At 69.6% G+C, this 52,619-nt stretch carries 51 protein-coding genes, 2 tRNA genes and 2 pseudogenes; 42 read left to right on the forward strand and 13 right to left on the reverse strand.

The genetic code is table 11. The features are described from left to right. The first annotated feature begins 56 nt into the window (after positions 1-56). The 6 genes from metG to BN10_RS10405 all read left to right on the forward strand — a co-directional run bounded on the left by metG (position 57) and on the right by BN10_RS10405 (position 7,889). A complete protein-coding gene (gene metG / locus BN10_RS10380; RefSeq protein WP_010851198.1) occupies positions 57-1,874 on the forward strand; it encodes a methionine--tRNA ligase in 1,818 nt (605 codons plus the stop codon). A 20-nt stretch (positions 1,875-1,894) separates the two neighbouring features. After that, on the forward strand, positions 1,895-2,722 hold the full coding sequence (locus BN10_RS10385) for a TatD family hydrolase (protein WP_010851199.1): 828 nt from the start codon (positions 1,895-1,897) through the stop codon (positions 2,720-2,722). Positions 2,723-2,980: 258 nt separating this feature from the next. Further along, positions 2,981-4,114: a resuscitation-promoting factor gene (locus tag BN10_RS10390; RefSeq protein WP_010851200.1), complete on the forward strand. Its 1,134-nt coding sequence runs from the start codon at positions 2,981-2,983 to the stop codon at positions 4,112-4,114. A gap of 80 nt (positions 4,115-4,194) precedes the next feature. Then, positions 4,195-5,052: a 16S rRNA (adenine(1518)-N(6)/adenine(1519)-N(6))-dimethyltransferase RsmA gene (gene rsmA, locus BN10_RS10395; protein ID WP_010851202.1), complete on the forward strand. Its 858-nt coding sequence runs from the start codon at positions 4,195-4,197 to the stop codon at positions 5,050-5,052. A 70-nt stretch (positions 5,053-5,122) separates the two neighbouring features. Continuing rightward, positions 5,123-6,055 (forward strand): 4-(cytidine 5'-diphospho)-2-C-methyl-D-erythritol kinase, encoded by a 933-nt coding sequence (locus tag BN10_RS10400; protein WP_010851203.1) that lies wholly within the window; start codon positions 5,123-5,125, stop codon positions 6,053-6,055. A 16-nt stretch (positions 6,056-6,071) separates the two neighbouring features. Further along, complete coding sequence (locus BN10_RS10405; RefSeq protein WP_010851204.1) at positions 6,072-7,889, forward strand: ABC-F family ATP-binding cassette domain-containing protein; 1,818 nt, start codon at positions 6,072-6,074, stop codon at positions 7,887-7,889. Positions 7,890-7,901: 12 nt separating this feature from the next. On the opposite strand, the gene BN10_RS10410 is transcribed toward BN10_RS10405, so the two are convergent. Beyond that, positions 7,902-8,411 carry a MarR family winged helix-turn-helix transcriptional regulator gene (locus BN10_RS10410; protein ID WP_010851205.1) on the reverse strand — a complete coding sequence of 170 codons (510 nt, stop codon included), beginning with the start codon at positions 8,409-8,411 and terminating at the stop codon, positions 7,902-7,904. 89 nt (positions 8,412-8,500) lie between these two features. On the opposite strand from BN10_RS10410, the gene BN10_RS10415 reads away from it, so the two are divergent. Then, on the forward strand, positions 8,501-9,310 hold the full coding sequence (locus BN10_RS10415) for a methyltransferase domain-containing protein (protein WP_010851206.1): 810 nt from the start codon (positions 8,501-8,503) through the stop codon (positions 9,308-9,310). Here BN10_RS10415 and BN10_RS10420 read toward each other — a convergent pair. After that, positions 9,297-9,893 carry a TetR/AcrR family transcriptional regulator gene (locus tag BN10_RS10420; protein ID WP_040751465.1) on the reverse strand — a complete coding sequence of 199 codons (597 nt, stop codon included), beginning with the start codon at positions 9,891-9,893 and terminating at the stop codon, positions 9,297-9,299. The two genes, BN10_RS10415 and BN10_RS10420, sit on opposite strands and share 14 nt — an antisense overlap. A gap of 156 nt (positions 9,894-10,049) precedes the next feature. Between BN10_RS10420 and BN10_RS10425 the strand changes: the two genes are divergently transcribed. The 3 genes and pseudogenes from BN10_RS10425 to BN10_RS10435 all read left to right on the forward strand — a co-directional run bounded on the left by BN10_RS10425 (position 10,050) and on the right by BN10_RS10435 (position 13,195). Further along, positions 10,050-10,128, forward strand: a tRNA-Gln gene (locus BN10_RS10425). Positions 10,129-10,705: 577 nt separating this feature from the next. Continuing rightward, positions 10,706-12,194, forward strand: a pseudogene (glmU, locus tag BN10_RS10430) (bifunctional UDP-N-acetylglucosamine diphosphorylase/glucosamine-1-phosphate N-acetyltransferase GlmU). Beyond that, on the forward strand, positions 12,191-13,195 hold the full coding sequence (locus tag BN10_RS10435; RefSeq protein WP_010851212.1) for a ribose-phosphate diphosphokinase: 1,005 nt from the start codon (positions 12,191-12,193) through the stop codon (positions 13,193-13,195). The pseudogene glmU and the gene BN10_RS10435 overlap by 4 nt, the downstream one beginning before the upstream one ends. A 68-nt stretch (positions 13,196-13,263) precedes the next feature. On the opposite strand, the gene mmuM is transcribed toward BN10_RS10435, so the two are convergent. After that, complete coding sequence (gene mmuM / locus BN10_RS10440) at positions 13,264-14,160, reverse strand: homocysteine S-methyltransferase (RefSeq protein ID WP_010851213.1); 897 nt, start codon at positions 14,158-14,160, stop codon at positions 13,264-13,266. Continuing rightward, positions 14,157-14,678 carry a CGNR zinc finger domain-containing protein gene (locus BN10_RS10445; protein ID WP_233354304.1) on the reverse strand — a complete coding sequence of 174 codons (522 nt, stop codon included), beginning with the start codon at positions 14,676-14,678 and terminating at the stop codon, positions 14,157-14,159. Before BN10_RS10445 ends, mmuM begins: the two co-directional genes overlap by 4 nt. A 103-nt stretch (positions 14,679-14,781) precedes the next feature. Here BN10_RS10445 and BN10_RS10450 point away from each other — a divergent pair, with 103 nt between their 5' ends. From BN10_RS10450 to BN10_RS10530, 17 genes are all read left to right on the forward strand, one after another. Beyond that, a complete protein-coding gene (locus tag BN10_RS10450) occupies positions 14,782-15,771 on the forward strand; it encodes an EamA family transporter (protein ID WP_051369844.1) in 990 nt (329 codons plus the stop codon). A gap of 394 nt (positions 15,772-16,165) precedes the next feature. Then, on the forward strand, positions 16,166-16,837 hold the full coding sequence (locus tag BN10_RS10455; protein ID WP_010851216.1) for a 50S ribosomal protein L25/general stress protein Ctc: 672 nt from the start codon (positions 16,166-16,168) through the stop codon (positions 16,835-16,837). Positions 16,838-16,882: 45 nt separating this feature from the next. Continuing rightward, positions 16,883-17,539: an aminoacyl-tRNA hydrolase gene (gene pth / locus BN10_RS10460; protein ID WP_010851217.1), complete on the forward strand. Its 657-nt coding sequence runs from the start codon at positions 16,883-16,885 to the stop codon at positions 17,537-17,539. Next, positions 17,536-21,138 carry a transcription-repair coupling factor gene (gene mfd, locus BN10_RS10465; protein ID WP_010851218.1) on the forward strand — a complete coding sequence of 1,201 codons (3,603 nt, stop codon included), beginning with the start codon at positions 17,536-17,538 and terminating at the stop codon, positions 21,136-21,138. Before pth ends, mfd begins: the two co-directional genes overlap by 4 nt. A gap of 14 nt (positions 21,139-21,152) precedes the next feature. Next, positions 21,153-21,647 (forward strand): hypothetical protein, encoded by a 495-nt coding sequence (locus tag BN10_RS10470; protein WP_156917210.1) that lies wholly within the window; start codon positions 21,153-21,155, stop codon positions 21,645-21,647. Positions 21,648-21,650: 3 nt separating this feature from the next. After that, on the forward strand, positions 21,651-22,400 hold the full coding sequence (locus BN10_RS10475) for a MazG nucleotide pyrophosphohydrolase domain-containing protein (protein ID WP_010851220.1): 750 nt from the start codon (positions 21,651-21,653) through the stop codon (positions 22,398-22,400). A 72-nt stretch (positions 22,401-22,472) separates the two neighbouring features. Next, positions 22,473-23,618: a PfkB family carbohydrate kinase gene (locus tag BN10_RS10480; RefSeq protein WP_010851221.1), complete on the forward strand. Its 1,146-nt coding sequence runs from the start codon at positions 22,473-22,475 to the stop codon at positions 23,616-23,618. Beyond that, positions 23,618-24,547, forward strand: coding sequence for a pseudouridine-5'-phosphate glycosidase (locus BN10_RS10485; protein ID WP_010851222.1), 930 nt, complete (start codon positions 23,618-23,620; stop codon positions 24,545-24,547). Before BN10_RS10480 ends, BN10_RS10485 begins: the two co-directional genes overlap by 1 nt. Positions 24,548-24,842: 295 nt before the next feature. Further along, positions 24,843-26,135, forward strand: coding sequence for a phosphopyruvate hydratase (eno, locus tag BN10_RS10490; protein WP_010851223.1), 1,293 nt, complete (start codon positions 24,843-24,845; stop codon positions 26,133-26,135). Positions 26,136-26,319: 184 nt separating this feature from the next. Then, the gene (locus tag BN10_RS10495) at positions 26,320-26,736 is read left to right on the forward strand and encodes an FtsB family cell division protein (RefSeq protein ID WP_198014047.1); all 417 of its coding nucleotides are present in this window, start codon (positions 26,320-26,322) and stop codon (positions 26,734-26,736) included. After that, a complete protein-coding gene (locus BN10_RS10500) occupies positions 26,733-27,254 on the forward strand; it encodes a DUF501 domain-containing protein (RefSeq protein WP_040751471.1) in 522 nt (173 codons plus the stop codon). The genes BN10_RS10495 and BN10_RS10500 overlap by 4 nt, the downstream gene beginning before the upstream one ends. Continuing rightward, positions 27,251-28,195, forward strand: coding sequence for a Ppx/GppA phosphatase family protein (locus BN10_RS10505; RefSeq protein ID WP_010851226.1), 945 nt, complete (start codon positions 27,251-27,253; stop codon positions 28,193-28,195). Before BN10_RS10500 ends, BN10_RS10505 begins: the two co-directional genes overlap by 4 nt. A 212-nt stretch (positions 28,196-28,407) precedes the next feature. Beyond that, positions 28,408-28,740, forward strand: a complete 333-nt coding sequence (locus BN10_RS10510; RefSeq protein ID WP_010851227.1) for a PadR family transcriptional regulator — start codon at positions 28,408-28,410, stop codon at positions 28,738-28,740. Then, on the forward strand, positions 28,737-29,840 hold the full coding sequence (locus tag BN10_RS10515; RefSeq protein ID WP_010851228.1) for an HAAS signaling domain-containing protein: 1,104 nt from the start codon (positions 28,737-28,739) through the stop codon (positions 29,838-29,840). The genes BN10_RS10510 and BN10_RS10515 overlap by 4 nt, the downstream gene beginning before the upstream one ends. A 177-nt stretch (positions 29,841-30,017) precedes the next feature. Continuing rightward, positions 30,018-30,092: transfer RNA gene (locus tag BN10_RS10520), tRNA-Leu, on the forward strand. Between the two features lie 70 nt (positions 30,093-30,162). After that, the gene (locus BN10_RS10525; RefSeq protein WP_010851230.1) at positions 30,163-31,068 is read left to right on the forward strand and encodes a Bax inhibitor-1/YccA family protein; all 906 of its coding nucleotides are present in this window, start codon (positions 30,163-30,165) and stop codon (positions 31,066-31,068) included. An 8-nt stretch (positions 31,069-31,076) separates the two neighbouring features. Then, positions 31,077-31,385 carry a hypothetical protein gene (locus BN10_RS10530; RefSeq protein WP_010851231.1) on the forward strand — a complete coding sequence of 103 codons (309 nt, stop codon included), beginning with the start codon at positions 31,077-31,079 and terminating at the stop codon, positions 31,383-31,385. Between the two features lie 17 nt (positions 31,386-31,402). Here BN10_RS10530 and BN10_RS10535 read toward each other — a convergent pair whose 3' ends face one another. Further along, on the reverse strand, positions 31,403-32,626 hold the full coding sequence (locus tag BN10_RS10535; protein ID WP_010851232.1) for an acetyl-CoA C-acetyltransferase: 1,224 nt from the start codon (positions 32,624-32,626) through the stop codon (positions 31,403-31,405). 18 nt (positions 32,627-32,644) lie between these two features. Here BN10_RS10535 and BN10_RS10540 point away from each other — a divergent pair, with 18 nt between their 5' ends. Both BN10_RS10540 and BN10_RS10545 read left to right on the forward strand, forming a co-directional pair. Next, a complete protein-coding gene (locus tag BN10_RS10540) occupies positions 32,645-33,211 on the forward strand; it encodes a hypothetical protein (RefSeq protein WP_010851233.1) in 567 nt (188 codons plus the stop codon). A gap of 40 nt (positions 33,212-33,251) precedes the next feature. Continuing rightward, positions 33,252-33,641, forward strand: coding sequence for a RidA family protein (locus BN10_RS10545; protein WP_010851234.1), 390 nt, complete (start codon positions 33,252-33,254; stop codon positions 33,639-33,641). 25 nt (positions 33,642-33,666) lie between these two features. Here BN10_RS10545 and BN10_RS10550 read toward each other — a convergent pair whose 3' ends face one another. Further along, positions 33,667-34,743, reverse strand: a complete 1,077-nt coding sequence (locus tag BN10_RS10550) for an SGNH/GDSL hydrolase family protein (RefSeq protein ID WP_010851235.1) — start codon at positions 34,741-34,743, stop codon at positions 33,667-33,669. 87 nt (positions 34,744-34,830) lie between these two features. On the opposite strand from BN10_RS10550, the gene BN10_RS10555 reads away from it, so the two are divergent. From BN10_RS10555 to BN10_RS10565, 3 genes are read left to right on the forward strand one after another with little or no spacing between them, the layout of a single operon-like run. After that, entirely contained in the window at positions 34,831-35,208 is a 378-nt protein-coding gene (locus tag BN10_RS10555) for a thioesterase family protein (RefSeq protein ID WP_010851236.1), read from the forward strand. Between the two features lie 13 nt (positions 35,209-35,221). Further along, positions 35,222-36,610: a cystathionine beta-synthase gene (locus BN10_RS10560; protein ID WP_040751478.1), complete on the forward strand. Its 1,389-nt coding sequence runs from the start codon at positions 35,222-35,224 to the stop codon at positions 36,608-36,610. 26 nt (positions 36,611-36,636) lie between these two features. Next, entirely contained in the window at positions 36,637-37,167 is a 531-nt protein-coding gene (locus BN10_RS10565) for a DnaJ family domain-containing protein (protein WP_010851238.1), read from the forward strand. Here the strand turns inward: BN10_RS10565 and msrA are convergent. Both msrA and thpR read right to left on the reverse strand, forming a co-directional pair. Then, positions 37,103-37,801, reverse strand: a complete 699-nt coding sequence (gene msrA / locus BN10_RS10570; protein WP_010851239.1) for a peptide-methionine (S)-S-oxide reductase MsrA — start codon at positions 37,799-37,801, stop codon at positions 37,103-37,105. The genes BN10_RS10565 and msrA overlap by 65 nt on opposite strands. Further along, positions 37,801-38,379 carry an RNA 2',3'-cyclic phosphodiesterase gene (thpR, locus tag BN10_RS10575; protein WP_010851240.1) on the reverse strand — a complete coding sequence of 193 codons (579 nt, stop codon included), beginning with the start codon at positions 38,377-38,379 and terminating at the stop codon, positions 37,801-37,803. The genes msrA and thpR overlap by 1 nt, the downstream gene beginning before the upstream one ends. Before the next feature lie 26 nt (positions 38,380-38,405). Here thpR and BN10_RS10580 point away from each other — a divergent pair, with 26 nt between their 5' ends. Both BN10_RS10580 and BN10_RS10585 read left to right on the forward strand, forming a co-directional pair. Further along, the gene (locus BN10_RS10580) at positions 38,406-39,401 is read left to right on the forward strand and encodes a GNAT family N-acetyltransferase (protein ID WP_010851241.1); all 996 of its coding nucleotides are present in this window, start codon (positions 38,406-38,408) and stop codon (positions 39,399-39,401) included. 73 nt (positions 39,402-39,474) lie between these two features. After that, positions 39,475-40,656: a cystathionine gamma-synthase gene (locus BN10_RS10585; protein WP_010851242.1), complete on the forward strand. Its 1,182-nt coding sequence runs from the start codon at positions 39,475-39,477 to the stop codon at positions 40,654-40,656. A 95-nt stretch (positions 40,657-40,751) separates the two neighbouring features. Here the strand turns inward: BN10_RS10585 and BN10_RS10590 are convergent, their stop codons facing one another. Continuing rightward, positions 40,752-41,909, reverse strand: coding sequence for an acyl-CoA dehydrogenase family protein (locus BN10_RS10590; protein ID WP_010851243.1), 1,158 nt, complete (start codon positions 41,907-41,909; stop codon positions 40,752-40,754). A 76-nt stretch (positions 41,910-41,985) separates the two neighbouring features. On the opposite strand from BN10_RS10590, the gene BN10_RS10595 reads away from it, so the two are divergent. Further along, the gene (locus BN10_RS10595) at positions 41,986-43,305 is read left to right on the forward strand and encodes a glutamate mutase L (protein ID WP_010851244.1); all 1,320 of its coding nucleotides are present in this window, start codon (positions 41,986-41,988) and stop codon (positions 43,303-43,305) included. A gap of 10 nt (positions 43,306-43,315) precedes the next feature. Beyond that, a complete protein-coding gene (gene ilvA, locus BN10_RS10600; protein WP_010851245.1) occupies positions 43,316-44,557 on the forward strand; it encodes a threonine ammonia-lyase in 1,242 nt (413 codons plus the stop codon). Here ilvA and greA read toward each other — a convergent pair. Both greA and BN10_RS10610 read right to left on the reverse strand, forming a co-directional pair. Then, positions 44,545-45,033 (reverse strand): transcription elongation factor GreA, encoded by a 489-nt coding sequence (gene greA / locus BN10_RS10605; protein ID WP_010851246.1) that lies wholly within the window; start codon positions 45,031-45,033, stop codon positions 44,545-44,547. The genes ilvA and greA overlap by 13 nt on opposite strands. A 100-nt stretch (positions 45,034-45,133) precedes the next feature. Then, complete coding sequence (locus BN10_RS10610; protein ID WP_040753137.1) at positions 45,134-45,496, reverse strand: DUF4307 domain-containing protein; 363 nt, start codon at positions 45,494-45,496, stop codon at positions 45,134-45,136. Between the two features lie 95 nt (positions 45,497-45,591). Here BN10_RS10610 and mca point away from each other — a divergent pair, with 95 nt between their 5' ends. After that, positions 45,592-46,530 (forward strand): mycothiol conjugate amidase Mca, encoded by a 939-nt coding sequence (mca, locus tag BN10_RS10615; RefSeq protein ID WP_010851248.1) that lies wholly within the window; start codon positions 45,592-45,594, stop codon positions 46,528-46,530. After that, a complete protein-coding gene (locus BN10_RS10620) occupies positions 46,527-46,790 on the forward strand; it encodes a hypothetical protein (RefSeq protein ID WP_010851249.1) in 264 nt (87 codons plus the stop codon). Before mca ends, BN10_RS10620 begins: the two co-directional genes overlap by 4 nt. Here BN10_RS10620 and trhA read toward each other — a convergent pair. Next, positions 46,748-47,464, reverse strand: coding sequence for a PAQR family membrane homeostasis protein TrhA (trhA, locus tag BN10_RS10625; RefSeq protein ID WP_010851250.1), 717 nt, complete (start codon positions 47,462-47,464; stop codon positions 46,748-46,750). The genes BN10_RS10620 and trhA overlap by 43 nt on opposite strands. A gap of 149 nt (positions 47,465-47,613) precedes the next feature. On the opposite strand from trhA, the gene BN10_RS10630 reads away from it, so the two are divergent. The 3 genes from BN10_RS10630 (at position 47,614) to BN10_RS10640 (ending at position 51,022) form a co-directional block, all read left to right on the forward strand. Continuing rightward, positions 47,614-48,375 (forward strand): isoprenyl transferase, encoded by a 762-nt coding sequence (locus tag BN10_RS10630; RefSeq protein WP_010851251.1) that lies wholly within the window; start codon positions 47,614-47,616, stop codon positions 48,373-48,375. Positions 48,376-48,756: 381 nt separating this feature from the next. Continuing rightward, entirely contained in the window at positions 48,757-50,067 is a 1,311-nt protein-coding gene (locus tag BN10_RS10635) for a PhoH family protein (RefSeq protein WP_010851252.1), read from the forward strand. Between the two features lie 232 nt (positions 50,068-50,299). Continuing rightward, entirely contained in the window at positions 50,300-51,022 is a 723-nt protein-coding gene (locus tag BN10_RS10640) for an aggregation-promoting factor C-terminal-like domain-containing protein (RefSeq protein WP_010851253.1), read from the forward strand. 75 nt (positions 51,023-51,097) lie between these two features. Here BN10_RS10640 and coaA read toward each other — a convergent pair whose 3' ends face one another. After that, positions 51,098-52,147, reverse strand: coding sequence for a type I pantothenate kinase (gene coaA / locus BN10_RS10645; RefSeq protein ID WP_010851254.1), 1,050 nt, complete (start codon positions 52,145-52,147; stop codon positions 51,098-51,100). Between coaA and BN10_RS10650 the strand changes: the two are divergent. Then, a pseudogene (locus tag BN10_RS10650) lies at positions 52,146-52,619 on the forward strand (glutamine--fructose-6-phosphate transaminase (isomerizing)); the annotation flags it as partial. The gene coaA and the pseudogene BN10_RS10650 overlap by 2 nt on opposite strands.

A 52,619-nucleotide genomic window follows, 5' to 3' on the forward strand; every position in this document is an offset into this window, starting at 1 on the left:
CCCCACCAGTCGACTGTCACCAACGTGATGGCCGGGTACACCTAGGATTCTGGATCATGAGCAAGGTCCTCTCCGCCGTCGCCTGGCCCTATGCCAACGGCCCGCGTCACCTCGGCCACGTCGCCGGGTTCGCGGTGCCCTCGGACGTCTTCTCCAGGTACATGCGGATGGCCGGGCACGACGTGCTCATGGTGAGCGGCTCCGACGAGCACGGGACGCCGATCCTCGTCCTGGCCGACAAGGAGGGCGTGACCCCCCGAGAGCTGGTCGACAAGAACCACGCGATCATCGCCGCCGAGCTCGCCGACCTGGGCTGCTCCTACGACCTCTACACGCGCACGACGACCGACAACCACTATGCCGTCGCCCAGGAGCTCTTCCGGCGCTGCTGGGAGAACGGCTACATGGTCGAGCGCACCCAGCGCGGCGCCATCTCGCCCAGCACCGGCCGCACCCTGCCGGACCGCTACATCGAGGGCACCTGCCCCATCTGTGGTTACGGCGAGGCCCGTGGCGACCAGTGCGACAACTGTGGCAACCAGCTCGAGCCCGAGGAACTGGTCAACCCGCGCTCCAAGGTCAACGGCGAGACGCCGGTCTTCGTCGAGACCCAGCACTTCTTCCTCGACCTCCCGGCGCTCGCGGACTCCCTGCGCACCTGGCTCGAAGGTCGCGAGGCGAGCGGCACCTGGCGCCCCAACGTCATCAAGTTCAGCCTCAACATCCTCGACGACATCAAGCCGCGCGCGATGACCCGTGACATCGACTGGGGTATCCCGGTGCCACTCGACGGCTGGCGCGACCAGCCGACCAAGCGGCTCTATGTCTGGTTCGACGCGGTCGTCGGCTACCTCTCGGCGTCGATCGAGTGGGCCCGACGCCTGCCGGAGGTCGACGGCCAGAGCCAGGCCGACCGCTGGCGCGAGTGGTGGAACGACCCGGAGGCGCTGTCCTACTACTTCATGGGCAAGGACAACATCACCTTCCACTCCCAGATCTGGCCGGCCGAGCTCCTGGCGTATGCCGGTCGCGGCGCTCACGGCGGCAGCCCCGGCGAGTTCGGGGTGCTCAACCTGCCGACCGAGGTCGTCTCGAGCGAGTACCTCACCTTCGGCGACCAGCAGTTCTCCACCAGCCGCGGCCACGTCGTCCTCGTGCGCGACGTCCTCGACCGCTACGGCCCCGACGGCATCCGCTACTTCATCTGTGCGGCCGGTCCGGAGAGCCAGGACAGCGCCTTCACCTGGCGCGACTTCGTCCAGCGCAACAACTCCGAGCTCGTCGCCGGCTGGGGCAACCTGGTCTCACGCTCGGCGGCGATGGTCGCCAAGAACTTCGGCGAGATCCCGCAACCCGGCCCACTGGACGAGGTCGACGAGGCCGTGCTCGCCACGGTCGAGCAGGCCTTCACCACCGTCGGCGACCTGCTGGCCCGTCAGCGCGTCAAGGCGGCGACGGCCGAGGCGATGCGCGCCGTGGGTGAGGTCAACGCCTACGTGTCGCGCACCGAACCCTTCAAGCTCAAGGGCGGCGACCAGCGCGAGCGCCTGGCCACGGTGCTGCACACCCTCATCCAGTGCGTGAGCGATCTCAACACGATTCTCGCGCCGGTCCTGCCGCATGCGGCCAACCGGGTGCATGCCGTGCTCGGTGGCCAAGGTCAGTTCATGCCGATGCCGGTCATCGCGGATGTCAGCGGCCTCGACGGCGATGCCGACCGCACCTATCCGGTCATCACCGGCGAGTACTCCAAGACCCCACGCTGGGGCCGGACGCCGGTCGTCGTCGGCACCCCGATCGCCAAGCCGGCGCCGGTCTTCACCAAACTCGACGACTCGGTCGTCGACGAGGAACTCGCCCGGATGGGCGGCTGAGCCCTAGGGCCGGGCACCGTATGCCGCGCGAGATCGAGTTCCCGGATCCACTCCAGATCCCTGTCTTCGACAACCACACCCATCTCGACATCAGCCGCGAGGGCGAGCCGATCGACGTCGCCGCAGCCCTGCGCGAGGCGGCCCGGGTCGGTGTGACGCGCGTCATGCAGATCGGTTGTGACCTGCCCTCGGCCCGGCTCACCATCGGGCTGGTCGACGAGCACCCGCAGATCCTCGGCGGGGTGGCCCTGCACCCCAACGACGCCCCACGCTTGGCGGCGTCGGGGAGGCTCGCCGCGGCATACGACGAGATCGAGGAGTATGCCGCGCACCCGCGGGTGCGCGTGGTCGGGGAGACCGGGCTCGACTTCTTCCGGACCGGGCCCGAGGGGCGAGGTGTGCAGGAGGAGTCCTTCCGCTGGCACATCGACCTCGCCAAGCGACTCGGGAAGACGCTCCAGATCCATGACCGGGACGCGCATGACGACGTCCTCCGCGTCCTCGACAGCGAACAAGCCCCCGAAAAGGTTGTGCTGCACTGTTTTTCGGGTGACGTCAGGTTTGCGCGCGAGTGCGTCGACCGGGGTTACCACCTCTCCTTCGCCGGACCCATCACTTTCAAGAGCTCCCAGGAACTGCGTGACGCGCTCGCCGTGACACCCCTCGACCGGGTGCTCGTCGAGACCGATGCGCCCTACCTGACGCCTCACCCCTTCCGGGGCGCCACCAACGCGCCGGTCATGCTCCCGCTGACGGTCCGCCGGGCGGCAGCCGTGCTCGGCGTCTCCGTTCCCGAGTTGTGTCACCAGGTCAACCAGACCGGTGAGCGGCTCTACGGCTCTTGGTGACCAACCCCTCCAGTCACACTCGTCACGCACGCCACCCACGCCTGAGACCAGCCTTGGGGGCGGCCGTTATCAAAACTTGACCTTCGTTCGCGCGTTCCGGCATGGTGGATGGGTTGGCCGGGGCTGAACCCGGCGAGCGGAGCGTGTCGGCACCCCTGCCCGACCGCCTCCGGCGGGCCCTCCCCTGATGGCTCGCACCGGCAACCCCTGTCCGGTCCTCGCTGCTCGGTGCCCGGGAAGTTTGATCATCGGAGTGCAGTGAACTTTCGCCCCTTGCCCCTGCTCGCCCAAGGCGCAGCAGCCCTGACCGTCATCGCCGGATCCTTCGGCGTGACCGCTCTCGACAAGTCCGTCACCCTCTCGGTCGACGGCAAGAGCTCGTCCGCGCACAGCTTCGGCTCCACCGTCGCCGACGTCCTGGACGGCCAGGACATCACGGTCGGCGCGCGTGACCAGGTCGTCCCGTCATTGGGCTCGAAGGTCAAGGACGGCGACACCATCACCGTGCGTTACGCACGCAAGCTGGTCGTCACGGTCGACGGTGTGGTCAAGGAGTACTGGACGACCGCGACGACGGTCGACGCCGCGCTCAAGGACCTCGGCCTGCACGCCGACGGGGCGGTCATCTCGGCCTCGCGCTCGCAGACCCTGGGCCGTCAGGGCCTCACCTTCTCGGTGACCACTCCCAAGGACGTCACCCTGACCGTCGGTGGCCAGGCCCAGCCCCTCACCACCACCTCGGCCACGATCGGTGACCTGCTCAAGGACCAGGGCGTCGCGATCGGTGACAAGGACCGGATCAACCCCGGCGCCGACACCGCAGTGGCCAACGGCATGAGCATCGTCGTCAACCGCGTCGAACTGCGCGACACGACCTCCACCGAGGAGATCGCCTTCGGCACGACCGAGACCACCGACGACACGCTCTACACCGACCAGAAGAAGGTCGTCACCAAGGGCGTGGCCGGCGAGCGCACCATCACCGTCCAGCAGGTCGTCGTCGACGGGCAGGTCGAGAGCGAATCGCAGACCGGCTCCACCGTCACCCGTGAGCCCGTCGCCCAGGTTGTCGCCAAGGGCACCCAGGCCCGTCCGGCCTCGGCACCGGCTGCGCCTGCGGCCAGCGCCGGCAACACCTCCGGTGGCGGGATCAATTTGGCCAACGCCGCCATGTGGGACCGCGTCGCCCAGTGCGAGTCCGGCGGCAACTGGAGCATCAACACCGGCAACGGCTACTACGGCGGCCTGCAGTTCTCCTACCAGACCTGGCTCGGCAACGGCGGTGGCGACTTCGCCCAGCGTGCCGACCTGGCCACCCGGGAGCAGCAGATCACCGTCGCCAACCGGCTCTACGCCTACTCGGGCCTGGGCCAGTGGAGCTGCAAGGGCTGAGCCTGCTCACGACCACGCCGTATGCCGTGCGCCCACCCGGGCGCACGGCATACCGCTTTGTGCGCGTCTAGAGTGACGCCATGCCCGAGCCGACCGCACGCCTGCTCGGGGCATCGCAGGTGCGCGAGCTCGCCGACCGGCTCGGGATCCGCCCGACCAAGCAGTGGGGGCAGAACTTCGTCGTCGACGGCAACACGGTCGAGCGCATCGTGCGGGTCGCGGGCGTGGGGCCGAACGACGTCGTCGCCGAGGTGGGCCCGGGGCTCGGCTCGCTGACCCTGGCACTCCTTCCCGCGGTGCGCACGGTCATCGCCCTCGAGGTCGACCCCGTCCTGGCTGCCGCCCTGCCGGACACCGTCGGTGCCCGGGCCCCCGATCTCGCCGAGCGCCTGCTCGTCGTCCATGCCGACGCCCTGCAGGTGCACACGCTGCCCGGTCCGGCGCCGACGGCGCTGGTCGCCAACCTCCCCTACAACGTCTCGGTGCCCGTCGTCCTGCGCTTCCTCGAGCTCTTCCCGACCATCGAGCGCATCCTGGTCATGGTCCAGCTCGAAGTGGCCGAGCGGTTGGCGGCCCGGCCCGGCTCCAAGGCCTACGGCGTGCCCTCGGCGAAGGCTGCGTGGTATGCCGATGTGCGGCTCGCCGGCACCGTTTCCCGCTCGATCTTCTGGCCGGTCCCGAATGTCGACTCCGGTTTGGTCGCCTTCGAGCGCCGCTCGGCCCCCGAGACGACGGTGAGCCGGGCCGACGTCTTCGCCTGCGTCGACGCTGCCTTCGCCCAGCGGCGCAAGACCCTGCGGGCCGCCCTGGCCACATGGGCCGGGTCCCCGGCCGAGGCGGAGCGGGTGTGCCGCGCGGCCGGGATCGACCCGACCCTGCGCGGTGAACGCCTCGACATCCATCAGTTCGCGGCCCTCGCCGAAGCACGAGGCAGGTGAACCCCGCTGGTCCCAGCCGCCGCCGGCTCGGGATGGACGCCAGGCGCCCGGTCCTGACTAGGGTGGCGTCATGACCTCGGCCCATCTCGCGCCCGTGCCGGTGACGGTGCGTGTCCCCGGCAAGGTCAACCTCGAGCTCCTCGTCGGTGGGCTGCGCCCGGACGGCTTCCACTCCCTGTCGACGGTCTTCCAGGCCGTGAGCCTGCATGACGACGTCACGGTCGTCGAGGCCGATGATTGGGGGTGCACCGTCACCGGCCCCCTGGCAGTCGGTGTCCCGGAGAGCGGCGACAACCTCGCCGTCCGCGCCGCCCGGGCCCTCGCCCGCGTCACCGAAATCGACACCGCGGTGCACATCACCATCCGCAAGGGCATTCCGGTGGCCGGCGGGATGGCCGGAGGCAGTGCCGATGCTGCAGCGGCACTCGTTGCCTGCGACCGGCTCTGGGAACTCGGCATGGCCAGGGAGGAGCTCGAGGAGATCGGGGCCGACCTCGGCAGCGATGTGCCCTTCCTCGTCGCCGGCGGCACGGCCATCGGCAGCGGCCGCGGGGAGCGGCTGGCGCCGGTCCTGGCTCGCGGGACCTTCCATTGGGTCTTCGCCCTCGCCGAAGGCGGCCTCTCGACCCCGACCGTCTTCGCCGAGATCGACCGGCTGCGGGCCGACCGCGACATCCCCGAGCCCAGCCCGACCCCCGAACTCATGGGAGCGCTGCGATCCGGGGATCCGACCCAATTGGCGCTGCATCTGCGCAACGACCTGCAGGAGGCGGCCATCGCGCTGCGTCCGGGCCTGCAGGAGGTCATCGACGACGGACTCGAGTTCGGGGCCCTCGCGGGCATCGTTTCCGGCTCGGGCCCCACGGTGGCCTTCCTCGCGCGGGACCACGAGACCGCCCTCGACCTGGCCGTCGCGCTCACCGCCAGTGGGGCGGTCCGCGACGTGCGCCGCGCGCACGGCCCGGTCCATGGCGCGCACGTCATCCCCGGCCCGGTCGACTGAAGCGACGTCCTCTCCCGTGCCCAACCTCATCTCGGTCGAGCGTGCTTCCCTCGCCCTCGGCACCACCCAGGTGCTCGACGCCGTCTCCCTCGGCCTGGGGGGTGGTGACCGCATCGGCATCGTTGGGCGCAATGGCGGCGGCAAGACGACCCTGCTGCGCGTGCTTTCGGGCACGCGGACCGTCGACTCCGGACGCGTGGCGCGGGTCGGTGGCCTCACCGTCGGCACCCTCAGCCAGGACGACACTCTCGACCCGACCCGCACGGTTCACGAGGTCGTCCTGAGGGACCTCCCCGAGCACGAGTGGGCCGCTGACCCGCGCATCCGCGACATCCTCGAGGGTCTGCTCGGCGGGACCGACGGTGCGGGGGTCGGTGGACTCGACGCGACCATCGCGCCACTCTCCGGCGGAGAGCGCCGGCGGATCGCGCTCGCCGCACTCCTCGTCCAGCGTCCCGACGTCCTGCTCCTCGACGAGCCGACCAACCACCTCGACGTCGAGGGTGTGGCCTGGCTTGCCGACCACCTCGTGCGCCGTCACTCGTCGCCGACGAACGCGATCCTCGCCATCACTCACGACCGCTGGTTCCTCGACGCCGTCGCCGGGCAGACGTGGGAGGTGGAGAACGGCGCGGTCCACGCCTACGAGGGTGGGTATGCCGCGTTCGTCCTGGCCAAGGCCGAGCGCTCGCGCATCGCGGCGGCGGCGGACCGCCGCGACAACCTGTTGCGCAAGGAACTCGCCTGGCTGCGCCGTGGCGCCCCCGCCCGCACGAGCAAGCCGAAGTTTCGCATCGAGGCGGCCAATGCACTGATCGCGGCCGAGCCACCCCCGCGCGACGACGTCGAGCTGGTCGGCTTCGCCACCTCGCGCCTGGGCAAGGACGTCATCGATCTGCAGGACGCCTCGGTCGAGGTCGCCGGGCGGGCGCTGCTCGACCGGGTGACCTGGCATCTCGCGCCGGGGGAGCGGATCGGCATCGTCGGGGTCAACGGTGCCGGGAAGTCGACCCTCCTGCGTGTCCTTGCCGGCGAGGTGCCCCTCTCGGCGGGAAAGCGCAAGGTCGGGGTCACCGTGCAGGTGGCGCACCTGACCCAGGAAGTGCGCGAGCTCGAGGAGTGGGCCGACCGACGGGTCATCGAGGCAGTGGAGGCGGTGAAATCGACGATCCGGTTGGGGCGCAGGGAGATCAGCGCCTCGCAACTGGCGCAGCGACTGGGATTCACGGGGCCGCGCCAGCAGACGCGCGTGCGCGATCTCTCCGGTGGGGAGCGGCGCCGGCTGCAGCTGACACGCCTGCTCATGAGCGAGCCGAACGTGCTGCTCCTCGACGAGCCCACCAACGACCTCGACATCGAGACGCTCACCTCTCTGGAGGACGTGCTCGACGGGTGGGCCGGCACCCTGCTCGTCGTCTCGCACGACCGCTACCTGCTCGAACGGGTCTGTGACCGGCAGGTCGCCCTGCTCGGTGACGGCAAGGTGCGTGACCTGCCAGGGGGTGTGGAGCAGTACCTACGCCTGCGGGGGGATCAGCCGGCCCCGCGGCATACCCCTGGCACGGCGGTGCCCGCGCCTGCCGCGGCGCCGGCGAGCACCGCGCCGAGCACCGCGAGCCCGGCCGAGCTCCGCGAGGCGCGCAAGGTGATGGCGCGCGTGGAGAAGCAACTGGCCCGGCTCGGCGAGCGGGAGGGTCGCCTGCACGAGCAGATGCTGGAGCACGCCACTGACCACGCTCGGGTGCTGGGACTCAACGCCGAGTTGCGCGCGATCGTCGACGAGCGCGAGGCCCTCGAGGTGGAGTGGCTGGAGGCTGCCGACCTCGTGGACTGAAGGCCAGCTCGGTCAGCTCGCCTCGACGGTGCCGAGCACGCGGCGCAGGAGGTCCACCAAGGTGGCGCGCTCGGAGTCGTCGAGACCGGTGAGGATGCCGCGCTCATGGGCCAGCAGGGCCTCCAGGGCCGCATCGACGGTCTGCAGGCCCAGGCCCGTGAGGCGGACGATGACGCCGCGCCGGTCGGTCGCCGAGGGGTGTCGTTCGACGAAACCGCGCGCGGTCAGCCGGTCGACCCGGTTGGTCATCGTGCCGCTGGTGACCAGGGTCTCAGCGACGAGTTGCCCTGGGGAGAGCTCGTAGGGGACGCCGGCCCGTCGCAGCGCCGAGAGCACGTCGAACTCCCAGCCCTCGAGGTCCTGCTCGGCGAAGGCCTCGCCGCGGGCCAGGTCGAGTCGACGCGCCAGGCGGGAGACGCGGGAGAGCACGGCGAGCGGGGTGACGTCGAGATCGGGTCGCTCGTGGCGCCAGGCGCCGACGATGCGGTCGACGCCGTCTCCGGAGGAGGTGGTCGTGCTCATGCGTCAAGAATACGCACGTCAAGTATCTTGACATCAAGATATATCCGGGCAAGGCTGGTCGCAACGGTCTGACGACAAGGAGCCGAACGATGCCGACCTGGGATCCCGGACAGTACGCCCGCTTCGGTGACGAACGCGCCCGCCCCTTCATCGACCTCGTCAACCGCATCGGGGCGAGTGCGCCACAGGTCGTGGTCGACCTCGGCTGCGGCAACGGGCCAGCCACCATGGTGCTGGCCGAGCGTTGGCCCGGCGCGCGGATCATCGGCGTCGACAACTCCGAGGCGATGATCGAGGCCGCCACAGCCCAAGACGTCGACGGCCGCGTCGAGTGGGTGCTCGGGGATCTGGCCACCTGGGACCCCGTCTCGGTGGGGTCGCCGGTGGACGTCATCACGAGCAATGCCGCCCTGCAGTGGGTGGACGGACACCGCGACCTGCTCCGACCGTTGGTCGATGCCCTCGCCGACGACGGCTGGCTCGCCTTCCAGGTCCCCGGCAACTTCGGCGCGGCCAGCCATCGCCTCATGCGTTCGGTGGGGGAGGAACACCCCCGGTGGGATGTCATCGAGGAGGCGCTACGTCGGCCGGCGAGCGATGAACCCGAGGACTACCTGGCAGCCCTGGCCGGGCCGGACACCTCGGTCGACGTGTGGGAGAGCACCTATCTGCACGTGCTCGATCCCGTTGGGGCACAGGAGAACCCGGTCCTCGAGTGGGTTCGCGGCACCGGCCTGCGCCCCGTGCTCGAGGCGCTCACCGACGAGGGTGAGCGCACGGCATACCTCGAGGCGTATGCCGCGGAGCTCACCGCCGCCTACCCTCGCACCCCGCTCGGCGTGGTCCTTCCCTTCCGACGAATCTTCGCTGTCGCGCACAAGGTGGTCAGTGCCGACTGACGATCGGGTTGCGTTCCAGGCCGGTGAGGCCGTTCCACGCAAGATTGACCAAGTGGGCGGCCACTTCGTCCTTCTTCACCTTGCTGTTCTCCAGCCACCACTGACCGGTGAGGGCGACCATGCCGACGAGCATCTGGGCATACATCGGCGCTGCTTTGGCGTCGAGGCGGCGGGACTTGAACTGCGCGACCAAGATGTGTTCGACCTGGCTGGCGATGTCGGAGATCAGGCTGGCGAAGGAGCCCGTCGCCTGCCCGGTCGGGCTGTCCCGCACCAGGATTCGGAAGCCGTCCGTCGAGTCCTCGATGTAGTCGAGCAGGGCGAGGGCGGCGGCCTCGAGGATCTGGCGGCTGGACAGGGACGAGGTGAGCGCGCCGGTGATCGACGCGAGGAGACGCTCGATCTCGCGGTCGACGACCACGGCATACAAGCCCTCCTTGCCGCCGAAGTGCTCGTAGACGACCGGCTTGCTGACCCCGGCACGCTGGGCGATTTCCTCGACCGTGGTGCCCTCGAATCCCTTGTCCGCGAAGAGGCTTCGACCGATGCCGATCAGTTGCTCCCGCCGCTCGCGGCCGCTCATCCGGGCGCGGGACTTGGCTACTCGCTTGGTCGACGGTTCGGTGGCCACTCGCCCATTCTTGCCCACCCGCGTGGGCAGGACCGTCGGCGACGGGATGTGAAGCGCCGCCAGCCTCTCGCGTACCCTTGCTGTGCTCCCGCGCAGGCCGCGGGGCGTTCCCCGGTTGGTCTGCTGGCAGGGCCCGCCTGACTTTGAATCAGGACAAGCGACGTAGGTTCGATTCCTACCCGGGGAGCCGTCCGTCCGCCCCGCACCCCGGCTGACTGATCGGGGACACTCCCGACCCGGACGCGCTCAGGCGGCGTCGGACCTCAATTCGAGGGAGCCGGGGCGGTGGTCTCGGGAGTCGTCGGGGTGGGTTCACTGGTTTCCGTCGGCGTTTGCGTCGGAGTGGGCGTGGGCGTACTGGTCGTGGGGGGCGGGGTCGTATTCGGCGGATTGGTCGGCGTAGTGGGCTCTGGTGTCAGCAACGCGCTGGTCGGGACGACGACAGGCACCGTGGGCCGGCGAACCGGCGCCCGGGTGGGCACCCGCGTCGGCGTGGGGGTGGGAGTGGGAGTCGCCGACGGGCTGGGCGACTCCGAGGTCTCTGTCGCACTCGGGCTCGAGGAACTCCGGGTCGGGCCGGGAGTCTGGCTTGCCGTCGATCCTGGCCTGTCACCCATCATGCGGTCTCCTCCCACCCTGGGACATTGCGGCTGATCACGGGCCACAACCGGCGCATCCACCGCCAACCGCCGCGGCAGGGGCGACGCGAGAACTCGCTAGAGTGAGCGGGTACGCCGCCTCCCCACCCCGCAGGAGCCACCGCGTTGAACTCCGTCCGACCGGCTGCCGTCATCATCCTCGCCGCAGGTGAAGGCACCCGGATGAAGTCCTCGACCCCCAAGGTCCTGCACCCCATCGGTGGGTTGCCGCTCCTCGGCCACGCCATCCGCGCCGCACGCGCGACGGCTGCTGAGCACGTCGAGGTGGTCGTGCGTCACCAGCGCGACCTCGTCGTGGAGTACTGCTCCAGCGTCGACCCGGCGCTCGTCGTCGCCGACCAGGACGAGGTGAAGGGCACCGGCCGAGCCGTCGAGTGCGGCCTTGCTGCACTGCCAGCCGACCTGGTCGGCACCGTGCTCGTCACCAGCGGTGACGTCCCCCTCATCGAGGGCCGGACCCTCGTCGACCTGGCCAACGCCCACGCGGCCAGCGGTGCCGCGGTCACGGTCGTCACTGCCGAGGTGGCCGACCCCACCGGCTACGGCCGGGTGGTCCGGGGCGCCGACGGCGGCGTGGAGCGGATCGTCGAGCAGAAGGACGCGAGCGAGGCCGAACGCAGCATCCGTGAGATCAACTCGGGCATCTGGGGCTTCGACGCAGCGGTCCTGCGGGACGCCCTCGAGCAGGTGGGCACCGACAACGCCCAAGGGGAGAAGTACCTCACCGACGTGCTCGCGCTCGCTCGCGCGGCCGGCCACCGGGTCGGCGCGCACCGGATCGACGACATCTGGCAGACCGAGGGCGTCAACGATCGGGTCCAGCTCGCGAAGTTGGGCCGCGTCCTCAACGACCGGGTCTGCGAGAAGTGGATGCGCGCCGGGGTCACCATCGTGGACCCGGCGACGACCTGGATCGACACCGACGTGACGATCGGCCAGGACGCGCGCATCCTGCCCGGCACCCAACTGCTCGGCGCGACGACCATCGGTTCCGGGGCAGTGATCGGACCCGAGGTCACCCTCATCGACACCGAGGTGGGTGAGGAGGCCGAGGTCGAGCGGGCCAAGGCGAACCTTGCCGTGATCGGGGCCGGCGCGACCGTCGGGCCGTATTCGTACCTGCGCCCGGGCACGGTGCTGGGGGCCAAGGGCAGGATCGGCGGGCGGTTTCGTCGAGACCAAGAACGCACAGATCGGCGCCGGCGCCAAGGTTCCCCATCTCACGTATGCCGGTGACGTCGAGATCGGCCCCGGCGCCAACATCGGGGCCGGCACGATCTTCGCGAACTACGACGGTGTGGCCAAGCACCGCAGCCGCATCGGCAAGGACTCCTTCGTCGGTAGCCACACCGTGGTCATCTCCCCGGTCGATGTCGCCGACGGCGCCTACGTCGCGGCCGGCTCCGCGCTCACCCAGGACGTCAACCCGGGCGAGATCGCCGTGGCGCGTGCCAAGCAGCGCAATGTGCCCGGCTGGGTGGCGCGCGCCCGGCCCGGGACCCGGACCGCAGCGGCCGCCGAGGCGGCCGCTGCGGCGGGCACACGGCATACCCCATCCGACGGGGACGACAGCGACACGGAAGGTGAACGGTGAAGGAGAAGGAGCGGCATCCGTCCGCGAGCATCAAGAAGCGGCCCAAGAGGCGGCTGATGGTCCTCAGCGGTCGGGCGCACCCGGGACTCGCCCAGGAGGTGGCCGCCGACCTCGGGACCGAACTCGTGCCGACGAGTGCCTACAACTTCGCCAACGGCGAGATCTACGTGCGCTTCGAGGAGTCGGTGCGCGGAGCCGATGTCTTCATCCTCCAGAGCCACACGGCCCCCATCAACGAGGCGATCATGGAGCACCTGCTCATGATCGACGCGGCCAAGCGCGCCAGTGCCAAGCGGATCACCGTCGTCATGCCGTTCTACGGCTATGCCCGTCAGGACAAGAAGCATCGCGGGCGTGAGCCGATCTCGGCACGGATGATCGCCGACATGTTCGCGGTCGCGGGCGCCGACCGGTTGATCTGCATCGACCTCCACACCGACCAGATCCAGGGCTTCTTCGACGGTCCCGTCGACCACCTGATGGCGATCCCGATCCTGTCCGCCTATGTCGCGGAGAAGTATGGCGACCAGGACCTTGCGGTCGTCTCTCCCGATGCCGGCCGGATCAAGGTGGCCGAGCAGTGGTCCAAGCGCCTGGGCGGTGCACCGCTGGCCTTCATCCACAAGACGCGCGACATCAACCGCCCCAACGAGACCGTCGCCAATCGTGTCGTCGGTGAGGTCGAGGGCCGGGTCTGCGTGCTCGTCGACGACATGATCGACACCGGCGGCACGATCGCCAAGGCTGCCGACGCCCTCATGGAGGCGGGCGCCAAGGACGTCGTCATCGCGGCGACTCACCCGATCCTGTCGGGGCCGGCCGTCGAGCGGCTGCAGGCCTGTGGGGCGCGGGAGATCATCGTCACCAACACCCTGCCGATCGACCCCGAGCAGGAGTTCGACGGCTTGACCGTCCTGTCCATTGCCCCGCTCATCTCGGCGGCCGTGCGGGAGGTCTTCCTCGACGGCTCGGTCACCTCACTGTTCGGCGGCCGAGCCTGACCCTGTGCCGGCGTTGTTCCCGGATGCCGCGGTTGTTCCGCGCCGGGGCCGGTAACAACCGCGGCAGGTCAGTGGGGGAGCCGGGCGATCTGGTCGGGGAAGACCCGGCAACAACCGCCGATGAGCGTGGCGCCCGCCCGGCGCCAGTCGCTGACGCCGCCCTCGTCCCACTGGGCCTCACCCCGCCACTGGCGAGCGACGGCGTCCCAGGTCTCGCCGCTGTTGGGGTAGGCCACCCCCGTCAACTCGTATGCCGCGGGGTCCAGTTCCGTCAGTGCCGTCGCCACGTCCTCGGGCGGGCAGCAGTTGACGCCCACTGCGAGGGTGGCTGGATGGGCAGCCGCGAGCGCTGCGAGATCGGCGAGCGGCTCACCCGTGCGGGTCGTCCGGCCGCCCGGTGCAGGGGTGAAGGAGAACCACGTCGGCGTCGTCGCACCCATCGAATTGAGCTCTGCGACAACCGCCTCCAGCTCCCTCGCCGTTGGGAGGGTCTCGACGGCCAGGGCATCCACGCCTGCCTCGATGAGCGCGACCAGGCGCTCGCGATGGTGTGCGCGGAGGATGGCCTGACCCTCCTCGCCCCGGGGCAGGTCGTAGGCGCCGGTGTACTCCGAACCGTCTGCCCGGGAGGCCCCGTAGGGCCCGACGGATCCCACCACCCAGCCCGACCCGTGCTCGTCCCGTGCCTGTCGCGCCGCGGCCACCGCAAGGGTGAGAAGGGGCGCGAAGTCTGCCCGCGGCATACCGGCCCGGGAGAGGGAGTCCGGTGTGAGTTGGTAGGTCGCGGTGGTGGCGACCTGCGCGCCGGCGTCGAAGAAGGAGCGGTGTGCGGCCGTGATGGCGGCGGGGTCGATGCGCAGGACGCTTGCCGACCAAAGGCTGGAGGAGAGGTCATGCCCCATGGCCTCGAGTTGCGTGGCCAGGCCCCCGTCGAGCACGGCCGAGGTGGGGAAGGCGTCGGTCATGTGGCGGCCTTTCGGGCTCGGTAGGCGGCCGCGTGCGCGCGGTTGGCGCACGCTGTGTCGCAGAACTTGCGGGACTGGTTCTTGGTGAGGTCCACCAGGACGTTGTCGCAGTCCTCGCGGTCGCACAGGCGGAGGCGATCGAGCGTGTCGGTGCGGATGACGTCGACCATGGCCATGGCGGCGTCGACGGCCATGCGCACAGCGATGGGGGCATCGGGTTCGGTGCCGTGGATGTGCCAACCGAAGGGTTCGTGGATGACCAGCTGCGGCATCGCCCGACCGTCGCGGAGCAACGCATTGACGATGTCGACCGCTTGGTCGACATCGACGTCCCACAGGGTGCGGAGCCGATCACGCACCCGCCGCACCTGCGCGAGATCGGTGTCGTTGTCGGGCATCGAGCCCGTCCAGGACCATCCCGCCATGTGTTCGAGCAGGTCGGCGACGGTGTTCAGCGTCTCGGGTGCACCGACCGTGGGCTTGGTGTTGACCAGCGTGGCCGCCCACTGGAGGGTCACTTCTGTATCAGGAGCAAATATCAAGTTGACTCCTGACGCTCGGGATCCCTATCGTCATGCCCAACAGCATACTTTGGTCCTGACGAGAGAGTGGGTGTTGGTGATGGTGGAGACGATCCGCAAGAAGGTGGGGAGTGGCTTCGTGCTCGTCATCGCCTCGTGCCTGTTCTTCGCGACGTCGGGCACCTTTGCCAAGGCGTTGATCACGGCCGGGTGGTCGCCGTTGGCCGTCGTCACGGTCCGGGTCGGAGGCGCCGCCCTCATCCTGCTTCCGTGGAGCCTGGGGACCCTGCGGGGACGGTGGGCCGAGATCCGCGGCCACCTCGGGCTCGTCGGCGGCTACGGCCTGCTCGGCATCGCGGCCGCCCAACTCGGCTACTTCGGCGCGGTCCAGCGCCTGGATGTCGCCGTTGCCCTGCTCATCGAGTACCTCGGCATCGTCCTGGTCGTGCTCTGGATCTGGCTGCGCACGCGCGTCACCCCCCACGCCTACACCCTGCTCGGAGTGGCGCTGTCCATCGCCGGGCTCGCGCTCGTGCTGCAGATCCTCGGTGCGGCTGCGCCTGATGTCGTCGGGGTCCTCTGGGGCCTGTTCGCCGCCATCGGCATGGCCGGGCACTACCTGCTCGCGGCCCGCCCGACCCCGGTGCCGGCCGTCGCCTTTGCCGGGCTGGGTCTCACGGCCGGCTTCGTCCTCCTCGTCCTGGCCGGTGTCCTCGGTGTCGTGCCCTTCGTCGTGGGTGGCGACTCGGTCGTCCTGGGGGGCTCGCAGTTGCCGGCGTGGGTGGCGTTGGCCGAGCTCATCGTCATCGCCGCGGCCGCGGCATACCTGATGGGAATCGCGGGAGCCCGGCGCCTGGGGTCCACCCTCGCGTCCTTCGTCGGCCTCACCGAGGTGCTCTTCGCCGTGCTCATTGCGTGGGTCTTGCTGGGGGAGACCCCCGGGCTGATCCGCGCCATCGGTGGGCTGCTCATCCTCGGCGGCGTCGTCGCCGTGCGGATGGGCGAGATGCGCACCGTCGACGAGCACCCGGAGATTGCCGCCGACGACGTCCTCGTCGACCCCGAGCCCGAGGCCGTCCACGCTCCGTGACGTACGTGACGTACTGACGGTGCCTGAACCCCAGCTTCTGCGTCGCGCAGAAGTTGGGGTTTCGCACGGCTATTTCCGGTCGGCGGGCGAACCTCCGCGTCACGCAGAAGTTGGGGTATGCCGCCGCCAGGGCGCCGATTTCGCGCCGCCGCAACGGATCGCCTAGACTCGCAGGGTTGCCTCGGCGAGGGACGGAGCACCGGCCACAGCAGTCCGGTCGCGACGATGTCCGTGATCGACGCGGTGGCGCCTGCAGATCCGATGTGATCCGCCGGCGGCGCCCGTGTCCGTGCGTCGTCCCGCGTCGAGGCCCACCGCGAGGCATTCGCCCCGCACCCGTCCCCTCAGGGCCCGGCTCCCCTGCCGCGCCCGCCACCACGTGTCAGGAGTTCCCGTGTCCAGCACCAACAAGCTCGTTGCCGAGGAGCGCACTCAGTTCGGCAAGGGCGCGGCCCGCAAGATCCGCCGCGACCACAAGATCCCCGCCGTCATGTACGGCCACGGCGCCAAGCCGATCCACATCACCCTCCCGGGCCACGACGCGATGATGGCGCTCAAGCACGCCAACGCGCTGCTCACCATCACCCTCGGCGACGAGGAGCACATGGCCCTGGCCAAGGACGTCCAGCGCGACCCGATCAAGCCGGTCATCGAGCACGTCGACCTCGTCATCGTCCGCAAGGGCGAGAAGGTCACCGTCGACGTCCCCGTCCACATCGAGGGCGAGGCCGCCCCGGAGACCGTCGTCACCACGGACAGCAACACCCTCCAGCTCGAGGTCGAGGCCACGAACATCCCCGAGTCGCTCACCGTCTCGGTCGAGGGCCTCGAGGCCGGCACCCAGATCCTCGCCGGCGCCGTCGAACTCCCTGCGGGCGCGACCCTGGTCACCGACGCCGAGGCGCTCGTCGTCAACATCACCGCGATGATCTCCCAGGAGGCCCTGGACGCCGAGATGGCCGAGGCCGAGGCCGAGGCGGGCATCGAGCACGAGGAGTCCGACGCCGACGCGGAGGCCACCGCGGCCGCAGAGGGCGAAGGGGTCGCGGCCGCCGACGAGGCCTGAGCCCCCACCGGTTTCCCCGCTCTTGGGTCCGGGGTTTCCGTCGCCATGGCGACGGAAACCCCGGACGCAGTCGTTGGGGCGAGCGCGGCATACTTGGTCGTTGTGACTGCTGGACCTTGGGCGATCGTCGGACTCGGCAACCCCGGCCCGCGCTACGCGGGCAACCGGCACAACGTCGGCGCGATGGTCATCGACGAACTCGCCCGCCGCACCAAGTCCACCCTCAAGTCGCACAAGGCGCGCGCCGTCGCCGCCCAGGCCCGCCTCGGGATGCTTCCCGGGGGAGTGCCCGGCCCGAGCGTCGTCCTCGCCGTCCCCTCGTCCTACATGAACGAGTCCGGCGGCCCGACCAAGGCCCTGCTCTCCTTCTTCTCGATCCCACCCGAGCGGCTCGTCGTCATCCATGACGAGCTCGACATCCCCGCCGGTGACGTGCGCGTCAAGCTCGGGGGCGGCGAGGGTGGACACAACGGATTGCGTTCCATCAGTTCATCGCTCGGCACCAAGGACTACCTGCGGGTGCGGGTCGGCATCGGCCGACCGCCCGGCCGGATGGACGCCGCCGACTACGTCCTTCGCGATTTCGGCACCGTCGAACGCAAGGAACTCCCCTTCCTCCTCGACACCGCGGCCGACGCCGTCGAGTCCCTCGTCACCGTCGGTCTGCTCGACACCCAACAGAAGTTCCACGCACCCTCATGATCACACTCGCCCCCCTGCTCGATGCTCTCCTCGGAGCCGGTCCGATCGCCCGCACCGTCGAGTCCCTCCGGTCCGCGGACGTGGCCGACGTCGCCGTCGCCCCCGGCGCACGCGCCGCCCTCGTCGCGGCCCTCCAGGCCGCCTCCGGCCCCTCGGGTATGCCGCGCAGCCTCCTTGTCGGGACCGCCACCAGTCGCGAGGCGGAGGACCTCGTCGCGGCACTTTCCGCGATGATCCCGGCAGAATCGGTCGGCCTCTTCCCCTCATGGGAAACCCTTCCGCACGAACGTCTTTCCCCGCGCTCCGACACCGTCGGCACCCGGCTGGCCGTGCTGCGTCGGCTGGCGCACCCGGACCCCGACGACACGACCTACGGCCCGCTGCGGGTGGTCGTCGCGCCGATCCGGGCGGTCCTGCAGCCGATCGCCAAGGGTCTGGGCGACCTCAAGCCCGTGGCCCTACGCGCCGGCGACACCGCCCCCCTCGAGCAGGTCGTCGAGGCCCTTGCGGCCGCGGCATACCACCGCACCGATCTTGTCGAGAAGCGCGGCGAGTTCGCCGTGCGCGGCGGCATCCTCGACGTGTTCCCGCCGACCGAGGACCACCCGGTGCGGGTGGAGTTCTGGGGGGACGAGGTCGAGGAGATCCGCTGGTTCAAGGTCGCCGATCAGCGCAGCCTGGAGATCGCCGAGCACGGCCTGTGGGCGCCGCCCTGCCGGGAACTGCTCCTCACCGATCAGGTGCGCGAGCGCGCCGACGCCCTCGCCAATCAGCTGCCGGGAGCACGCGACATGCTCCACAAGATCGCCGCCGGCATCGCCGTCGAAGGCATGGAGTCCCTCGCGCCCGCCCTGCTCGAGGGCATGGAGACGATCCTCGACGTGCTTCCGCGGGACGCCGCGGTCACCCTCGTCGACCCCGAGCGCGTGCGCACCCGCGCGCACGACCTGGTCGCGACCAGCCAGGAGTTCCTCGAGGCGGGCTGGGCCAACGCGGCGTCCGGCAACGCCGTGCCGATCGACCTCCAGGAGGTGTTGGGCTCGAGCTCCTACTGGTCGATGGCCCAGTTGCGCGAACACGCCGCCATGATCGGACTCCCGTGGTGGGACCTCAGCCCCTTCGACGTGGATGTCGAGACCGGTGCGGATGCCGTCCGCTCCGGCACCGAGTCGGCACCCACCTACCGCGGCGACACCGAAGCGGCCATGGCCGACCTTGCCCAGTGGCTGCGCGATGACTGGAAGGTCGCTGTCGTCACCGACGGTCCCGGCTCCGCCAAGCGCATCGCCGAAGTCCTCGCGGGCGCCGGCCTGGCCACCCGGCTGGAGTCGCCGCTCGGAACCCTGGACACCGGCGTCGTGCACGTCACCAGCGCCCGCCTGGGACGCGGTTTCCTCGTGCCCGACGCTCGGCTGGCGGTCGTCACCGAGGCCGACCTCACGGGCACTGCGTCGGTCACCGGTGGCTCGACCAAGGACATGCGGCGGATGCCCTCCAAGCGCCGCAACCAGGTCGACCCGCTCCAGCTCCGCCCCGGTGACCATGTCGTGCACGAGCAGCACGGCGTCGGCAAGTTCGTCGAGATGATGCAGCGCACCGTGCAGGGCGCCACCCGTGAATATCTGGTCATCGAGTACGCCCCGTCCAAGCGTGGTCACCCCGGCGACCGCCTCTTCGTCCCCACCGACCAACTGGACCAGGTGACGCGCTACGTCGGTGGCGAGCAGCCAACCCTCAACAAACTCGGCGGCTCGGACTGGCAGGCCACCAAGTCCCGCGCCAAACGGCACGTCAAGCAGATCGCCGCCGAGCTCATCCAGCTCTACAGCGCGCGGATGGCGACGACCGGGCATTCCTTCGCCCCGGACACCCCGTGGCAGCGCGAGCTCGAGGACGCCTTCGCCTACATCGAGACGCCCGACCAGCTCTCCACGATCGACGAGGTCAAGGAGGACATGGAGCGCAGCGTGCCCATGGACCGCCTCGTCTGCGGTGACGTCGGCTACGGCAAGACCGAAATCGCGGTGCGCGCGGCCTTCAAAGCGATCCAGGACGGCAAGCAGGTCGCCGTGCTCGTGCCCACCACCCTGCTCGTCCAGCAGCACCTGCAGACCTTCTCCGAGCGTTATGCCCAGTTCCCCGTCACGGTGCGTGCGCTCTCACGCTTCCAGAGTGACAAGGAGGCCAAGGCCGTCGTCGAGGGCCTCGCAGACGGCAGCATCGACCTGGTCATCGGCACCCACCGATTGCTCTCCAAGGAGGTCCGCTTCAAGGATCTCGGCTTGGTCGTCATCGACGAGGAGCAGCGCTTCGGCGTGGAGCACAAGGAGCAGCTCAAGAGCATGCGCACCGCGGTCGACGTGCTCGCCATGTCCGCGACCCCGATCCCGCGCACCCTCGAGATGGCCGTGACCGGCATACGCGAAATGTCAACTCTCGCAACGCCCCCCGAGGAACGCCACCCCGTCCTCACCTACGTCGGTGCCTACGACGAGAAGCAGGTGACCGCCGCCATCCGACGGGAACTGCTGCGCGAGGGCCAGGTCTTCCTCGTCCACAACAAGGTCCAGACGATCGAGAAGGCTGCCTCCCGGATCCGGGAGCTCGTGCCCGAGGCCCGGGTCGCCACGGCCCACGGCAAGATGGGCGAGGGGCGTCTCGAGCAGGTCGTGCTCGACTTCTGGGACAAGAAGTTCGACGTCCTGGTGTGCACGACGATCGTCGAAACCGGTCTGGACATCTCCAACGCCAACACGCTGATCGTCGAGCGGGCCGACCGCCTCGGGCTCTCCCAATTGCATCAACTCCGGGGCCGGGTCGGCCGTGGCCGAGAGCGGGCCTACTCCTACTTCCTCTACCCGCCGGAGGCACCACTCACCGAGACCGCGCACGACCGGCTGCAGACGATCGCCAGTCACACCGACCTCGGCGCCGGCATGCAGGTGGCCATGAAGGACCTCGAGATCCGCGGTGCCGGCAACCTGCTCGGTGGGGAGCAGTCCGGCCACATCGCCGGTGTCGGTTTCGACCTGTATGTCCGGCTCGTCGGTGAGGCCGTCGCGAGTTTCAAGGGCGAGACCGATGAGCAACTCGGCGAGATCAAGATCGAGCTGCCGGTCGATGCCCATCTGCCCCACGACTATGTCCCGGGCGAGCGACTGCGCCTCGAGGCCTACAAGAAGCTCGCGACCGTCGTCGACGAGGCGGGGCTCGCCGAGATCGAGGCCGAACTGGTGGACCGCTACGGCACCCCGCCGGAGCCGGTGCGTAACCTGCTCGAGGTGGCCCGCCTGCGGACGGTTGCCCGGGCTGCCGGGATCGGTGACATCGGCGTCCAGGGCACTTTTGTGCGCTTCGGCCCGCTGGAGTTGCGCGAGAGCCAGACGCTGCGCCTTCAGCGCCTCTACAAGGGCTCCATCGTCAAACCCGCGCTCTCGCAGATCCTCGTCCCGCGCCCCATGACCGCACCGGTCGCCGGGCAGCCGCTGCGCGACAAGGAGGTCCTGGCTTGGGCCGCCTCGCTCATCAAGGCCGTCGTCATGGACAATGTCGGGGAGGCCGCTCAGGCCGCCGCGGGTGCCAGGTCCGGCACCCGGTGAGGAAAGGACTGCAGTTGAAGCGCATGGTTCGCGTCGCGATCGCCTCCGCCGCCCTCAGTGGCACCCTCCTGGTGTCCGGCTGCGGCCACGCCGATGTCGCGGCCACCTTCGACGGCCACACCGTCACCGAGGGGGAGGTCGATGCAGCGGTCAAGGAGATCAACGAGGCCTTCCAGCCGCAGCAGCCCTACACCGCGGACAATGCCCTGTCGGCACTCATCCGCGCGCCCTACCTCATCGACTACGCGATCAAGCAGGGCAAGCCGCAGACCGAGTCAGCCGCCCGGGCCGCCATCTCGATCCATGACCCCTCCGAGTCGACGGTGCGAATCGTCCAGTCGACCGCCGTGATCGACGGCCTCACCGACACCGACCGGATCGCCCTGACCAAGACCTTCAACGACCTCAAGGTCGAGGTGAACCCCAAGTACGGCGCCTACGACCCCGCCCAGGCGGCCGTCGGACCCAGCACCCCGAGTTGGCTGGAGTTCTCGGCCGACAACGGCTGACAGATGGAGCCCGCGCCCGGTCTCGCCCTCGTCGTCGTGAGCCCGCGGGTCGCCCCAGGGCTGATGTCGCGGTCGGCGTGGCAGGTCGTCGAGGCCGCGAGCGTCCGCCTCTGCGCGGACGCCGATGAACCACTGGCCGTTGCGGTCACCGACGCCGACCTCCCGATCCAGGTGTATGCCGCGGGCTCACCCGCGCTGCTCGCTCGCCACCTGGTCGAACGCGCGGCGGACGACAACGTCGTCTGGTTGGGCTCCGCCGACGGCGACGAGGGCCTCTCCGATGCCATCGCGGACGAAGTCTCCAGGTTGAACGATCCGCCGCCAGTCGAGGTGGTCGTCGGCTCCTGGGACGTGCCCGGTGCCCGCTTGCTCGACGTGGTCGCCGTCATGGACCGGCTGCGCTCGCCAGGTGGTTGCCCGTGGGATGCCGAGCAGACCCACGAGAGCCTCCTGCCGTATCTCGAGGAAGAGGCGGGGGAGTATGCCGAGGCGGTGCGGTCGGGGGACCGCGCCCACATGGCCGAGGAACTCGGGGACGTGCTGCTCCAGGTCGCCTTCCACGCACGGGTGGCCGAGGACCACCCCGGGCAGCCGTTCGACATCGATGATGTTGCCGGCGGACTGGTCGACAAGCTGGTGCGGCGACACCCGCACGTCTTCGCCGACGTCGAGGTGTCGACCCCCGAGGAGGTGGCCGCCAACTGGCAGAAGATCAAGGAAGAGGAGAAGGCGCGAAGGCCAGGGGCTCACTGACCGGCCGTGCCGACGACGCGGCATGTCGCGACTTCGACACGCACGCTCGCTCGCCGGTCTACGCTGCATCCCGTGCCCTCCCTGACGCGTGACCGGCGGATTCTTGCTGCGCTGCGCCGCGACCCCTCACGCTCATTGGGGGACCTGGCACTCGAACTCGACCTCGAGCCTGCTGTCGTCCAGGGATCGCTCGAGCGCCTGCAATCGCGAGGCTTCCTCGGCGGACGCGGGTGGCTGGTGGCCCCGCGCCGACCGATCGTGGTCATCGGAGGTGCTGTCATGGACCTCAAGGTGCACACGCGGACGCCGGCCGTCACCGGCACCAGTAATCCCGGCCACGCGATCTGGGCGCCCGGTGGTGTCGGCCGCAACATCGCCGAGACGCTGGCCAGGCTGGGCAATCCGGTCGAGTTGATCGCCGCCGTGGGGGGCGACCCGGCCGGGGTCGAACTCGTCGAGCGCACCAAGGCGGCCGGGGTGGGCGTCGACCACCTGGTCCGCACTGCTGAGCAGTCCGGCGTCTATTGCGCCGTCGTCGACGACAGCGGCGAGCTGGTCATCGGCGTCTCGGACATGCGGGCCACCGACCAGGTGACGATCCGACTCCTCATGCCCCACCGCGACCTCATCGCCAACGCCGAGGTGCTCGTCCTCGACGGCAATCTCTCCCCGCAGGTCATCGGGTGGCTCCTCGACTACGCCCTGGCCGCCGGGGTCCCGGTGCTCTTGGACACGGTGAGTGTGGCCAAGGCCGAGTGGATCGGGCCCGTGCTCAACCCCACCCGTCCCGTGCACACGGTCACCCCCAACATCGACGAGTTGGCCGGGCTGCTCGGCCACCCGGTCGGAACCTCCACGCAGGAGATCGTCGCGGCCGCCGCCGAACTCCATGCCCGTGGGGTCAGCAATGTCTGGGTCCGCCGCGGCCCGAGCGGCTCCCTGTTGTCCACCTGGTCGGACGAGGAGGGGACCGAGGTGCACGAGTTCGCGGCGCCGCAGGCCGAGGTCGTCGACGTGACCGGTGCTGGGGACTCGATGTCGGCCGGCTACCTGCACGCCTGGCTGGCCGTCGGTGACGTCGTGGAGGCGGCACACTTCGGGCAGGCGCTGGCCTCGCTCACGGTCGAGTCCACCGACACCGTGCGGGCCGATCTCACCCCCGACCTGGTCGAGGCCCGCGTGCGGCGCGACCTCCCCACCGTGCCCGAAGGAGCCTGATGACGTCCACCACCCACCCGATGCTCGCGCTCACCGACGAGGTGCGCGCGGCTCTGGCCGACGGCCGGGCCGTCGTGGCCCTGGAATCCACGATCATCAGCCATGGCATGCCCTATCCCCGCAACGTCGCCATGGCTCGCGAGGTCGAAGGGATCGTGCGCGATGGCGGCGCGGTCCCGGCCACGATCGCCGTGCTCGACGGCATACCTCGCATCGGGTTGTCCGCCGACGAACTGGAGTTGCTCGGGTCCGCGCCCGACGTCGCGAAGGTGAGCATCCGCGACCTTCCCTCGGTGGTCGCCACGCGCGCGCACGGAGCCACGACGGTCGCGAGCACGATGCGGCTGGCCGCTCTCGCCGGAATCCGGGTCTTCGTCACCGGAGGACTCGGGGGCGTGCACCAGGGTGCCGCGTCGTCGATGGACGAGTCGGCCGACCTCACCGAGCTCTCGCGCACCGATGTCGCGGTGGTCTGCGCCGGCGTGAAGTCCATCCTCGACATCGGGCTCACTCTCGAGCGGCTCGAGACCCTCGGGGTGCCCGTCGTCGGTTATCGGACCGATGAGTTCCCGTCGTTCTACTCGCGCACCAGCGACCATCGGGCGCCGTTGCGTGCGGACGACGTCGAGACACTGGCCGCGATGATGGCGGCCAAGTGGGCTCTCGGGCTCGAAGGCGGAATCGTCGTCGCCAACCCGGTGCCGGAGGCCGAGGAGATGGCGCGCGCCGACATCGACGGGCTGATCGGGCAGGCGCTCGCCGAGTGCGACACACGCGGCATCAGCGGCAAGGACATCACGCCCTTCCTGTTGGGCCGGATCGTCGAACTGTCCGACGGACGCTCGTTGGAGACCAACATCGCGTTGGTCCGCAACAACGCCCGGCTCGGTGCGGCGCTCGCCGTCGCCCACGCGGGATCGCGCGCCTGAGCTCTCTCCCTCGCTCCCCTCTCTCCCATTTCCCCATTTCTCAACCCAGTTCGTATGCCGCGGGGCCCGGTCCCGCGTGGCCGGCCCCGCGGCATACGAACTGGGTGGGACTTTTGTCCAGTGTCGAGGCGCTGCGGTCGACGCCGTGAGGGCGGACCTGTTCACGCGGACCTGTTCACAAGGTGGGTTGGTCTCCCGACGCGCCCGGCTCGGCGCGTAGGCTCGGAGACGACATCGGCGGGCACCTGGCTCGCTCGTGCCGGACCATCACCGTCGCCCAAGGAGCTGTCTGTCAATGGCCACCATCGAAGCCGTCGGCGCCCGCGAGATCCTCGACTCGCGCGGCAACCCCACCGTCGAGGTCGAGGTCGCCCTCGATGACGGCACCATCGCGCGCGCCGCCGTTCCCTCTGGTGCCTCCACCGGCGCCTTCGAGGCGGTCGAGCGTCGCGATGGCGACAAGAAGCGCTACCTCGGCAAGGGTGTCGAGCAGGCCGTGGACGCCGTCATCGATGAGCTCGGCCCCAAGCTCATGGGCTTCGAGGCCAGCGACCAGCGCCTCATCGACGGCGAGATGCTCGCCATCGACGGCAGCGCCAACAAGGGCAAGATCGGCGCCAACGCCATTCTCGGTGTCTCGCTCGCCGTGGCCCGTGCCGCCGCCGACAGTGCGGAACTGCCGCTCTTCCGCTACGTCGGCGGCCCGAACGCCCACGTCCTGCCCGTGCCGATGATGAACATCCTCAACGGTGGCTCGCACGCCGACAGCAATGTCGACATCCAGGAGTTCATGATCGCCCCGATCGGCGCCGGATCCTTCCGCGAGGCCCTGCGTTGGGGCGCCGAGGTCTACCACGAGCTCAAGTCGGTGCTCAAGAAGCAGGGCCTGGCCACCGGGCTCGGCGACGAGGGTGGCTTCGCGCCCAACCTGCCCTCCAACCGCGCCGCCCTCGACCTGATCCTCGAGGCCATCAAGGGTGCCGGCTATGAGCCGGGCACGGACATCGCCCTGGCCCTCGACGTCGCGGCGAGCGAGTTCTACAACGAGGACGGGTCCTACGACTTCGAGGGGGGCAAGAAGTCAGCCGCCGAGATGATCGACTACTACGCCGACCTGGTCGCGGACTACCCGCTGGTCTCCATCGAGGACCCGCTCAACGAGGACGACTGGGAGGGCTGGCACACGATGACCGAGCGCCTCGGCGCCAAGGTGCAACTCGTCGGCGACGACCTCTTCGTCACCAACCCCGAGCGCCTCGCCCGCGGCATCGCGGAGGGCACCGCCAACGCGCTCCTCGTCAAGGTCAACCAGATCGGCTCGCTCACCGAGACCATGGACGCCGTCGAGATGGCCCACCGCGCCGGTTACAAGTGCATGATGAGCCACCGCTCGGGCGAGACCGAGGACACGACGATCGCCGACCTCGCGGTCGCGACCAACTGCGGCCAGATCAAGACCGGTGCACCGGCTCGCTCCGAGCGCGTCGCGAAGTACAACCAGCTCCTGCGCATCGAGGAGGAGCTCGACGACGCGGCCGTCTACGCCGGCGCCGGCGCGTTCCCTCGCTTCCAGGGCGCGAAGGGCTGACCCTGTCGTGGTGACCGGACCGGGCAGGAGCACGCCGGGCGCGCGATCGTCGCGCCCGGCTGCTCGGCGCCCGGCCAGGTCCAGAGGTGTGACGTCGAAGACACCGACCTCGACGACCGCGTCGAAGTCGGTGTCGAAGTCGGGGTCGAAGTCGGTGTCGACCACGTCGTCGTCGATACCCCCGGTGGCCGGTTGGCGCGGGCGGCTCGAGCGCGCGACGACTGATCGGCGGATGCGTCACGGGGCGATGATCGTGGGCGCCCTGGTGCTCCTCGCGATCATTGTCGGCCCGACCCTCAAGGCCTACATCGGCCAGAAGCAGCAGATCTCGGCCCTTCGTGAGCAGGTCACCGCTCAGGAGAAGGTCGTCGACGAGTTGAAGGCCGAGCAGGCCCGCTGGCAGGACCCGGCCTATGTCGAGCAGCAGGCTCGCCAACGGCTGAAGTTCGTCAAGGTGGGGGAGAAGGCCTATACGGTGCTCGATCCCGAGGACACGCAGGCCATTGCACCCGGCATGGCCCAGGCCTCGAAGGACTCGGCGTGGTACGCGACCATCTGGTCCTCTCTCGAGGCGGCCGACGCGCCGGCTGCTGCCAAGTGACCGAGTCCGTCACCCCGCAGGACCTCGCCGCCGTCGAGCGCCAGTTGGGTCGGGAAGCCCGTGGCGTCGTCGAGGTCGCGCACCGGTGTCCTTGCGGCGCCCCGGACGTTCTGCGAACCCTGCCGCGCCTGCCGGACAGCACGCCGTTCCCGACGTCCTTCTATGTCACCTGCCCGCGACTCACCGGCGCGATCAGCACTCTGGAGGGAGAGGGCGTCATGAAGGAGATGTCGGCACGCTTGGCCACCGATGTCGACCTCGCCGAACGGTATGCCGCGGCCCACGAGGACTACCTCGAGCGTCGCTCCCAGCTCGGTCAGGTCCCCGAGATCGAGGGCATCTCCGCCGGCGGAATGCCCTCGCGGGTCAAGTGCCTGCACGTGCTCGTGGGCCATTCCCTGGCCGCCGGACCTGGGGTCAATCCGCTGGGCGACGAGGCCCTCGTGATGCTCCCCGAGTGGTGGGCCGCCGGATCCTGTTGCGGCTGGGGCGAATCCGCCGACGCCGAAGACTCATGACCAGGGTCGCTGCCGTCGACTGCGGCACCAACTCAATCCGACTCCTGGTCGCCGACATCGATTCACGTGGCCGACTCGTCGACGTCTGTCGCGAGGGCGAGGTCGTCCGCCTGGGTCACGGGGTGGACGCGACCGGCCTGATCGGCGCGGCCCCGATGGAGCGAACCCTCGCGGCCTGTGGGCGGTACGCGCAGCTCTGCCGGGAAGCCGGCGCCGAGGCGGTGCGCTTCGTCGCGACGTCGGCCTCTCGGGATGCACGCAATGCGGCGGATTTCGTGGCCGGGGTCGAGCGCGCCTTCGCCGACTTCGGGGTGACGCCCGAGGTGGTCAGCGGCGACGTCGAGGCGCAACTGTCCTTCTCCGGCGCCACGGGAGATCTCATCGCGGCCGAGATCCCCGCGCCCTACCTCGTCGTCGACCTCGGCGGGGGCTCGACCGAACTCGTGCGCGGGATCCGGTCGGCGGAGGCCGGCTTCTCGATGGACGTCGGCTCTGTCCGGATGAGCGAGCGTCACCTTCACTCCGACCCGCCCACCGACCACGAGATCGCTTCTGCCACAGCCGATGTCGATGCCGCCATCGACAAGGCCAAGCGCGTGGTCGACCTCACGGGCATCGCCACCCTGGTCGGACTCGCCGGCAGCATCACGACGGTCACCGCGCACCTGCTGGGCCTGGCGGCATACGACCCGAAGCGGATCCACCTGAGCCGTTTCACCGGGGCCGACCACATCGCGGCCGCGACGGACCTCCTCATGATGTCGCGCGACCAGCGCGCGGCTCTGCCCTACATGCACCCTGGGCGGGTCGACGTCATCGGCGCTGGGGTCCTGGTCTGGCGACGTGTCCTCGAGCGCGTCGGCGCGGACTCGCCCGGTGCCGCCGTGGTCACCTCGGAGCACGACATCCTCGACGGCATCGCCCTGTCGCTCGCCCGCTGAGCCTGTCCCCTCCCCACCCCGACCAAGTCGAGAGGGAGCAAATCGCGGGCCCCGCGACCGCGGGCCCGCGATTTGCTCCCTCTCGACGGGGGAGGGGGCGAGCCGGCCACCGCGTCGGACGGGCAACACGCCAGCACAGCACTGGACAACGGCTCCTCTCGTCTGCACACTAATACGCATTCCGCAGTAGTGCGCCACGTGAGGAAGTGCCCATGGATGCCACCCAACTCGTCAAGGGGGTGCTCGACCTCGCCGTGCTCGCCGTGCTCGCCGAATCAGACGGCTACGGCTATGACGTCGTCCGTCGCCTACGAACCGCCGGCCTCGAGGAGGTCGGTGACGCCTCGGTCTATGGCACGCTGCGTCGCCTCTACGCCGCCGGCGCCCTCTCCAGCTACGTCGTCCCCTCCGACGAAGGACCGCACCGCAAGTACTACGGCATCAATGCCCAGGGCCGCACCATGCTGGCCTCCCAGGGCAAGACGTGGACCGAGTTCGCCCACACCATGGAGTCCCTGCTCAACACCGCAAAGGTGGCGTCATGAACCAGATCGCGACCCCCACGTCCGCCGTGCGTGCCTATGTCGCCTCGGTGCGGGCCGAGCTGCTCGACCTCGCCCCCGAGGATGTCGATGACCTCATCGGAGGGTTGGAAGCAGACCTCACCGAGCGTGCGGCCGAGCTGCCCGAGGGGACCGATCTCACCTCCGCCTTCGGCGCGCCGGCTGCGTATGCCGCGGAGTTGCGATCCGCTGCCGACCTCCCGCCGCGCGCCCCGGTGACGCCCGGCCAGCAATCGTTCCTGGCCGCCGAACGAGCCCGGCTGCACGACGCTGAAGTCTCGTGGCGCGCTCGGGGTGATGCGCTGCAGGCCCGGCACACCTGGCTTGCCGAGCTCCGCCCCGTCTGGTGGGTGGCGCGCGGCATGATCCTTGCGATGGTCCCAACCCTCGTCCTGAGAGTGCCGCTCTTCGGTCTCGCATTCTGGCTGTTCGCCCTGACCGGGGCGGCGCTCTCCTTCTGGTGGTCGCGTCGTCGTCCGGCCGCTGCGACATGGTCGAACCGGCTGGCCATCCTGGCCTCCATCGTGGCCGCCGTGCTCGCGTTCCCTGTGGCACTCACGTTCATGGCGCGGGTCGGGTGGACCGACGGCAACGGCGCCGTGTCCGCTGAACCTCAGTACTACCCCGGTCCAGTCATGGGCTCCGACGGCGTCTGGGTCAACGGCGAGATGGCAACCAACCTCTACGCCTACGACGCCAACGGCAACCGCCTCGACCGGGTGCGCCTCTACAACCAGTACGGCCAAGCAGTGGCCGTGCCCACCGAAGCGCTCATCCCGTGGTCGCAGCAGGACGGCACCATCGCCACCGGTCCTGACGGGCAACCGCTGAAGAATCCGATTCTCATGAAGCCGGACGGATCCCTCGACGTCAACCGCCTGGTGTTTCCGCTCCGGTGGGGCGACCTCACCGGGTGGCAGGCATCGTCGGGTGGGTGGGAGCCGCCGGTGAAGATCTCCGAACTTCCGGCCGCCACCGCGGAACCGGCTCGACCCGACGCGAGTCCGAGTCCCAGCACGTCGACGTCAACGGGTCCTCAGGACCAGACGTCGCCCTCGCCGTCGCCCAGCGCGACGAGCTGAGGAACCGGCCCGGGTGGCCATGGGGAACAGGGGCCCCGCCACCCGGGCCGACGCCCGCTCTCGTGCCAACCCAACTTCTGCGTCACGCAGACGTTGGGTTGGCACGCAGCTATTGCTGTGCGGGAAGCGATCCTCTGCGTCACGCAGAAGTTGGCGTGGGCGGCATACGCTTGGCCCGCCCCCGTGGCCCAATTGGCAGAGGCAGGCGACTTAAAATCGCCAACGGTGCGAGTTCGAATCTCGTCGGGGGCGCGGAGCGGGAACTTCTTGACGGGCTTGCGTTGTTTAGGGTGGTGACAACGACGGGCCAGTTGGGCCCGCCATGACCATCACGGAGGAACTGATGGCCGCCAATCCCGCCTTCAACCGACTCGAGCAGGACGCTCGCTCCGGGTATGCCGCGTTCCGCGACGGCACCACCCCCGCCGCACCGCAGGGGCCCACGGCCTACACGCAGCAGGCCTACCCGCAGCAGTCCTATGGCCAGCCGGGTGCGCCGGTCGGCCAGGACCACCTCGAGCACATGTACAACGCCCCATCGGCGACGCCGGTGCAGGCCGGCCGAGTGACGATGGACGACGTCATCATGAAGACCCTCGGGCTCTTCGCGATCGTCCTCGCCTTCGGCGCTGCGGGTTGGTTCGCCGCCGCGACCAACCCCGGTCTGGGCTTCATGCTCTGGATGGGCGGCATGATCGGCACCCTCATCCTCGGCCTCGTCATCGCCTTCAAGAAGACGCTGTCGGTGCCCCTCATCCTCGGGTATGCCGCCCTCGAGGGCCTGTTCGTCGGTGCCGTCAGCCAGTTCTTCGAGACGATGTACGGCGGGATCGTCGCCCAAGCCGTCCTCGCCACCCTGGCCACCTTCGCCGGCATGTTCGCGGCCTACAAGTTCGGCCTGATCAAGGTCACCGACAAGTTCCGCCGCATCGTGACGATGATGATCTTCGGTTACGCGATCTTCGCGGTCGTCAACTTCATCTTCGCCATGGTCACCAACACGGCCTTCGGCTTCGGCGGGTCCGGCACCGTCGGCATCCTCATCTCGCTCTTCGCGGTCGGCTTGGCGTCGGTGTCGCTCGCGCTCGACTTCGACTCGGTCGACCGGGCCATCGCGACCGGTGCGCCGCAGAAGTACTCATGGCTGCTGGCGCACGGCATCATCGTCACGCTCGTCTGGCTCTACATCGAGTTCCTGCGCCTCATCGCCCGCCTGCGCAGCGAGTGACCGAGCCGATGGATCCGCGATCGACCCCGCCCCATCCGGGCGGGGTCGATCCGCGTCCGGAGCCGGTGCGCGTCGAACTCGACCGGATCGAGTCCCGCTGGCAGACCCTCCCGCTCCCTCAGGCCCGGGCCGGTATGCCGCGGATGCGGCTCACGCTCGACCGGCTCGCCGAGGTGACCGGCCGGGCCTGCGTGGACGATCTCGGTCCCGCCACGGCGCTGCACCAACTGAAGGTGCTCGTGTGGGAGGCGTGCCGCGCGGGGCGAGCCCACGGCATACCGGAGGAGCTGGCGAGCCTGCGCCGCGACCTACCCTGACAACCGCGGCAGGGGTCTCAGCTCAGGCGCTCGATGAGGATCGCCATGCCCTGCCCGCCGCCGACGCACATCGACTCGAGCCCGAACTGCTTGTCCTTCGTCTGCAGGCCGTTGATCAAGGTGGCCATGATGCGCGTGCCGGTGGAGCCGAAGGGGTGGCCGAGGGCGATCGCGCCACCGTGCACGTTGAGCCGGTCGAAGTCCATGCCCAGGTCGTCGGCGGAGCCGAGCACCTGCGACGCGAAGGCCTCGTTGATCTCGTAGAGGTCGATGTCCTTGATCGACATCCCCGCACGAGCCAGCGCCTGGCGGCACGCCTCGACCGGGCCCATGCCCATGATCTCGGGGGAGAGGCCGGAGACGCCGGTGGAGATGATCCGGGCGAGCGGGGTCAGGCCGAGCTCCTTGGCCTTGGTGTCGCTCATGATGACCACGCCCGAGGCGCCGTCGTTGAGCGGGCAGCAGTTGCCGGCCGTCACGGTGCCGTTCTCCCGGAAGACCGGGTTGAGGGCCTGGACTGCTTCGAGGGTCACGCCGGCGCGGGGGCCGTCGTCGGTGGAGACGACCGGGCCGTCGGCCAGGGTGACGGGGAGGATCTCACGCTCGAAGAAGCCGGCCTTGATCGCCGCCTCGGCACGGTTCTGCGAGGTCACACCCCACTCGTCCTGACGCAACCGGGAGATCCCCCGTGAGGTCGCGACGTTCTCGGCCGTCTGACCCATCGCGAGGTAGACGTCGGGCAGCAGGCCCTGCTCGCGCGGGTCGGTCCAGGTCGCATTCGTGCGGGCCATCTCGGCACTGCGAGCCTGTGCGTCGGCAAAGATCGGGTTGAGGGCGTCGGGGTCGGACTCACCCGCACCGCGGAAGGCCGCGTTCTGGGAGACGCACTCCACGCCGCCGCTGACGAAGATCTCGCCCTCGCCGGCCTTGATGGCGTGGAAGGCCATCCGCATCGTCTGGGTCGAACTCGCGCAGAAGCGGTTGATCGTCGCCGCCGGCAGGCCGTCCAGTCCGGCCATCACGGCAATGACGCGGGCCATGTTGTTGCCGGCCTTGCCGCTGGGGTCGGCGCAGCCCCAGTAGAGGTCGTCGATCGTCGTCGGGTCGAGCTCCGGCAGCTTGGCGAGCAGCCCCTGCACCACCTGGGTGGAGATGTCGTCGGGCCGGATGTCCTTGAGCGAGCCTTTGAAGGCTCGGCCGATGGGCGTGCGGGCGGTCGCGACGATGACGGCTTCGGGCACGGGTGACTCCTTCAGTGGGTGGGCAGGTTTCCCGCGATCGTATGCCGCGGGCTCGGCTCCGGCACTGTGCGCTCGCTCACCCTCGGGTCGGCGCGGGTGGCGTTGGCGGCCGGAGATCGGGAACTCGCGATGTGGCGATCACACCAGGACGAGGACGAGCGCTTGGGGGAGTGGATGGCCCGATGGCGCGACACCGACGGAGTTCGCGCCACGCTGCGGTTGGTGCGGCGTGCCGTCCGGGTCCATCGCATCGTGCTCGGCGAGCGACTCGGCCACCCACCGACCGGGGCCGAGGTGCGCCGGGAGTGGTTCTCCCCGTTGGGTCGCGGGCTGGACCTGGCGTCCCGACGCGTGCTGCCCCGGCGCATCCTGCCCACGCGCGTCCTGCCGACACGTGGGCCGACGGCGGCGGACGAGTCCGTGGCCGGCGAGGCGCCGGCGGACCGCCGGCGCCACAAGTCGGCAGTTCGTCGCGCCCCACTGCTCTGCATCGTCGAGCCGCGCTCCCGCGACATCGTCGCCTTCCTCGACCGTTTGGTTGCCGACGGAGTCCTCGACGTGCGAGCCGGTTCGGACCCTGGCTGACCACCTGACGGCGATTGCACCCAGGGTGTTGGATGGCCTCATGGACACCACTCGCACCCGCGCGTCGTCAGGATCTCCCTATGAGGCCACGGTCGGCTTCTCGCGTGCCGTCCGACATGGCCAGCACGTCATCGTCTCCGGCACGGCGCCGATCTGGCCCGATGGTCATGTGATGCCCGAGGCCGGCGCCCAGGCGCGTCGTTGCTGGGAGATCGCTCTCGGGGCGCTCGCCGAACTCGGTGGCTCGGTCTCCGATGTCGTGCGGACCCGCCATTTCCTCACCTCGGTCGCCGACGTCGACGAGATCTCCGACGCGCATGGCCGCGTCTTCGGTGAGGTCCGCCCGGCGAGCACGATGGTCGTCGTCGCGGGTTTGGTCGACCCGCGCTGGAAGGTCGAGGTCGAGCTCGACGCGATCCTGTCCGACTGACCGGTTCCGCTGGGCGGGGCGAAGGTCACCTCCTCGGCTCCTCGGCGAGGGTCGCCTCCTCGGCCAGGGTCGCCTCCGCGGCGGGCAGCGACTCGGCAGGCAGTGAGGTATCAACGGGTGACTGGCGCCGGTGCCTCAACACCGCCCACCGGCCACGGGGACCCCGGCTGGTCCCGCCCACCTCGGTGGGGCTGACCTCGGTGCCCGCTTCGAGCACGGCCTGCCCGGCAGCCACGGCCACCGGCCCGATGCCCTCGCCGCGACGGATCTCCGGCGCCCGGTCGGCCGTGTCCGGACCCCACAGGCCGAGCGCATGGCACACGGTGGGCAGCACGGCAGCCGCCGCCCGGGCATAACCCGCCGGCGACGGATGGAAACGGTCCTTGCCGAAGAGCTCGTGCGGCGCGGCCGCGAACTCCGGTCCGAGGATGTCGCCGAGAGACACCGTCCGGCCGCCCGCCTCGACGACCGCCACCGTCTGGGCTGCCGCGAGGTCGCGACTCCAGCGGCGGATGAGCAGGCGCAGCGGTTGCGGCACCGGCTCGACGGTCCCCAGATCGGGGCAGGTCGCGACGACGACCTCGGCTCCACGGGCGCGTGCCCGGCGGACCGTGGTCTCGAGGTGGCGCACCGAGGTCGCTCGGTCCGCTCGATGGGTCACGTCGTTCGCGCCGATGAAGATGAGCACGAGAGCCGGCGAGTCGACCTCGTCGAGGGCAGACCCGAGTTGCCGCTCTAGGTCGGTGGATTCGGCGCCCACCACCGCGCGATTGGTCAGTCGCACCCGCCGCGCCGTGAGGGCGGCGACGCTCCCGGCCACGATGGCGCCGATCGTCTGCTCGCCCGATTCCGCGCCGAGACCTGCGGAGAGGCTGTCGCCGAGCATGATCAGGTCGAGGGGTTCGCCGATACCGGCACCGTAGATCCCCTCGTGCTCAGGGGCGTTGTCATAGGGCGAGCCCACGATCCGACGCGCGATGGCCCCCTCGACGCGCACCACGGCATACCCGATGAGGCCGAGAGCGGCGCCGGCGGCCGCCACCCCACCCCCTCCGTATGCCGCGGTCGCGGCGATCTTGCGAGCCCTGCGGGCGCGGCCCATGGCGCGTCTCCCTTCGTGCCGGAGGTCCGAGTGTCTGCGGGTCCAACGTGCAGGTCAACCCCGCTCGTTCCCCGCTACCGTGCGGTCATGGATCTCGTGGGGCGTTCTGTCGAGCAGGAGTGGCCGGTGACCTCCGCTGATACCGCCAACGCGGTCGGCTCCGGCTCGCTCCCGGTGCTGGGCACTCCGCGCTTGCTCGCCTGGCTCGAGGCCACGACGTGTGCCGTCATCGACCCGGCCCTGCCGGAGGGGAGCACGAGCGTCGGCACGCGGGTCGACCTCGAGCACCTCGCGCCGACCCCCGTCGGCGGTCGGGTCACCTGCTCGGCCGTCGTGACCGGCCAGACGTCGCGAGCGGTGACCTTCGCGGTGATGGCGCGCGACGACCGAGGCGCAGACGTCGCGCGCGGCACGATCATCAGGGTCGTTGTCGACAGCGCGCGCTTCCTCGGGCGGCTCTCCTGAGAGGATGACGGGCATGAAGTATGCCGAGCACATCGCCGATCTCGTCGGGAACACCCCCCTCGTCAAGCTCAACTCCGTCACCGAGGGCGTCACCAAGGCGACCGTCCTGGCCAAGGTCGAGTACCTCAACCCCGGCGGGTCGGTGAAGGACCGCATCGCGTTGAAGATGATCGATGACGCCGAGGCGACCGGTGCCCTGCAGTCGGGCGGCACCATCGTCGAGCCGACCTCCGGCAACACCGGTGTGGGCCTGGCGCTCATCGCCCAGCGCCGGGGATACAAGTGCATCTTCGTCTGCCCGGACAAGGTGAGCGAGGACAAGCGCAACGTCCTCAAGGCCTATGGCGCCGAGGTCGTTGTCTGCCCGACGTCGGTCGCGCCCGAGCATCCGGACTCCTACTACAACGTCTCCGACCGGCTCGTCCGCGAGACGCCCGGGGCCTGGAAACCCAACCAGTACGAGAACCCCATGGGTCCGCTGTCGCACTACGAGAGCACGGGCCCGGAGATTTGGTCGGACACCGACGGCCGGATCACCCACTTCGTCACCGGCGCCGGCACCGGTGGCACCATCTCCGGCTCCGGTCGCTACCTGCGTGAGGTCTCCGCGGACCGCCCCGAGGCCGACGGTGGCCGGGTCAAGGTCATCGCGGCCGACCCCGAGGGTTCGGTCTACTCCGGCGGCACTGGTCGCCCCTATCTCGTCGAAGGGGTCGGCGAGGACTTCTGGCCGGGCGCCTACGACCCGAGCCAGGTCGACAAGGTCATTGCCGTCTCGGACGCCGAGTCCTTCCACATGACCCGACGACTGGCCCGCGAGGAGGGGCTGCTGGTGGGCGGATCGTGCGGGATGGCCGTCGTGGCGGCACTGGAGGTGGCGCGGGACCTCCCCGAGGATGCCGTTGTCGTCGTTCTCCTGCCCGACTCAGGTCGTGGCTACCTGTCCAAGATCTTCAACGACGACTGGATGCGCTCCTACGGCTTTTCCAGGGCCACCGAAGGCACCACCGTCGGGGATGTCCTGCGGGGCAAGTCCGGTGACATCCCGGCGTTGGTCCACACGCATCCGCAGGAGACGCTCAAGGAAGCGATCGACATCCTGCGCCACTACGACGTCTCGCAGATGCCCGTGGTCAAGGCCGAGCCGCCGGTGACCTCGGGCGAGGTGGCCGGGTCGGTCTCCGAGCGCGACCTGCTCGAGCTGCTCTTCACCGGGAAAGCTCTGTTGTCCGATGCCGTCGACAAGCACATGGCAGCCGGGTTGCCGCTCGTCGGTGCGGGGGAACCGGTCGCCGAGGCCCGCCACGCTCTCGAGGCCTCCGATGCCGTGCTCGTCGTCGAGGACGGCAAGCCCGTGGGCGTGCTCACCCGGGCCGATCTGCTCGGGTTCCTCGCGGACTGAGTCGTATGCCGCGGGGCTGAGTTCGCGTGGAGCGGTGGGAATCGTCGGTCGAGAAGGCGATCCGGGAGGCGCAGGAGCGGGGCGAGTTCGACAATCTCCCCGGCGCCGGGAAACCGTTGCCGCCCATCAACCCCAACGACCCGGACTGGTTCGTCAAGCAGTTGGCCACGCGTGAACAGCTCGACTTCACCGGTGCCCTGCCGCCCGCGATCGCCCTGCGCAAGGAGGCTGCGGGGTTCCCAGAATCGTTGCGAGAGTTGCGAACCGAGGAGTCGGTCCGTCAGGTCCTGATCGACTTCAACCGACGCGTGCGTGAGGACCGCCTTCGGCCCGGGGAGGGGCAGCTGCCACGGATCCTCGCGCCCACGGTCGACGTCGAGGCCCTTGTCGAGCAGTGGCGGGTGCTCCGGGTCGCCGCACGACGCGAGGCGACTGCTGACGTCCGGCAGGATGACGGCATACCAACCACCGTGCCGGACGCAAGCGGGTGGTTCAGGCGCTGGGTGGGGCGACGTCGACCTGGGCGGGGAGGTTGGCCACGCCGACCGGGCACGTGAGCCCATTGGGGCCGTGGTTGCAATAGCCGTTGGGGTTCTTGTGGAGGTACTGCTGGTGGTAGTCCTCGGCATACCAGAACGGCCCGGCCTGCTCGGCCGGCTGGATGATCGTGCTGATCTCACCAGCGCCGACCCGGGTCAACTCACCCTGGAAGGCCTCGCGCGTCGTCTCGGCTGCGGCCTGCTGGGCCGGCGTCGTCGGGAAGATCGCCGAGCGGTATGCCGTGCCGACGTCATTGCCCTGCCGGTTGAGGGTCGTCGGATCGTGGTTCTCCCAGAACGCCTTGAGGATCAACTCCGGCGACGTCACGGCCGGGTCGTAGGCCACGAGCACCGTCTCGGCGTGTCCTGTCCGGCCGGTGCAGGTCTCCTCATAGGTCGGGTTCGGCGTGAACCCACCCAGGTAGCCGACGGCCGTCGTCACGACCCCCGGCAGCTTCCACATGATCCGCTCGGCGCCCCAGAAGCAGCCCATCGCAACGTAGATGACCTCGGTGCCGTCCGGCCACGGACCCTCGAGCGGGGTCCCGAGCACCTCGTGGGTCGTCGGCACGGGGAAGATCCGGTGGTCCCGGCCGGGCAGCGCTTCCTCGCGGGTCGGCATGACCGTTTTGTCGCGTGATCCGAAGAACATCAGTCCAGTCTCCCTTGGGTCAGTGGATAGCTCTCGACGACCTCATAACGCGGACGCCGCTCCCGGCCTTCCCCGAGGTGTGAGGCGACGAGGTGGATCGCGTCGACCTCCCAGTCCGGCCCGCCGTAGCCCTCCAGCGCGCGCAGCCACCGCATCGCCGAGAAACCGCGGTTCGATCGCGCGATCGTCAGGTGCGGCCGGAAGGTCCGTCCCTCGACGGTGATCCCGCTGACGGCGGCGGCGTTCTTGGCCTTCTCGGCCAGCCCTCCGAGGGAGGCGAGATCGGAGCGCTCGGCGTCGAGCGCGGCATACAAGAGTTTGGCGCGGTCCGGGTCGGGGAAGGTGCCGCCGCCTGCCAACCGCAACCGAAATGGCGTATGCCGCGTCGCGGCCTGCGTGAGGCGCTCACCGAAGTCGTCGAGGGCGCGGTCGGGCACGTCCGGGCAGAAGGCGAGCGTGACGTGGAACTGCTCGGGGTCGCTCCAGCGCAGGTCGCCGTGCTCGCGGCGCGGCTCGAGCCAGTCCTCGAGGCTCTCGCGGGCCGCATCGGAGGGGAGCACGGCAACGAACATGCGCATCTGCCCAGTGTGTCAGGGTAAGACTCATGGAGTTCGTGCGAGTCAGTGGGTTGGAGCCGGACCAGAGTGAGCTCTTCGAGGCGTGGGCGCAGGTCTTCATCGACGCAGCCCTCGCCGACAACGGCGAGTCCGACGAGCGCTCGGCCACCGACCTGCGCGAGATGGAGCGGAACCCCGACGTAGGGCGCCGACTCATGGCGGTCGTCGACGAGGGCAGGGTGGTGGCGGGGGCGAGCGTGATGTTTCCATTGCAGGACAACCTGACTCACTCGTTCGCGACGATCGCAGTCCTCCCGGAGTTTCGCCGTCGCGGGTTGGGTACGCGCCTGCTCGACTGGATCGAGGAGCAGGCTCGTGAGCAGGGGAGGGCGACGCTCCAGATGCACTTCAACGCCCGCCCAGGTGCGCGGCCGGCAGGGTTCGCCTTTGCCGAGCAGTGTGGCTTCTCGCTGGCGCAGCGGCTCGTGCGCAACGACCTCGACTTGTCGTCATGGACAGGTGCTGATGCGAACGTGCCTGTGCCAGAGGGTTATCGGCTCGTGGCGGAGGTCGGTCTGCCGCCGGAGCGCCAGGCGGACTACGCGCGCTTCCAAGAGGCCATAACGACGGACATTCCGCTCGGTGGGCTCGCTCTCGAGCCCGAGGTCTGGGATGTCGAGCGAGTTGGGGCTCTGAGCGCGCGACTCGAGGCGATGGGTCGCACCCGCTGGCTGGTGTGGGCCGAGCACGAGGGATCGGGGGAGTGCGCTGGCTTCACGGAGGTCCAGTGGGCGCCGGACCTGGGACCGATCGCCTACCAGCAGGACACCCTCGTCCACCGGGACCATCGTGGTCACGGACTTGGAATGGCACTCAAACGCGTCAACGCAGCCCAGATCGCAGCTGGTCAGCCTGCCATCGCCACGATTCGCACGTGGAATGCCGACGACAACACTCACATGCTGGCCGTCAACGCTGCTCTCGGCTACGTGGTCGGCTCGGAGATGCTCGAGTGGCAGAAGCTCTTGCGTCCGGCGGGTTGACGGCATTCCAACCAGGTTGCCGGACGCAAGGGAGGAGGGAGCGGGAGGGGGCGCACGGCATACGCTCTGGGGCATGTCTACCGATGCACCCCTGGGCTTCTCCTCGCGCGCGATCCACGTCGGTTCCGAACCCGACCCGACGACCGGGGCCGTCGTCCCGCCGATCTATGCGACGTCGACCTACAAGCAGGACGGGGTCGGGGGTTTGCGCGGCGGGTATGAGTACTCGCGCTCGGCGAATCCGACCCGCACCGCCTTGGAGGACTGCTTTGCCAGCCTGGAGGGTGGGGAGCGGGCGTTTGCGTTCGCCAGTGGCCTGGCGGCCGAGGACTGCATCATCCGGTCGCTGCTGTCCCCCGGGGATCATGTGGTGGTGCCAACCGATGCCTACGGCGGGACGTATCGGCTCTTCAACCGGGTCGCCCGGCCATGGGGCATCGAGCACTCGATCGCCAAGATCGCCGACGTCGAGGCCGTGCGTGCCGCCATCCGACCCGAGACGCGAATGATCTGGCTGGAGACGCCGACGAACCCGCTGCTCGGCATCGCCGACATCGCGGCCATCGCCGAAGTCGCCCACGAGGCCGGTGCCCTGGTCGTCGTCGACAACACCTTCGCCACGGCGTACCTGCAGAATCCGTTGGCGCTCGGGGCGGACGTCGTCGTCCACTCCACGACGAAGTACTCCGGCGGGCACAGCGACGTCGTCGGCGGAATCGTCGTGACCAAGGCGGGCGTGACGACGGCCTCCGGCGAGGACGTGACCGAGCGAATCGGCTTCCACCAGAACGCGATGGGCGCCGTGGCCGGACCCTTCGACGCCTGGCTGGTCCTGCGCGGACTGAAGACGCTGGCCGTGCGGATGGAGCGGCACTGCGACAACGCCGAGGCCATCGTGGACTTCCTCAAGGGCCACGACGGGGTCACCGCGATCTACTACCCCGGGCTGCCCGACCAGGTGGGCCACGAGATCGCCGCGCGACAGATGAAGCGGTTCGGCGGCATGGTGTCCTTCCGAGTGAAGGGCGGCGAGGACGTCGCCGTCAAGGTCGTCGGCGAGACCCAGCTCTGGACCCTCGGCGAGTCCCTCGGCGGCGTCGAGTCGCTCATCGAGCACCCCGGCCGGATGACCCATGCCTCGGTCGCCGGCACCGAGCTCGAGGTGCCCGCCGACCTGATCCGACTGTCGGTCGGCATCGAGGACGTCGAGGACCTGATCGCCGACCTCAAGCAGGCCCTCGACCGCCTCACCTGACCAGACAGACGAGTGAGGAGAACACGCCGTCCCAGCCTCGCGGCATACGGCGTGTTCTCCTCACTCGACTGTCGGTGCGGGAGCGAAGGCTCGGACTAGAGGCCCATGTCCTTGCTGATGATCGACTTCATGACCTCGGACGTGCCGCCGTAGATGCGGTTGACCCGGTTGTCGGCGTAGAGGCGGGCGATCGGGTACTCGTTCATGAACCCATAGCCACCGTGCAACTGCAGGCAGCGGTCGATGACGTCGGCCGCGACCTCGGTGCAGAAGAGCTTGGCGGAGGCCGCCTCGGCCGGCGTGAGTTCACCGGCGTCCAGAGCCTCGATGCCGCGATCGACGACGGCCTGCGCCGCATCGACCTTGGCCTTGCAGGCCGCGAGCTCGAACTTGGTGTTCTGGAAGGCCGCGACCGGCTGACCGAAGACGACCCGCTGGGTCACATAGTCCTGGGTGAAGCGGATCGCGGCGGCCGCCTGCGCATAGGCGCCCAAGGCGATGCCGAGCCGCTCCTGCGGCAGGTTGCGCCCGAGGTAGGAGAAGCCCTCACCCTCCTCGCCGAGCAGGTCCTCGACCGGCACGCGCACGTCGGTGAAGGACAGCTCGGCCGTGTCGGAGGTCTTGAGGCCGAGCTTGTCGAGCTTGCGACCCACGGCATACCCCGGCGCCTTGGTGTCGACGACGAGCAGCGAGATGCCCTTGCGGCGGTTCTCGGCCGACGGGGGAGCGGTGCGCGCGCACACGATGACCCGGTCGGCGTGGACGCCGCCGGTGATGAACGTCTTGGCGCCATTGAGCACGTAGTGGGTGCCGTCCTCGGACAACTTGGCCGTCGTCTTCATCCCGGCCAGGTCTGACCCGGTGCCGGGCTCGGTCATGGCGATGGCCCACATCTCCTCGCCGGTCACGAACTTCGGCAGCCAGCGTTCCTTCTGCTCCTGCGTCGCGAGCATCTTGATGTAGGGCAGGCAGAGCAGCACGTGCACGCCGGAGCCGCCGAAGGTCACGCCCGCGCGCGCCGTCTCCTCGGCCATGACGGCTTCGTACTTGAAGGTCTCCAGGCCCGCCCCGCCGAACTCCTCGGGCACCTCGATGCTGAACACGCCGAGCTCGCCGAGCTTGGCGTAGAAGTCGCGCGGCACCAGCCCCGCGGCATACCACTCCTCGTAGTGGGGCACGACCTCGGCCTCGATGAACTGGCGGATGGTCTTGCGGAACGACTCGTGGTCCTCGTCGAAGATCTTGCGCTGCATGTCGGGTCTCCTGCTGCTCACCTGTGGTTACTCATGGGTTACCTCGATCCTAGGTGCCCTCGCCTACGCTGCCGACATGCCCTTGGTCACATGCGTTGACGTCGGGTCGACCTTCACCAAGGGAGTGCTCGTCGACACGCTCGACGGGTCCCTCGTGGCGACGGCCGCCCATCCCACGACGGTCGCCACCGACGTGATGCAAGGCCTCACAGCGGTATGCCGCGGGCTCGCCTCTCACGGTGAACCCGCCGAAACGTTGGTCTGCAGCAGTGCCGGGGGAGGCCTGCGCATCGCCGTCGTCGGGCAGGAACTCGAGGTCTCGACCGAGGCCGGCCGGCGCGTGGCGCTGTCGGCCGGCGGGCGCGTGGTGCACGTCAGTGCGGGCGGTCTCGACCCGACGGGCGTTCGCACGCTGCGTGCGGTGGCTCCCGACCTCGTGCTCCTCGTCGGGGGGACCGACGGTGGCAACGACACGATCCTGCTGCACAACGCCGATGCGCTGGCCAGGGCCCGCCTGCGCGCCCCGGTTGTCGTCGCGGGCAATGCCGAGGCCGCTGACGAGGTCTCCCGCCGGCTGACCGCGACCGGTCGCCGTCACACGGTCGCAGCCAACGTCGTGCCTCGGATCGGCGAGATCTCCCCGGACGGCGCACGGGCCGCCATTCGAGGCGCCTTCCTCGAGCACGTCATCGGAGGCAAGGGGCTCTCGCGGGGTCGGGCCTTCGCCGACCTCGTCCGCGCCCCGACACCGGATGCCGTCCTCGCCGGGGTCGAGGTGCTCGCCGACCATCTGGCCGGCGATGTCGTCGTCATCGACATCGGCGGCGCGACGACCGATGTCTACTCGGTCCTCACTCCACGTGGGGAGGACGCTGCCATTCGCCGCGACGTCGTCGGCCAGCTCTGGCACGCGCGCACCGTCGAGGCCGACCTCGGCATGCGGTGGAACGCGCAAGGCATCGTCGATGCGGCGCAACGTGAGCGAATCCCGCTGCCCGACAGCGCGATTCGGTATGCCGCGCGGGTCGCCGCCGACACCACCCTGCTCGCAGTCTCGTCGGCTGACTGGGCGAGTGAACAGGCACTGGCCGCCGCCGCGGCGACGATCGCGATGCGGCGTCACGGCCGCCCGGGTCATCCCAGTGAGCAGCCACGACCGCTCGCCGACGTCCAACTCGTGCTCGGCTCGGGTGGGGTCCTGCGCCACTCCCCGGATGCGGTCGCGGCCGGTGTCCTCGCTGCCGTCACGTCGGACCACGCCGGAGGTTGGCGGGTGCCGACAGGTGCGCGGGCCGGCGTCGACACGGCATACCTCCTCTTCGCCGTGGGCCTGCTGGCGGGGACGGATCCGATGGCTGCCCAGTTGCTGGCAGCGCGGGTCCTCTGCGCGGACTAGCCTGCGCACCATGGACAGTGACGTCACCGTGACCATCGCGGACATCCGGGCCGCGCGTGAAGTGCTCTCCAAGGTGATCCGGCCGACTCCGCTGAAGTTCAACAGGGCGCTCTCCGAGCGCGTCGGGGCCGATGTCTTCCTCAAGTGCGAAAACCTGCAGCGCGCCGGGAGCTTCAAGATCCGCGGCGCCTACACGCGGATGAGTCGACTCTCGCCGCAGGAGCGGGCCGCCGGCGTCGTCGCGGCGAGTGCCGGTAACCATGCGCAGGGCGTGGCACTGGCCGCCCAGATGCTCGGGATCGCGTCGAAGGTCTACATGCCAGTGCGGGCGCCGATGCCCAAGCTGGCGGCGACCCGTGCCTACGGCGCCGAGGTCGAGCAGGTGGGGGAGACGCTCGACGAGTCCCTGGTGGCTGCCCGCGCCTGGGCGGACGAGACCGGCGCGATCCTCATCCATCCCTTCGACCACGCCGACATCGTGGCCGGCCAGGGCACCTGCGGCTGGGAGATCCTCGACCAGTGCCCCGATGTGCGGACCGTCCTCGTCGGGCTCGGGGGTGGTGGCCTGCTCGCCGGGATCGCCACCGTCATGCGCGCGCTCAAGCCGGACGTCCACGTCATCGGGGTGCAGGCCGAGCAGGCCGCGGCCTACCCCGATTCCCTTGCCGCCGGTCACCCGGTCCAGGCCGCTCGGATGGCGACGATGGCCGATGGCATCGCCGTGGGGTTGCCCGGCGACGTCACCTTCCCGATCGTGCGTGACCTCGTCGACGAGGTGGTCACGGTCAGCGAGGCCAGCCTGTCCCGGGCGGCGCTCTTCCTCCTCGAGCGGGCCAAGCTGGTCGTCGAGCCCGCGGGAGCCGCGGCCACGGCATACCTGCTGGATCGGGCGGCCGGTGACGGTCCGCCGCTCGAGGGCCCCGTCGTCACCGTCCTCTCCGGAGGAAACATCGACCCGCTCCTCATGCTGCGGATCATCCGGCACGGCATGACGGCCGCCGGACGCTATCTGCAGTTCTCGGTCGTCGTGCCCGACAGCCCCGGCAACCTCGCCCAACTGCTCACCGACTGCGCGAGCGTCGACGCCAATGTCCTCGACGTCGAGCACTTGCGCACCTCAGCGGAGATCCGCGTCGACCAGGTCGAGATCGGGCTGGTCCTGGAAACGCGAGGCCCGGAGCACCAGTCGAGGGTTCTCGAGGCGCTCCGGGCCAAGGGTTACGTGCTGCTCGGGACCGATCAGCCGCTGTAGGGCTTGGTCTTGAGGATCTTGACCTGCACGTCCTTGCCCGAGGGCGTCGCGTAGGTCACGGTCTCGCCGACCGAGTGCCCGTTGACGGCGGCGCCGATCGGGGACTTCTCGCTGAAGACCTGGATGGAGTCGTCACTGATCTCGCGGGAGCCCAGGAGGAAGGTCTCCTCGTCGCCGAACATTTCGACGGTCACGACCATGCCGGGCTCGACGATGCCGTCATCGGGAGGGGTCTCGCCGATGATCGCGGTGTCGAGCAACTGCTGGAGCTGCCGGATGCGGGCCTCCATCTTGCCCTGCTCCTCGCGGGCCGCGTGGTAGCCACCGTTCTCGCGGAGGTCACCCTCCTGGCGGGCGGCGTCGATCTTCCTGGCGATCTCGGTGCGCGCCGGGCCGGAGAGTTCGGCGAGCTCGGCCTTCAGGCGGTCGTAGGCCTCCTGGGTGAGGAAGGTGGCCTTGGCTGCGGTCTCGGTCACGGGTGCTCCCTTACGTCAAAGGGTCCGGGCCCGTGGTGGCTCCTGTGAGCGACCGTGGACGGGCCCAGACCCGAATCGTGCAAAGAAACATCGTAGCAACTCAGTGGCGCACGCAGGAATCGACGACCCCCGTGACAGCGCGTTGCGCAGTGCGGATCTCGACGCTGCGTTGCACCCGTGACTCGCCGGCGGGCACCTCGTCGGTGACGGTCCCGACGACGCCCTTGCGTGCGTCGAGACCGGTGATCGTGCACGTCACGGCCCGATCAGCCGGCCGGGTCAGGCGGTAGTCCACCTCGAGTTGCGAGTCCGAGACGACGCGGTATGCCGTGACCTCGGGCACGACGGCCCCGACGTTGGCCGCCAGGCCGTACCAGATGACGACGGCCACCATCGCGCCGACGCCGAGGACACCGACGATCCACCAGCGCAACGTCCCGGGGGCGGGGCGGGGCAATGCCATGACGTCCTTCGAGGCGGTGAGAGGATGGCTTTCGGTCCAGTGACCTTCGCCCATTGTGACGGTCACGCTGTCTGGAGAAGGAGACGGGTCCCCTCGTGAGTGAGAAGTTGCGACTCATGTGCGTGCACGCCCACCCCGACGACGAGTCGAGCAAGGGTGCGGCGACGATGGCCCGCTACGTCGATGCCGGCCACAAGGTGCTCGTGGTCTCCTGCACCGGCGGTGAGCGCGGCGACATCCTCAATCCCAACCTCAGGGACGACCCGCACATCCTGCGCGACCTCGCCCAGGTCCGGCGCGACGAGATGGCGCGCGCCCAGGAGATCCTTGGCGTCGACCACCACTGGCTCGGCTTCGTCGATTCCGGTCTGCCCGAGGGGGATCCGCTCCCGCCGTTGCCGGCAGGCTGCTTCGCCCTCGAGCCGCTCTCGGTGACGACGGAGGCGCTGGTCCGCGAGATCCGCCGCTTCCGTCCGCACGTCGTGACGACCTATGACGAGAACGGCGGCTACCCCCACCCCGACCACATCATGTGCCACAACGTGACGGTGTCGGCGTTCGCGGCGGCCGGTGACCCCGCGGCATACCCGACGGCGGGTGACCCCTGGCAGCCGCTCAAGCTCTACTACAACGGCGGGTTCAGCAAGGAGCGGATCACGGCCTACCACGAGGCGATGCTCGCCGCGGGCCAGGAGAGTCCGTATGCCGAGTGGTTGGCCAACTGGGACGATTCCCGCAGCCGCACGACGACCACCCGGCTGGACGTGGGGGCGTGGTACGAACGGCGCGACCGTGCGCTGCTGGCCCACGCCACCCAGATCGACCCGGACGGCTGGTTCTTCAAGGTGCCGCTCGACGTGCAGCGTCAGATCTGGCCGCACGAGGACTTCGAGGCCGCCCGCTCGGTCGTGCCCATCGTGCCCGGCGAGGACGACCTCTTCGCCGGCCTGCCCTCGGTGGCCGAGGCCGACGTCTGGGCGACCTCCCCTGATCTCGAGTTCGTCGTCGACAATGTCAAGGAGCGAGTGTCATGAACGATGGTGGCGTCGGCCCCGGCATGGGGGCCTTCACGGTGTTCTTCATCCTGGCGATCGTGCTGTGGCTGCTCATGCGCAACATGAATGCGCGCCTGCGGCGGATGGACTACGCCCACAAGCAGGAGGATGCGCAGGCGGCCCGCGCGGCGCAGACACACTCGGCCGGGGGAGACCAGGCGGCGCAGGCGGCGCAGGCGCAGCCGCCGACAGGTGGTCAGGCCGAGACGGCGGACAAGGCCAATGACGCCGCGACGTAATGGCTGACGAAGGCGAGGATCGTCAGCGTGTGGAAGACCTCGTGGAAGCCGAACCAGCGCGGTGAGGGGTTCGGCCGCTTGATGCCGTAGACCACGGCCCCCAGGGTGTAGAAGAACCCGCCGAGGCCGACCAGGCCGACGATCAACCAGCCGCCGTGCTGGACCAGGGCGGGGAGGTAGAACACCGCCACCCAGCCCAGCGCGACATAGACGGGGACGTAGAGCCACCGCGGGGCGCCGACCCACAGCACGCGGAAGAGCACACCGGCGATGGCGCCGATCCAGACGATGAGGAGCATGGTGCGGCCCTGGTCGCGCGGCAGGAGCAGCGCGAAGGGGGTGTAGCTCCCGGCGATGATCAAGAAGATGTTCGAGTGGTCGAAGCGCTTGAGGAAACCGGTCATCTTCGGGCCCCAGGTGCCGCGGTGGTAGATCGCGGACACCCCGAAGAGCAGGACGGCCGTGATCGTGAAGACCGCTGCGCTGATCCGGGCCGCGAGGTGATCCGAGACGACGATGAGCACCAGGCCGGCCAGCAGGGCCAACGGAGCCATCGCCAGGTGCAGCCAGCCGCGAAGGTGGGGCTTGACGGCCGCGATGACCGCATCGACGCGCTCTTCGAGGGCGTCAAGGGTGCCGGTCCCTGAGGACTCGGTCTCCGGCTCGGCGGGCATGGTGTCCACGATACCTACGGTTGCGTAGGTATGTGCACGTCCGGTGAGGGTCGTGTGGGTCTGCCATGTGGGTCTGCCATGGAGGGCACGCGGCCGGGGGTAGCGTGGTCCCGGTCGGAAATCCACCGGGGTCGAAAGGGTATGCGCGTATGTCAGTGGGTGACGTCGTGTATGCCGCGTACGCCCGCCGCGTCGCTCGCCAACTCAAGCCCGCCGGCATCCCGCGGCACGTCGGCGTCATGCTCGACGGCAACCGGCGGTGGGCCAAGGAACGGGGCGGGTCGACAGCCCAGGGCCACCAGGCCGGCGCCGACAACATCGCCAATCTGCTCTCCTGGTGCGAGGAGATCGGCGTCGAGGTCGTCACCCTGTGGCTGCTCTCCACCGACAATCTCGCCCGTCCCGCTGGTGAACTGCGCCCCTTGCTCGGCATCATCGAGCGGGCCGTCACCGACCTGGCCGACGCTGGGCGCTGGCGCATCCACCCGGTCGGCGCGCTCGACCTGCTGCCGGTCGAGACCGCCCAGGTGCTCAAGGCGGCCGCGGACAGCACGCGTGACGTCGACGGGATGCTCGTCAACGTCGCCGTGGGTTATGGAGGTCGGCGCGAGATCGCCGATGCGGTGCGCTCACTGCTCCAGGAGCACGCGCGCGCGGGGACGACGATCGAAGAACTGGCCGAAGTGCTCGATGTCGAGCACATCGCCGAGCACCTCTACACCAAGGGCCAGCCCGACCCGGACCTGGTGATCCGCACGTCCGGCGAGCAGCGCCTCGGCGGCTTCCTGCTGTGGCAGAGCGCGCACAGCGAGTTCTACTTCTGCGAGGCCTACTGGCCGGCCTTCCGCAAGGTCGACTTCCTGCGGGCGTTGCGGGCCTACGGTGAGCGGCGCCGGCGCTTCGGCGCCTGAGGCGACTCCGCGGCATACGGTGTGGGGTTGGTGTGGCCCTGACCCCAAGAACCCACCACCGAAGGCGAGTGACCCCGCGCGGTATGCCGCGCGGCCGGCTCACCCGCCTCGCTCACCTCATGGACATCACCTGTCACAGGCGAAACCGAGCGTTCACGCGCCCGTCACCGACACGCCGACTCGATGGCAGAACTCGTGCCCGTCCCGCGTCGTAGCGTCCTGACCAACGCACCTCACCCGAGGGCGTTCGGGAGGCCCGACGTGATGGAGCATCTGCTCCGGAGGAGGGGTCGGCCCGGCCTCGACCTCCTGTCGTGGCCCGGTCCCGGCACCCAGCCTTCGAGCCAGCGCGAGACCTGACGCGCGCCCAAGGAGAGATCCGTGCCCACGACGACCACCCCTGCCGAGCACACCTATGTGATCGACACCTCGGTCCTGCTCTCCGACCCGCGCGCGATGCTCCGCTTCAAGGAGCAGGAGGTCGTGCTGCCCGTCGTCGTCATCACCGAGCTCGAGGGCAAGCGGCACCACCCAGAGCTCGGCTACTTCGCTCGGCAGGCGCTGCGCATCCTCGATGACCTGCGTGTCGAGCACGGTCGGCTCGATGCCCCGGTGCCTGTCGGTGACGACGGAGGCACGCTGCGCGTCGAGCTCAACCACACCGACCCGTCGTCACTGCCTGCCGGATTCCGGCTGGGGGACAACGACACTCGCATTCTGGCGGTGGCCAAGAACCTCGCGAACGAGGGTCGGCGGGTGACCGTGGTCAGCAAGGACCTGCCGATGCGGGTCAAGGCATCCGCGTGCGGCCTGGTCGCCGAGGAGTATCGCAACGAGCTCACCCCCGAGTCGGGCTGGACCGGCATGCGCGAGCTCGACGTCACCGTCGAGGAGATGGACCACCTCTACGAGTACGGCCGACTCGAGAATCTCGCCGCGGCGGAGTTCCCCTGCCACACCGGCATCAAATTGCTCTCGCCGCGGGGCTCCGGGCTCGGCCGGGTGGGGCCGGACAAGCAGGTGCGTCTGGTGCGTGGCGACCGGGACGCCTTCGGTCTGCACGGCCGCAGCGCCGAGCAGCGGATCGCGCTCGACCTGCTGCTCGACCCGGACGTGGGCATCGTCTCGCTCGGTGGCCGCGCGGGGACCGGCAAGTCTGCGCTGGCGTTGTGCGCCGGCCTCGAAGCCGTGATGGAGCGACGCCAGCACCGCAAGGTCGTCGTCTTCCGTCCCCTGTATGCCGTGGGCGGCCAGGAGCTCGGCTACCTCCCGGGCGACCAGGGCGAGAAGATGAACCCGTGGGGGCAGGCGGTCTTCGACACCCTGTCCGCGCTGGTGTCGCGCGAGGTCGTCGAGGAGATCCTCGACCGGGGCATGCTCGAGGTGCTTCCGCTCACCCACATCCGAGGTCGGTCGCTGCACGACGCGTATGTCATCGTCGACGAGGCGCAGAGCCTGGAGCGCAACGTGCTGCTCACCGTGCTCTCGCGGATCGGTCAGAACTCCAAGGTTGTCCTCACCCACGACGTCGCCCAGCGCGACAACCTGCGGGTCGGTCGTCACGACGGGGTCGTCGCGGTGGTCGAGAAGTTGAAGGGCCACCCGCTCTTCGCGCACGTGACCCTGACACGCAGCGAGCGCAGCCCGATTGCCGCACTGGTGACCGACCTCCTGGAGGGCATCGAGCCCTGACAGGGGCCCTCCACGACCCTTGTGTCCGCGTCTCCATTCGCTATGACGACGGATCACGCGGACACAAGGGATGGACGCCGTTTTGGCGTGTCCGTCGGGTGTTCGCTACCGTAGGTCTCGAATTGATAACGTCTGCCTGATCGGACACCCCCGTCCGCGGATTCGGCCCGGCGTGACCTGTACCCCATCGGTGGCAATCCCCTGCTGCCCCGAAAGGACGCACGACCCGACCATGAGCAGTTATCGCGGCCGCCATGCCGCTCGTCATGCCGCCGCGCGCCCCCAGCGGGTCAGCACCGTGGGAGCGGCGCTGCGCCGCCCTGCGGTCGCCGCCTCACTGGCGCTGGCCACGGTCGCGACCGGAGCGGCCGGCGTGAGCGCACAGGAGCGGGTCGCCGTCGAGAGCACTGCCTTCTCGCTGAGCCCGGCAGCCCTCACCCAGGTCGAGGACACCGCTGCTCCCGCTGCTGACGATCAGGCCCGACTGGCTGCCGATCGGAGCGCCGCCAACGCCCAGAAGTCGCTGGTCATGGCCCAGGCCGAGGAAGCCACCAGGGCCGCCGCGGCTGAGGCCGCGCGAGTGCGCGCGGAGGAGGATGCCCGCATCGCGCGCGAGGCCGAGCGGCAGGCCATCGTCGACAACGCCCGGGTGAACCCGCAGGCTGCCGCTCGCGCCCTCATGGGTGAGTTCGGCTTCGCGGACTCGCAGTGGTCCTGCCTCAACAACCTGGTCATCGGCGAGTCGACGTGGAACTACAAGGCCAAGAACCCGTCTTCGGGCGCCTACGGCCTCTTCCAGTCCCTGCCCGCGAGCAAGATGTCGACGGTCGCCGACGACTGGGCCGACAATCCGGTCACCCAGATCCGCTGGGGTCTGCAGTACATCAAGAGCTCCTACGGCACCCCGTGTGGCGCTTGGTCGGCCTGGAACAGCCGCTACCCGCACTGGTACTGAGCAGTCAGCTTCTGCGTGACGCAGAACCTGGTTTTGGCGCAATCCCTGCGCGGTGGGGCTCAGAGTCTGCGCGGATCAGAGCTTGCGCAGCTTGATCGTCTCGACCGAGTGGTCGGACCCCTTGGCCAGCACCAGCGTGGCCCGACCCTTGGTGGGCTCGATGTTCTCGATGAGGTTGGGCTCGTTGATCCGGGTCCAGATGTCCGTCGCCGTGGCGCGGGCCTGGGCATCGGACAACGCGGCATACCGATGGAAATAGGACTTGGGGTCGGCGAAGGCGGTCTGGCGCAATCGGAGGAAGCGCTCGACATACCACCGGCGGATGTCCTCGAGGTCGGCGTCGACATAGACGGAGAAGTCGAAGAAGTCCGAGATGGAGCCGGTGTTCGTGCCGTCGGACCGCACCGTCGGTGGTTGCAGCACGTTGAGCCCCTCGACGATGAGCACGTCGGGCTTGCGGATCGTCACCGTTGCCGGCAGCACGTCATAGGTCAGGTGTGAGTACTGCCGCGCCTCGACCGCGAGCTCTCCGGACTTGACGTCGGCGACGAACTTGAGCAGCGCACGCCGATCATAGGACTCGGGAAAACCCTTGCGCTGCAACAACCCTCGCTCCTCCAGAACCTTGTTCGGATAGAGGAAGCCGTCGGTGGTCACCAGTTCGACGCGCGGGGTGTGCGGCCACCGCAACATGAGCTCGCGCAGGATGCGGGCCGTGGTCGACTTGCCGACCGCCACCGAACCGGCCACACCGACGACGAAGGGCACCCGAGTCGGCCGTTCGCCGAGGAACTCACTGGTGGCCAGGCGCAGGCCGTGGGTCGCCTCGACGTAGAAGTAGAGCAGCCGTGAGAGCGGCAGGTAGACGGACTCCACTTCGTCGAGGTCGACCGGCTCGCCCAGACCGCGCAGACGGGTGAGGTCGTCCCCGGTGAGGTTCATCGGGTGGCTCTCGCTGAGCCGCGCCCACTCCGTGCGCCCGAACACGGCATACGGGCTGGGGAGCCCGGTGGGGGAGTCGGTCAGCGCCACGCGCGTCATTGTTGCGTATGCCGCGGCGCGGGGTCCGGCGCGACGCTCGTCGGTGCCGGGGGTGGGCCCGGGCGGCACTAGGCTGAAGCGCATGTGCGGAATCGTCGGATATGTCGGCCATCACGTCGACGGCAAGGCCCAGACCGTCGTCATGGAGGGCTTGGCCCGCTTGGAGTACCGCGGTTATGACTCGGCCGGTATCGCTCTGGTCTGCGACGGCGGCGTCGAAACCGAGAAGCGGGCCGGCAAACTGGAGAACCTGCGCAGCGCGCTCGATGCCCACCCTCTCCACGACTCACGGACCGGGATCGGGCACACGCGATGGGCCACCCACGGTGGCCCCACCGACGGCAACGCCCACCCGCACCGCGGTGGCGACGGCGACCGACTCGCGCTGATCCACAACGGGATCATCGAGAACTTCCACTCCCTCAAGAAAGAGCTGCTCGCCGAGGGGGTCGACTTCCTCTCCGAGACCGACACCGAGGTCGCGGCCAAGCTCGTGGGGCGTGAGTACGACAAGGTGCAGGACCTCACCGCCGCCATGCAGGCGGGGGGGGGGGGG

It is taken from the genome of Phycicoccus elongatus Lp2 (genome assembly GCF_000367525.1).
In the GTDB taxonomy this organism is placed as follows: domain Bacteria; phylum Actinomycetota; class Actinomycetes; order Actinomycetales; family Dermatophilaceae; genus Phycicoccus_A; species Phycicoccus_A elongatus.

What these genes read in the sequence shown, in the direction of transcription:
- metG (WP_010851198.1), top strand. Translation starts at nt 57, where the DNA reads ATGAGCAAGGTCCTCTCCGCCGTCGCCTGGCCCTATGCCAACGGCCCG.
- BN10_RS10385 (WP_010851199.1), top strand. Translation starts at nt 1,895, where the DNA reads ATGCCGCGCGAGATCGAGTTCCCGGATCCACTCCAGATCCCTGTCTTC.
- rsmA (WP_010851202.1), top strand. Translation starts at nt 4,195, where the DNA reads ATGCCCGAGCCGACCGCACGCCTGCTCGGGGCATCGCAGGTGCGCGAG.
- BN10_RS10400 (WP_010851203.1), top strand. Translation starts at nt 5,123, where the DNA reads ATGACCTCGGCCCATCTCGCGCCCGTGCCGGTGACGGTGCGTGTCCCC.
- BN10_RS10410 (WP_010851205.1), bottom strand. Translation starts at nt 8,411, where the DNA reads ATGAGCACGACCACCTCCTCCGGAGACGGCGTCGACCGCATCGTCGGC.
- BN10_RS10415 (WP_010851206.1), top strand. Translation starts at nt 8,501, where the DNA reads ATGCCGACCTGGGATCCCGGACAGTACGCCCGCTTCGGTGACGAACGC.
- BN10_RS10420 (WP_040751465.1), bottom strand. Translation starts at nt 9,893, where the DNA reads ATGAGCGGCCGCGAGCGGCGGGAGCAACTGATCGGCATCGGTCGAAGC.
- mmuM (WP_010851213.1), bottom strand. Translation starts at nt 14,160, where the DNA reads ATGACCGACGCCTTCCCCACCTCGGCCGTGCTCGACGGGGGCCTGGCC.
- BN10_RS10450 (WP_051369844.1), top strand. Translation starts at nt 14,782, where the DNA reads ATGGTGGAGACGATCCGCAAGAAGGTGGGGAGTGGCTTCGTGCTCGTC.
- pth (WP_010851217.1), top strand. Translation starts at nt 16,883, where the DNA reads ATGGCGACGGAAACCCCGGACGCAGTCGTTGGGGCGAGCGCGGCATAC.
- mfd (WP_010851218.1), top strand. Translation starts at nt 17,536, where the DNA reads ATGATCACACTCGCCCCCCTGCTCGATGCTCTCCTCGGAGCCGGTCCG.
- BN10_RS10475 (WP_010851220.1), top strand. Translation starts at nt 21,651, where the DNA reads ATGGAGCCCGCGCCCGGTCTCGCCCTCGTCGTCGTGAGCCCGCGGGTC.
- BN10_RS10485 (WP_010851222.1), top strand. Translation starts at nt 23,618, where the DNA reads ATGACGTCCACCACCCACCCGATGCTCGCGCTCACCGACGAGGTGCGC.
- eno (WP_010851223.1), top strand. Translation starts at nt 24,843, where the DNA reads ATGGCCACCATCGAAGCCGTCGGCGCCCGCGAGATCCTCGACTCGCGC.
- BN10_RS10505 (WP_010851226.1), top strand. Translation starts at nt 27,251, where the DNA reads ATGACCAGGGTCGCTGCCGTCGACTGCGGCACCAACTCAATCCGACTC.
- BN10_RS10510 (WP_010851227.1), top strand. Translation starts at nt 28,408, where the DNA reads ATGGATGCCACCCAACTCGTCAAGGGGGTGCTCGACCTCGCCGTGCTC.
- BN10_RS10515 (WP_010851228.1), top strand. Translation starts at nt 28,737, where the DNA reads ATGAACCAGATCGCGACCCCCACGTCCGCCGTGCGTGCCTATGTCGCC.
- BN10_RS10525 (WP_010851230.1), top strand. Translation starts at nt 30,163, where the DNA reads ATGACCATCACGGAGGAACTGATGGCCGCCAATCCCGCCTTCAACCGA.
- BN10_RS10530 (WP_010851231.1), top strand. Translation starts at nt 31,077, where the DNA reads ATGGATCCGCGATCGACCCCGCCCCATCCGGGCGGGGTCGATCCGCGT.
- BN10_RS10545 (WP_010851234.1), top strand. Translation starts at nt 33,252, where the DNA reads ATGGACACCACTCGCACCCGCGCGTCGTCAGGATCTCCCTATGAGGCC.
- BN10_RS10550 (WP_010851235.1), bottom strand. Translation starts at nt 34,743, where the DNA reads ATGGGCCGCGCCCGCAGGGCTCGCAAGATCGCCGCGACCGCGGCATAC.
- BN10_RS10555 (WP_010851236.1), top strand. Translation starts at nt 34,831, where the DNA reads ATGGATCTCGTGGGGCGTTCTGTCGAGCAGGAGTGGCCGGTGACCTCC.
- BN10_RS10560 (WP_040751478.1), top strand. Translation starts at nt 35,222, where the DNA reads ATGAAGTATGCCGAGCACATCGCCGATCTCGTCGGGAACACCCCCCTC.
- msrA (WP_010851239.1), bottom strand. Translation starts at nt 37,801, where the DNA reads ATGTTCTTCGGATCACGCGACAAAACGGTCATGCCGACCCGCGAGGAA.
- thpR (WP_010851240.1), bottom strand. Translation starts at nt 38,379, where the DNA reads ATGCGCATGTTCGTTGCCGTGCTCCCCTCCGATGCGGCCCGCGAGAGC.
- BN10_RS10580 (WP_010851241.1), top strand. Translation starts at nt 38,406, where the DNA reads ATGGAGTTCGTGCGAGTCAGTGGGTTGGAGCCGGACCAGAGTGAGCTC.
- BN10_RS10585 (WP_010851242.1), top strand. Translation starts at nt 39,475, where the DNA reads ATGTCTACCGATGCACCCCTGGGCTTCTCCTCGCGCGCGATCCACGTC.
- BN10_RS10590 (WP_010851243.1), bottom strand. Translation starts at nt 41,909, where the DNA reads ATGCAGCGCAAGATCTTCGACGAGGACCACGAGTCGTTCCGCAAGACC.
- BN10_RS10595 (WP_010851244.1), top strand. Translation starts at nt 41,986, where the DNA reads ATGCCCTTGGTCACATGCGTTGACGTCGGGTCGACCTTCACCAAGGGA.
- ilvA (WP_010851245.1), top strand. Translation starts at nt 43,316, where the DNA reads ATGGACAGTGACGTCACCGTGACCATCGCGGACATCCGGGCCGCGCGT.
- BN10_RS10610 (WP_040753137.1), bottom strand. Translation starts at nt 45,496, where the DNA reads ATGGCATTGCCCCGCCCCGCCCCCGGGACGTTGCGCTGGTGGATCGTC.
- BN10_RS10620 (WP_010851249.1), top strand. Translation starts at nt 46,527, where the DNA reads ATGAACGATGGTGGCGTCGGCCCCGGCATGGGGGCCTTCACGGTGTTC.
- trhA (WP_010851250.1), bottom strand. Translation starts at nt 47,464, where the DNA reads ATGCCCGCCGAGCCGGAGACCGAGTCCTCAGGGACCGGCACCCTTGAC.
- BN10_RS10630 (WP_010851251.1), top strand. Translation starts at nt 47,614, where the DNA reads ATGTCAGTGGGTGACGTCGTGTATGCCGCGTACGCCCGCCGCGTCGCT.
- BN10_RS10640 (WP_010851253.1), top strand. Translation starts at nt 50,300, where the DNA reads ATGAGCAGTTATCGCGGCCGCCATGCCGCTCGTCATGCCGCCGCGCGC.
- coaA (WP_010851254.1), bottom strand. Translation starts at nt 52,147, where the DNA reads ATGCGCTTCAGCCTAGTGCCGCCCGGGCCCACCCCCGGCACCGACGAG.